Origin of the sequence: Bradyrhizobium sp. HKCCYLRH2060 (assembly GCF_051168135.1) — a bacterium.
GTDB lineage: Bacteria > Pseudomonadota > Alphaproteobacteria > Rhizobiales > Xanthobacteraceae > Bradyrhizobium.
On the sequence record NZ_JBNPUK010000006.1, the window covers coordinates 1 to 56,497 of the forward strand.

Genomic DNA, 56,497 nt, shown 5'->3' on the forward strand with positions numbered 1-56,497 from the left:
GAAGGCCAGTTTCATGGACGATCTGTTGCGTGAGTTCCTGACGGAGACCAGCGAGAGCCTGGATACCGTCGACAATCAATTGGTGCGGTTCGAGCAGGAGCCGAACAACGCCAAGATCCTCGATAACATCTTCCGGCTGGTGCACACGATCAAGGGGACCTGCGGTTTCCTCGGCCTGCCGCGGCTCGAGGCGCTGGCGCATGCCGCCGAGACCCTGATGGGCAAATTCCGCGACGGCATGCCGGTCACCGGCGAGGCCGTGACGCTGATCCTCACCACCATCGACCGCATCAAGGACATCCTGGGACAGCTCGAGGCCAACGAGGCCGAGCCCGAGGGCGAGGACCGCGACCTCATCAGCGAACTCGAAGCCATGGTCGAGCGCGGCATGGCGGCCATGGCCGCCGGCGAGGCCGCGCCACCGCTCGCGCCCGCGGCGCCCGAACCGCCGCCCAAGCCCGCGGTGACGCAGGGCTCCTTGATCGACCAGACGCTGGAGCGTCCGCTGCGTCCGGGCGAAGTGTCGCTCGACGAGCTGGAGCGCGCCTTCCGCGAGACCGCGATCGAGATGCCGCCCGCGCATGAGAAGGCGCCTGAGCCCAAACCCGCTGCCCCGGCGCCGGTCGCCAAGGCCGGGCCTGCCAAGGCGGAAGCAGAGGCCAAGGCCGAGCCGAAGAAGGCGGCGCGGCCGAAGGCCAATGCCGACGGCGAGGTGCACGAGAACGACAAGGTCGCCAACCAGTCGATCCGCGTCAACGTCGACACGCTCGAACATCTGATGACGATGGTCTCCGAGCTGGTGCTGACGCGCAACCAGCTGCTCGAGATCGCCCGCCGCAACGAGGATACCGAGTTCAAGGTGCCACTGCAGCGGCTGTCCAACGTCACCGCCGAGCTGCAGGAGGGCGTCATGAAGACGCGCATGCAGCCGATCGGCAATGCCTGGCAGAAGCTGCCGCGCATCGTCCGCGATCTCGCGACCGAACTCGGCAAGCAGATCGAGCTCGAGATGCACGGCGCCGACACCGAGCTCGACCGCCAGGTGCTCGACCTGATCAAGGATCCGCTCACCCACATGGTGCGCAACTCCGCCGATCACGGCCTGGAGACGATGGCCGAGCGCGCCGCGGCCGGCAAGGCCGAGCAGGGCACCATCCGGCTCTCCGCCTATCATGAAGGCGGCCATATCATCATCTGCATCGCCGACAACGGCCGCGGCCTCAACACCGAGCGCATCAAGGCCAAGGCCCTGGCGAACGGCCTCGTCACCGAGGCCGAGCTCGAGAAGATGACCGAAGCGCAGATCCACAAGTTCATCTTCGAGCCGGGCTTCTCGACCGCGGCCGCCGTCACCTCGGTCTCGGGCCGCGGCGTCGGCATGGACGTGGTGCGCACCAACATCGACCAGATCGGCGGCACCATCGACATCAAGTCGGTGGTCGGCGAGGGCACCTCGGTCACCATCAAGATCCCGCTGACGCTCGCGATCGTCTCGGCGCTGATCGTCGAAGCCGGCGGCGACCGCTTCGCGATCCCGCAATTGTCGGTCGTCGAGCTGGTGCGCGCGCGCGCCAACTCCGAGCACCGCATCGAGCGCATCAAGGACACCGCGGTCCTGCGCTTGCGCAACAAGCTCTTGCCGCTGATGCATCTGAAGAAGCTCCTGAAGATCGACGACGGCTCGTCGACCGATCCGGAGAACGGCTTCATCGTGGTGACGCAGGTCGGCAACCAGACCTTCGGCATCGTGGTGGACTGCGTGTTCCACACCGAGGAAATCGTGGTCAAGCCGATGTCGACCAAGCTGCGTCACATCGACATGTTCTCGGGCAACACCATCCTGGGCGACGGCGCCGTGATCATGATCATCGATCCGAACGGCATTGCGAAGGCGCTCGGCGCCGCCGGCTCGGCCTCGCAGGCGGTGTCGGACGAGCACGCCGCGCATCACGCCATCGGCGGCGAGCAGCTCACCTCGCTCCTGGTGTTCCGCGCCGGCACGGCGCAGCCCAAGGCGGTGCCGCTGGCGCTGGTCACGCGGCTCGAGGAGATCGCAGCCGACAAGATCGAGATCTCCAACGGCCGTTACATGGTGCAGTATCGCGACCAGCTGATGCCCCTGGTGCAGATGGAAGGCGTGTCGGTGCAGACGTCGGGCTCGCAGCCGATCCTGGTGTTCGCCGACGAGACCCGCGCGATGGGCCTCGTGGTCGACGAGATCATCGACATCGTCGAGGAGCGGCTCAACATCCAGGTCTCCGGCGCCAAGGACGGCATCCTCGGCTCAGCGGTGATCAAGGGCCAGGCGACCGAGGTGATCGACGTCGGCCACTTCCTGCCGATGGCGTTCGCCGACTGGTTCATCCGCAAGGAGATGGCCACCGAGTCGCAGACGCAGTCGGTGCTGCTGGTCGACGACTCCCCGTTCTTCCGCAACATGCTGGCGCCGGTGTTGAAGTCGGCCGGCTACAAGGTGCGCACCGCGGCCTCGGCGCTCGAGGGCCTGGCCACGCTGCGCTCCGGGCACAGCTTCGACATCGTCGTCACCGACATCGAGATGCCGGAGATGAACGGCTTCGAGTTCACCGAGGCGATCCGCGCCGACCAGAACCTGAACCAGATGCCGGTCATCGCGGTGTCGTCGCTGGTGTCGCCGGCGGCGATCGAGCGCGGCCGCCAGGCGGGTCTCTACGACTACATCGCCAAGTTCGACCGGCCCGGCCTGATCGCGGCGCTGAAGGAACAGATCGAGGAACGGGCCCGCGCCGAAGCCAACCGGCGGGCCGCGTGACAGCAAGCGGACAGGAGTAGCGTGCGATGAGCAGCAAGATCGAAACCACCGAGGGCGCCGCCGTCGAATACGTCACCGCGATGATCGGCGGCCAGCTGTTCGGCCTGCCGATCTCCCGGGTCCAGGACGTGTTCATGCCGGAGCGGGTGACGCGGGTGCCGCTGTCATCGGCGGAGATCGCAGGCGTCCTGAACCTGCGCGGCCGCATCGTGACCGTCGTCGACATGCGGGCGCGGCTCGGCCTTGCCCGCGCCGAGGACGGCAAGCCGCCGATGGCGGTCGGCGTCGATCTGCGCGGCGAGTCCTATGGTCTCCTGATCGACCAGATCGGCGAGGTGCTGCGGCTGCCCGAGGAGGGCCGGGAGGAGAACCCCGTCAACCTCGACCCGCGCATGGCGAAATTCGCCGGCGGCGTGCACCGCCTCGACGGCCAGCTGATGGTCATTCTCGACGTCGATCGCGTGCTCGAACTCCTGCCGAAGGCAGCAATCGCCGCCTAGCCCGTCAACCGTCCCATAGGGGAGACAACAATGAAGAGCTGTCTGGTCGTGGATGACTCCAGCGTCGTGCGCAAGATCGCACGCCGTATCCTGGAGGAGCTGGGCTTTTCCGTCGTCGAGGCGGAGGATGGCGAGCGGGCGCTCGAGATCTGCACCAAGAGCCTGCCGGACGCCATTCTGCTCGACTGGAACATGCCCGTCATGGACGGTTATGATTTCCTCGGGCGCCTGCGCCGGCTGCCGGGCGGCGAAGGCCCGAAGGTGGTGTTCTGCACCACCGAGAATGACATCGATCACATCTCGCGCGCGCTCAACGCCGGCGCCAACGAATACATCATGAAGCCGTTCGACAAGGAAATCGTCGCCGCCAAATTCCAGGAAGTCGGTCTCATCCAGGCGCTGTCAGCCGAATCCGCCTGATCCCTTCGTCTGCCCAGAAGAGGCCGCCCGTGAACCAGCCCGATTATGAGTTCCTGCGCAAACTGCTTCGAGACAAATCGGGTCTCGATCTGTCTGCCGACAAGCAATATCTGATCGAGAGCCGCCTGCTTCCGCTCGCGCGCAAGGCCGGCCTCGCCAGCATCAGCGATCTCGTCCAGAAGCTGAGGGACGGGTCGAGCGCGTTGATCAGCCAGGTCGTCGAAGCGATGACGACCAACGAGACGTTCTTCTTCCGCGACAAGGTCCCGTTCGATCATTTTCGCGACGTGATCATGCCGGAGCTCCTCAAGGCGCGCGCCAACCGCAAGTCGATCCGGATCTGGTGCGCCGCTTGCTCGACCGGCCAGGAGCCGTATTCGCTGGCGATGTCGCTCAAGGAGATGGGATCTGCGCTCAGTGGATGGCGCATCGAGATCATCGCCACCGATCTCTCCCAGGAGGTGCTCGAGAAGTCCAAGGCGGGTCTCTACAGCCAGTTCGAGGTGCAGCGCGGGCTGCCGATCCAGCTTCTGGTCAAATATTTCAAGCAGGCGGGCGAACTCTGGCAGATCAATTCCGACGTGCGCGGCATGGTCCAGCATCGCCAGCTCAATCTGCTGCACGACTTCTCCCAGCTCGGCACGTTCGACGTCGTGTTCTGCCGCAACGTGCTGATCTATTTCGACCAGGACACCAAGATCAACATTTTCGGCCGGCTCGCCAAGTTGATGGAGCCGGACGGCTTCCTCGTTCTCGGTGCCGCGGAGACCGTCGTCGGCCTCACCGACGTGTTCAAGCCCCTTACGGACCGGCGTGGCCTGTATCGCCCGAGCGGGATCGTTTCCGCGGCGAAGGCGCCGGCTCCGGGAATGCCCAGGATCGCGGCCGCGGGCAACTAGATGTTTCGGCAGCCCAATAGAGCAGGACGCGAAGATGTCTGACGACAACAAAGGTACGGAGCGCGTCACCTTCAGCCGCGGCTACGATGTCTGCATCATGGGCATCGACGGGACCTGGCGCAGGGACTGCCAGCTCAACGCCATCTCGGACAACGACGCGGTGCTGACGGTCGAAGGATCGATCCAGGGATTGAACCTGAAGGAGTTCTTTCTACTGCTGTCCTCGACGGGGCTCGCCTACCGCCGCTGCGAGCTGGTCCGGGTCAACGGCTCCGAGATGGACATCCAGTTCATCAAGGGAAAGAACAAGAAGAAGCGTGGCAACGCCTCCGCCGGCCAGGAAGCGACCGTCAACTAGTTCGCCTTCCGGCGGCACGGCGCATTGCTCGCCCGCGGCTTGGGAAGCTTCCGCGCGCGGAGCGACGAAGAGACGCGCCAGCCCGGGTCCTGCGCAAGTCCTAAGACGGGTGGCGGTTTTTCGGAGAGCCGCTTTACGTCGCCGCAGGCTCGGACGTGTAAGACAATGACGTCGGTCAAATTTCCAGGGACGGCCAATGCCGGTCATGAGTTCGGAACTTGCATCCAGCCGGTCGGAGCGCGCCGATGATGGCGAGCGGCGCGCGCTGCAGCTCTTGGTCGTCGACGACGACGCCGCGCAGCGGACGCTGATCGCGCTGGCGGCCAAGCAGGCCGGCCACGCCGTGACGGTCGCGGCCACGTGCAGCGATGCGATCCGCGAGGTGCGCAACAAGCGCTTTGACTGCGTCACGCTCGATCTCATGCTCGAGGACGGCGACGGGACCGAGGTCCTCAAGGTCATCGCAGATACCCGCTTCGCCGGTTCCGTGATCGTGATCAGCGGCATGGACGCGGCCAAGCGAATTGAGGCCCGGCTGTTCGCGCGCTCGCTCGGAATCGACCTGCAGAGCCTGCCGAAGCCAGTCGATCTGGCGGCGCTGCGCATCTGCCTGGCCAATCTCGGCAAGACTGCGCTCGGCCTGCCCGTGGTTCACACCTGGGGCGGCGTCGCAGCCGAAAGTGTTGCCGCGAAGCATCGGTCCTGAGAGAGCCGCATCGGCGCAAGCCGCCGTCCGGAGTGCACAATCCTGTGCAACGTCCAAATCCCGCCGATCTCTGATCAAAACGAGGGCAAGGCCGGCTGACGCCTGTACGTCTTGTGTCAAATGCCGTGCAGATTTTCGTGGACAGAGAGCCGTGCACGCGTCTGGCGCCGAGCATGTCTGTTCGGCGTGGTGCACGTCGGCAACGCTGATGCGATCAGAGTTTGATGTCGATCATGATGCTGTCGGCGTTGATGTGTTTTGCAAGGCAGCATGCTGCTCGAGACGACTGCCTTGAGATCGTGTCCAGATCGTGGTCTCGTGAAGGCGATCACCGATCTGCAGCTACTACTTGTGGGTTAGGATCATAAACCGTACAAATACGGGTGCCCAAAGCACCCGACGAGTATGGTATCATAAGACGCGCTTTCATTGTTTCTTCTCCTTTGCAAGAGCAATCGCCCATGGCCGAACAAACAACTTCCCGCGGTGAGATTTTTGTCGTCGATGACGACCCAGCCGTGCGCGACACCCTCTCGATGGTCTTGTCGGCAGGTGGGTATGAAGTGATCTGTTTTGCGGACGGCGCCGCGCTCCTGGCGGTGGCGCGGAGCAGGACACCGGCCTGCATCCTGCTCGATGTGCACATCCCCGGAAAGTCCGGTCTCGACATTCTCAGGGAATTGCACGGCGAGGACTATCCGGCTCCGATCTTCATGATCTCAGGCCAGGGCGACATCCCGATGGCCGTGAATGCGATCAAGAACGGGGCGCTCGACTTCATCGAGAAGCCGTTCCGCGGCAGTGAGATCGTGGCCCGTCTGAACGAGGCGATTGGCGCGTTCGCGCGGCGGCAGAAGGAGAATGCCTCGCCGAAGATCGGCTCGCTGCATTTCCCCGGCCGCGAGCCGCTGACGCGGCGCGAGCGCGAGGTCCTGGAACAGTTCACGGCGGGGGCCTCGAACAAGGAGGCGGGGCGCACGCTGGGCATCAGCCCGCGCACGATCGAGGATCACCGCGCCAACATCATGAAGAAGCTCGGCGCGCGCAACGCGGCCGATCTGATCCGCATCGTGATGACGGCGTCGCGCGCCAATTGAGCCGATGGCCGGGCCGCCCGCACGTGGCCGCGCTCTGGAGCAGCGGCAATCGCAGGCGCAGGCCGCGTCGGGCGGGCCGCATTGGTCAAGCCTCGTTTTTCAAGCCTCGGTCGCGGCGAGTGCCTTGCGGATCATCCTGGCCAGCTCGGATTTGCGGTACGGTTTCGGCAACAGAAGAATTCCTTCGTCGAGCCGGCCGTGATGCACCACGGCATTCTCGGTATAGCCGGAGGTGAACAGGACCCGCTGCGTGGGACGAAGCCGCTGGATCTCGGATGCGAGCTGGCGGCCGTTCATCGTCCCCGGCATGATGATGTCGGTGAAGAGCAGATCGAACGGCTCTCCGGCATTGGTGATAGCCAGCGCTTCGGCGGCATTGGCCGCCTCCAGCGTCGCGTAGCCCAGCGCATGGAGCTGGGCGAGAACGTAGCCGCGCACCAGCCGGTCGTCCTCCACCACCAGGATTGTCTCCTGGCCGCCCTGGATCGCCGGCGCGGCGCCCGATGGCTGCGTGATCGCTTCTTCGCTGCCCGGCGGCAGGTACATCCGGATCGTGGTGCCGTGGCCCTCTTCGCTGTAGATCCTGATGTGGCCGGCCGATTGCTTCACGAAGCCGTACACCATCGACAATCCGAGCCCCGTCCCCTTGCCCGGTCCCTTCGAGGTGAAGAACGGATTGAACACCTTGTCGATGATGGCGGCGGGAATGCCGCTGCCACTGTCGCTCACCGCGATCATCGCGTAGCGACCGGGCCGCACGTCGTCGTAGAGACTTGCGTAGTTCTCGTCGAGGTCGGCCCAGCCGGTCTCCAGGATGAGCTTGCCGCCATTCAGCATCGCGTCGCGGGCATTGAGCGCGAGGTTGATGACCGCCGTGGCGAGCTGGTTCGGATCGACATGCGCCACGCAGGTCTCGTCCTGGAAGACGGACTCGATCTCGATCTGCTCTCCGAGCGTCGGCCGCAGCAGCTTGGCCGTGTCGATCATCAGCGTGTTGACGTCGACCTCGCGCGGCTGCAGCGGCTGCCGGCGCGCAAAGGCGAGCAGATGCTGGGTGAGATCGGCCCCGCGGGCGGCGGCCTCGTCGATCATCCTGGTGATCGCGGCGAGCTGCGGCTCCTTGGCCACGGCCGCGGCGAGAATCTCGATCGTGCCGGTGATCACGGTGAGGATGTTGTTGAAGTCGTGTGCGATGCCGCCGGTGAGCTGGCCGATCGCCTCCATCTTCTCGGACTGGCGGATCCGCTCCTCGGTCGCGATCTTGTCGGTGAGGTCGCGGAAGAAGCCGTTCAGCACGACACCGTTGCGGGTCCTCAGCGCGGTCACGCTGAGCTCGGCCTTGAACTCGCGGCCGTCGCGCCGCTTCACCATGACCTCGCGCCGGCGGCCGCCCCCGAGTGCGCTCGCTTGTCCGGTCATCAGGATACGGCCGAGCGCGGCGCGCAGCTCCTCGCCGACATCCCCGACCGTGATCACGTCGAAGACGTCCTTGCCGATGATCTCGGCGCGCGACCAGCCGAAGATCTTCTCGGCCTGGGAGTTCCAGTTGAGAATGGCGCCGTTGTCGTCGACCTGGACGAAGGCATCGAGCGCGGTCTCGATGATGTTGCGGGCGAGCTGTTCGCTTTCCCGCAGCGTCTCCTGCGCCAGCCGGCTCTCGGTCATGTCGCGGCCGATGAAGAAGTGGCGCTGCACCGGCTCCGACCAGTTCGAGGTCCAGGACAGCGTCACCACGCGGCCGTCCTTGTGGACGTAGCGGCAGTCGGAGGTGCGAGCCCGAAGGCCGAGGCGCGAGGCGCGCAGCTCCTCGCGTGCTTTGAGCAGATCGTCCGAGTGGATGAAATCCGCACCGCTGCGGCCGATCATCTCGGCCGGCGCATAGCCGAGAATCGCCTCCACGCTCGGTGAGACCTGAACCAGGATGCCATTGCGATCGGTGATGAGGATCAGGTCCTGCGACGTCTCGAAGATGCGCCGCCGCTCCTCGGTCTGCTGGCGCAGCGCCAGCTCGGTCCGGCGGCTCTCGGTGACGTCGCGTGCGATCTTGGAGGCGCCGATGATCTGGCCCGTCGGTGACTTGATCGGCGAGACGCTGAGCGAGACCTGGACCAGCTCACCGTCCTTGCGGATCCGCACCGTCTCGAAATGCTGGATCCGCTCGCCGCGGGCCATGCGCACCAGAATGTCCTGGGCCTCGGCCATGCGCTCGGGCGGCACGAGGAAATCCGCAAGGCGGCCCACGGCCTCCTCGGCGGAGTAGCCCAGCATGGCCTCGGCTGCCGGATTCCAGGCGGTGATGGTGCCGTCCAGCGACAGCGTCACGATCGCGTCGTTCGACGATTCCACCGCGGCACTGTAGAGCCGTTCGCGGGCCGCGAAATGGTCGCGCGCCGCTTCGGTCAGGTAATGCTCCTGGACCTCGCGCTCGAGCTCGGCGGTCTTGGTGCGAACCTCGTCCAGCACGCGGGCGAAAGCGCGCGCCAGCACGCCGGTCTCGCCGACCGCCTCGAGCGGGATGTTCACCGCCTCGCCGCGCCCCACACCCTCGACGGCCTGGGTCAGCTGGTTGATCGGCCGCGTCAGCGAGCGCGCGACCACGAAGGCGAGCGCGGCCGCGCACAGCATCGCGATCAGGCCGACCTCGATCGCCGTCTTGCGGATGGCGAGGGCGGGCGCCATGAAGGCGGTGTTCGGGATCGTCTCGATCACCGCCACCCATTCTTGTCCCGCGAGCAGCGCCGGCGCGAAGGCGACGCCGCCGGGACGATCGGCCTCGTCGTGCAGGATCTGCGCGAAACCCTCGGCGCTGCCGGTTGCGCCTGCGAGCGTCGGAAAATCGTCCTGCCATCGCGTCGATCGGCCGCGTTTCGAGGCGAATTCCCGGTCTGATTCGGGATGGAAGAGATAGTCGCCGCGGGCGTTCACGACATAGAGCTGTGCGCCCGGGCGGGCCGCCGTGCGCAGATGCGCGAAGACCGGGCGCATGTCGAGATCGACCATCAGGATCGCGAACGGCTTGCCGTCCGCCCCGAACACCGGCGTGCCGACGCACAGCATCGGCACGCCTGTCTTGGGGTCCGTCGTGTTGCCGTCGAGAATGATCGGCGACAGCCGGATGCCGCCGGGCGGCAGGCTCAGCGTCTCCTTGATGTAGTTGCGCTCGCCGCGCGTGATCAGCTCGTTCTCCGGAACGATCCGCACCGTGTTGCCCGGCCCGAGCCGGTCGACCCGGATCAGCTCGCGATAATCGTTCTCGATCCCGACCAGGCGGATCATCGCGTAGGTCTGCTTGGCCTGCAGCTCGGCGAAGTAGCGCGTTGCGACCCGCTCGCGCCACGACTGCGCCGGCAGCCCTTCGCGGGGATCGGGAGCCCCCGTCTTCAGTGTGCGTATCAACGTTGCCAGATTCGGCGAGGCGCGATAGCCGTTGATGTCGTTGCGGGCGCTGCCGACATAGTTTTCGAGCTCGGTCGCCATCAGGCGCGAATGCGACTCGATTCGATCGAGCGCGCGCGGCAACAGCGCCCGCTCGAGGCTGCGATAGCCGAGCCAGCCGACGGCGAACACCGCGATCGCGACCAGCAGGATCATCGCGATCGCCAGCCGCGTCGTCAGCGTGAGGCGCCCGCCGAACCGCGAAGCCTCGCTCGCGCGCTGCGCGCTGCTGAGCAGCAGCCCTTCGGTTCGGCCGTCAGGATTTCGGAACAGCATCTTGGCCTGGCCGGGGTCGAGTAGCCCGATCGCCTGCCGATGCCAGGCATTCGGAAACCATCGTCAGGAGGGCTGCCGGTTTGAACGGCTTGGGCAACGCGGAAACCGCTCCGAGCTTGGTGGCCATGGTAAGATAGTCGGGCTCAGACATCGAGGCCGGGGTGTGGGAACGTCCCGAGGTCATGATGATCGGAACACCCGGCGTGTGCCTGAGGATCATGCGCATCGCCTCCAGCCCGTCCATGCCCGGCATGAAGATGTCCAGGATCACCAGGTCAAAGCTCTCGCTCTTGAAGCGGACGAGCGCCTTCTGGCCGTCGCCGGCGATGCCGACGACGTGACCGGCCCGTTCGAGCACGCGCTGAATTGTCAGCTGCATGAGCGGATCGTCGTCCACGACCAGAATCTTCGCCACGCTCCGCATCTCCCGATTGGCTGGCAGCAAGACCAACGGTCAGTTGTAAGGTTTTGCCCAATTCGCGGCGCGCCGCAAGCGTTTCGCCGGACAAGTCACATGCAGGATGGGACGCGGGCAGACACCGATGTTCCGGACGCGCCAATCGGGAAACAATCCGGGCGCCTTGCGTTGCGGGAGCGAGGCGTGTGCTCGAACGGCGTTCTTGCCTGCATTTGAGGCATTCGCGCCGTGGTTGTAAGGCTGGAACGCTTCACATTCGATTAATCTGGGTGATGGACGATTTGCCAGGGCTCCTGTTTTGCTCGTATCGGCGTGCCACTAGCCGCTGAGATAGTCCGGCCAGCGGCCCCGAATGGTCGCGAGGTCGCTCAGCGTGCCGGTCAGGTGCTCGCGCAGATGCGTCTGCGCGTCGTCCGGGCGGCCCGCGGCGATCGCGTCGACGATCTGCTTGTGGTGGCGCAGGATCGTCTGCGCCTTGCCGGGGGACGGCAGATGCAGCCGGCGCAGCCGGTCGATGTGACCGCTGCGGCTCCGCACCAGGGTCCACAGCTCGTGCTTGTCCGCGGCGGTGTAGAGCCGCTCGTGGAATGCGTTGTCGACCACCGTGAATGACGCGAAGTCGCCGTCCCTGGCGAAGCGCCGCTGCTGGGCGATCAGCGCGTTCAGCTCGTCGATCGGGGCCGTCGCAGGCCGCAGCGCGAGCAGGCGCACGATCTCGAGCTCCAGCGCCTGGCGCAGGAACTGCGCCTGCTGCGCCCGACCAACATCGATGCGGCTGACCAGGGTCGCGTGCTGCGGGAACACGTCGACGAGGCCTTCTTCGGCGAGGCGCATCAGCGCGTCGCGGATCGGCGTCGAGCTGAGGCCGAACTCGGCCTGCAGCGCCGGCCGCGACAATGGTGCTCCCGGTGGCAGCGCCAGGGCGATGATCTGGTCGCGCAACCGCTCGAAGACCTGCGGTGCCGCGCGCCGGCTCGGATCGAGCCGTTCGGGCGGTAGAACCGCAGCAGGCGTCGCAGGCAATGCCATGGGGTCGGACGTCCGGCTCGAATGTCGCAGGGGGAGAACAGCCCTTGTCAGAGATGCACTAATGCATTAGTGCATCTCCCCGCCGGCCGTCAAGAAGGAGCCGGCACGCGAGGAGGGATGTCCCATGTTCGAGAAGTTCGCGCGCTCGGCCGCACGAGCCGCCGGCCTGCTGGCCGCGCTGCTGGTCGCGCCGGCCTGGAATGACGCCGCGCAGGCCCAGCAGAAGACCGAAATCTCGCTGTCGCGCCAGCCCGGCATCTTCTACATGCCGAGCCACATCATCGAGAAGAACAAGCTGATCGAGAAGCATGCCGCCGCGCTCGGCGTGCCCGGCGTCACCACCAAATGGCTGACCTTCTCCGGCGGCGGCGCGCAGACCGATGCGCTGCTGTCCGGCAGCGTCGACATCCTCAACACCGGCACCGGCAATCTGCTGCTGCTGTGGGATCGCACCCGCGGTGGCGTGAAGGGCATCGTCGCGACCTCGGCGCAGCCGATGACCCTGATCAGCCGCGATCCCAACATCAAGTCGATCAAGGATTTTGGCCCCAGCGACAAGATCGCGGTGCCGACCGTGAAGGTCTCGACCCAAGCCATCGTGCTGCAGATCGCGGCCGCCGAGGCGTTCGGCGCCGATCAGTGGAACAAGCTCGACGCCAACACCGTGCAGCTCGGTCACCCCGACGCCTATACGGCGCTATCGAATCCGCAGCACGAGGTGCACAATCATTTCTCGATCCCGCCCTACACGTTTCTCGAATTGAAGAACGTGCCCGGCGCGCATGTCGTGCTGAATTCGCCCGACGTGATGGGCGGGCCACTCAGCCAGGCGCAGTTCTTCACCACGACGAAGTTCGCCGACGCCAATCCGAAGATCATCCAGGCGGTGCGCGAGGCCACCAAGGAAGCGCAGGACCTGATCCGCAGCGACACCCGGACCGCGGTCGAGATCTACAAGGAGATCACCGGCGACAAGACCTCGGTCGAGGACCTGCTCGCCTGGCTCAAGGAGCCCGGCATGATGGAGTGGAATCTGGAGCCGCAGGGCACGATGAAGTTCGCCGCCCATCTCGCCAAGATCGGCACCATCAAGACCCAGCCCAAGGCCTGGACCGACTATTATCTGCCGGTCGCGCATGATCTGAAGGGCAACTGATGTCCGCGCTGCTCGACGTCGATGGCGTCACCCTCCGCTACAAGACCTCCAGCGCGGTGATCACCGCGACGGAGCGGGTCGGCTTCTCCGTCGACCGCTCCGACCGCTTCGTGCTGCTGGGGCCGTCGGGATGCGGCAAGTCGACCTTGCTGAAGGCGGTCGGCGGCTACATCAAGCCGAGCGAAGGCCGGATGCGCATCAACGGCCGCGAGATCACCGGGCCCGGCGCCGACCGCATGATGATCTTCCAGGAGTTCGACCAGCTGCTGCCCTGGAAGACCGTGCTCGCCAACGTCATGTTTCCACTGCTGACGGCGCGACGCATGCCGCGCAAGGAGGCCGAGAGCCGCGCCCGCGCCTACATCGAAAAGGTCGGGCTGACGCGCGTCGTCGATGCCTATCCGCACACGCTGTCGGGCGGCATGAAGCAGCGCGTCGCAATTGCCAGGGGCATGGCGATGGAGCCGGACATCCTGCTGATGGACGAGCCGTTCGCGGCGCTCGATGCGCTGACGCGGCGGACCTGCCAGGACGAGCTGCTGCAGCTCTGGAATGAGACCAAGTTCACGGTGCTGTTCGTGACGCATTCGATCGCGGAGGCGATCAAGATCGGCAACCGCATCCTGCTGCTGTCGCCGCATCCCGGCCGGGTCAAGGCCGAGGTCATCGACGTCGACAAGGTGTCGGCCGAGGACGGCAGCGCGGCGCGCCTGGAGAAGCAGATCCATGATCTCTTGTTCTCCGAACCCGCAACGACGCATTGAGGACGGCGCCCATGGCTGAAGCCAAGATCATCCTGCGTGATACGTCGGCCGCGAGCGCCGCGCCTGCAGATGTCGCGCGCAAGCTCGGCGTGCTCGAGCTGCTGTGGAACGACGGCTTCGTGCGCAAGACCCTGATCATTGTCTTGCTCGCCGCGATCTGGCAGGCCTATGGCAGCTATCTCGACAATCCCCTGCTGTTCCCGACCTTCTCCGACACCATCGCGGCGCTGTGGGAGAAGGTCCGCGACGGCACCATTCCGATGCGCGTCTGGACCTCGCTGAAGGTGCTGTTCATGGGCTATGCCGCCGGCATCGTTCTCGCGGCGATCCTGACTGTGCTCGCGATCTCGACCCGCATCGGCACCGATTTCCTCGAGACGATCACGGCGATGTTCAATCCCTTGCCGGCGATCGCGCTGTTGCCGCTGGCCCTGATCTGGTTCGGGCTCGGCAGCGGCAGTCTCGTGTTCGTGCTGATCCATTCGGTGCTGTGGCCGGTCGCGCTCAACACCCATTCGGGCTTCAAGAGCGTGTCGAACACGCTGCGCATGGTCGGCCGCAACTATGGCCTCACCGGCTTCTCCTACGTGATCCGCATCCTGATCCCGGCGGCGTTCGGGGCCATCCTCACCGGCCTGAAGATCGGCTGGGCCTTTGCCTGGCGCACCCTGATTGCCGCGGAGCTGGTCTTCGGTGTCTCCTCTGGCCAGGGCGGTCTCGGCTGGTTCATCTTCGAGAACCGCAACCTGCTCGAGATCCCGGCGGTGTTCGCCGGCCTCCTGACCGTGATCCTGATCGGTCTCGTGGTCGAGAACCTGATCTTCCGGACCATCGAGCGCAAGACCGTGCTGACCTGGGGCACCCAATCATGACCGACCGCAAGCACCCCGATCAGCTGCGCAGCGCGCGCTGGTTCGCGCCCGACGATCTCCGCTCGTTCGGCCACCGCTCGCGCGTGATGCAGATGGGCTATGCCCAGGAGGAGTGGAAGGGCCGTCCGGTCATCGCCATCGTCAACACTTGGTCCGACGCGCAGCCCTGCCACATGCACTTCAAGAGCCGCGTCGACGACGTCAAGCGCGGCGTGCTGATGGCCGGCGGCTTCCCGATCGAGCTGCCGGCGCTGTCGCTGTCGGAGTCGCTGTTGAAGCCGACCACGATGCTCTACCGCAACATGCTGGCGATGGACGTCGAGGAGCTCCTGCGCGGCCACCCCGTCGACGGCGTGGTGCTGATGGGCGGCTGCGACAAGACCACGCCGGCGCTGCTGCTCGGCGCCACCAGCATGAACCTGCCGGCGATCTATCTTCCCGCGGGGCCGATGCTGCGCGGCAATTGGAAAGGCAAGACGCTCGGCTCCGGCTCCGACGCCTGGAAATACTGGGACGAGCGCCGCGCCGGCAAGCTGTCGGACGCCGACTGGAATGCGATGGAGGCGGGTATCGCCCGCAGCCACGGCACCTGCATGACCATGGGCACGGCGTCGACCATGACTGCGATCGCGGAAGCGATCGGCATGACCCTGCCTGGCGCCTCGTCGATCCCCGCCGCCGATGCCGAGCACATCCGGATGAGCTCGGAATGCGGCCGCCGCATCGTCGAGATGGTGTGGGAGGACCTGACGCCGTCGAAGATCCAGACCAAGGCCGCGTTCGAGAACGCGATCGCGGTGGCGATGGCAATGGGTTGCTCGACCAACGCCATCATCCATGTGATCGCGCAGGCGCGCCGCGCGGGTGCAGACATTGGCCTCGATGATTTCGAGGCCGCGAGCCGCAAGGTGCCGGTGCTCGCCAATGTGCGGCCGAGCGGCGACACCTATCTGATGGAGGACTTCTACTACGCCGGCGGCTTGCCGGGACTGATGAACCGGATGACGGAGCACCTCCATCTCGAATGCCTCACCGTCAACGGCCGTACGCTCGGTGACAACATCGCGGATGCCGGCGTCTACAATGACGACGTCATCCGTCCGCAGTCCAACCCGATCTACCGCGAGGGCGCACTCGCCGTGCTCAAGGGCAATCTTGCGCCGGACGGCTGCGTCATCAAGCCTTCGGCTTGCGAGCCACGCTTCCTCAAGCATTCCGGCCCGGCGCTGGTGTTCGACGACTATCCGTCGATGAAGAAGGCGATCGACGATCCCGATCTCGATGTTACCGCTGATCATGTGCTGATCCTGCGCAATGCCGGGCCGCAGGGCGGCCCGGGCATGCCGGAATGGGGCATGCTGCCGATCCCGACCAAGCTGGTGAAGCAGGGCGTCCGCGACATGGTGCGCCTGTCGGACGCTCGCATGAGCGGCACCAGCTACGGCGCCTGCATCCTGCACGTATCGCCAGAGTCCTATATCGGCGGTCCCCTGGCGCTGGTGCGCAACGGCGATCTCATCACGCTCGACGTCGCCGCCCGCACCATCGATCTTGACGTTCCCGAGGACGAGCTGGCCCGCCGCCGCGCCGAATGGCAGCCGCCCACGCCGCGCTTCGAGCGCGGCTATGGCTGGATGTTCGCCCGCCACATCAGGCAGGCCAATGATGGCTGCGACTTCGACTTCCTGGAAACCGGCTTCGGCGCGCCGGTGGGCGAGCCGGCTATTTATTAGTTAGTGATTGTCGTTCCTAGGCAGGCGAAGCCTGAGTCTGGAACTTCGAGATTGGGATTCGAGCTATCACCGCAACAAAGGTGCGCTCCCTCCCCCCTTGTGGGGGAGGGCTGGGGAGGGGGGTAGCCCCAAGCGACACCATTGATGTGGGCCCCACCCCCAACCCCTCCCCGCAAGGGGGAGGGAGCGCAGCGAGCAAGACCAAGACATGACCAGACTCAGCACCGCCACCCGCAACAAGCTCAAGACCGTCTCGACCGCGACCGTCGCCACCGCGCTGTTCAAGCGCGGCCTGCGAATCCAGTGCATCCAGAACGTCCATCCGCTCAGTCCGGAGCAGCCGACCATGGTCGGCGAGGCCTTCACGCTGCGCTACATCCCGGCGCGCGAGGATCTCAACACCATCGAGGTGTTTCGCGACCACGGCCATCCGCAGCGCAAGGCCGTCGAGGATTGTCCGCCCGGCGCCGTGCTGGTGATGGACAGCCGCAAGGACGCGCGCGCTGCTTCGGCCGGCGCGATCCTGGTCAGCCGGCTGCAGCAGCGCGGCGTCGCCGGCGTCGTCACCGACGGCGGCTTCCGTGACGCCGCCGACATCGCCAGGCTCGGCATCCCCGCCTTCCACCAGCGCCCGAGCGCGCCGACCAACCTCACCCTGCATCATGCCATCGAGATCAACGGCCCGATCGCCTGCGGCGACGCCCCGGTGTTTCCCGGCGACGTGATCCTCGGCGATTCCGACGGCGTCATCGTCATCCCAGCCCATCTCGCCGACGAGATCGCGGACGAGACGTTCGAGATGACCGCGTTCGAGGATTTCGTTGCCGAGGAAGTTGCCAAGGGCCGCTCGATCCTCGGCCTCTATCCCGCAACCGACCCGCAGACGCCCGCCGACTTCGCGGCATGGCGCGCGAAGAACAACAGGTAGCCGCTCCAAATTCCGGTGTCGTCCCTGCGAACGCAGGGACGACACCGTTGTTGTGGCGCGAGCGTACCACAAAGCGCCGAAAATGCCCGCCCATCCAGCGAGAGCTGCAAGCCTGACATGCGGCTGAATCGCCACGTGCGCTGTTGACCGGGCGCTCCGCGCTGGTCACGGTGGCCGGCCCTCATAGCCGCTCCGTGCCCCATGCTCTCCATCGCCTCCCTCTGGATTCCCTTCACCCTGGTCGCCGCCGCCGGCCAGGTCGCGCGCAACGCGATGCAGCGGTCGCTGACGGCGAAGCTCGGCACCTGGGGTGCGACCAATATCCGCTTCCTGTTCGGCTTTCCGTTCTCGCTGGTGTTCCTGACCGTGGTGCTGCTGGCCACCGGCGACCATCTGCCATGGCCGCCTGCTGTGTTCTGGCCGTGGCTGCTGCTCGGCGCGCTCAGCCAGATCATCGCCACCGGGCTGATGCTGCTGGCGATGACCGATCGCTCGTTCGTCGTCACCACCGCCTATCTGAAGACCGAGGCGATCCAGACGGCGATCTTCGGCTTCATCTTCCTCGGTGATCCGCTCTCGCTGCCGAAGCTGGTCGCCATCCTGATCGCCACCATCGGCGTCGTTATCACCGCGCTGCGTCCCGGTGGCGAGAAGGGCTTCGCAGAGTTGAAGCCGACGGTGACCGGACTGGTCGCAGCCGCCGCGTTCGCCTTGTCGGCCGTCGGCTTCCGCGGTGCCATCATCACCGTCGACGGCGTCTCCTTCGTCACGGCGGCGTCCTACACGCTGGTCTGGGGCCTGTTCGTGCAGACGGCGCTCCTCACCGTCTATCTGCTGGCGCGCGCCCCCGGCATCCTGCGCGGGATCCTGTCGCTGTGGCGGCCGTCGATGATGGCCGGCTTCGTCGGCGCCTTCGCGTCGCAATTCTGGTTCCTGGCGTTTGCGCTGACCGCGGCCGCCAATGTCCGCACGCTGGCGCTGATCGAGGTGCTGTTCGCGCAAGGCGTGTCGTACTACTCGTTCAAGCAGCCGGTTTCGCTGCGCGAGATCGGCGGCATCGCGCTGATCGTCGCCGGGGTGGCGCTGCTGATCGCGGTGTAGTCAACCCTTGAGCGCGATCAGCACGGCACCGGCCGCGATCAGCGCGATGCCGATCCAGCCCTGGGGACTCGGTCGCTCGCCGAGAAACACGGCCCCGAACAAGGCGACCAGCACGACGCTGAGCTTGTCGATCGGCGCGACCAGCGTCGCCGGCCCGAGCTTCAGGGCGCGGAAATAGCACAGCCACGAGGCGCCGGTGCCGAGCGCCGACAGCGTCAGGAAGAGCCAGCTCTTCATCGAGATCGGGCCGGGGCTCGTCAGCTGGCCGGTCGCGAACAGGATCAGCGCCAGCGTCACCAGCACGATCGCGGTGCGGATCAGCGTGGCGAGATCGGAGTTGAGACCCTCGACGCCAACCTTGGCGAAGATGGCGGTGAGGGCCGCGAACAGAGCCGAGAGGAGGGCCCAGAGCTGCCAGGAGGAGGAGAGGGGGAACATCTCATCTCTCGGAGGAAGGTCGCAGTTGAGGTCGAGACATTTCAACCGTCATTGCTTCGCGGCGCTCGCAATGCTGGAAAGATTGCCGAGATCGTGCGCGCATCACTGCCGGCTGCCGCCGAGTGACGAGCCCCGCTGGTCAATTCCGGTCGTCGGGCAGCACCGGGATCGGCGCGACCTCGATGCCTTCCTCGATCAGTTCGCGGGCCTCGTCGAGCGAAGCCTCGCCATAGATCGGCCGGTGCTCGGTCTCGCCGTAATGCATCTTGCGCGCCTCCGTCGGGAAACGCTCGCCGACATCGTCGGCGTTCTTGACGATGTGGTCGCGCAGCTCCTTGAGCTTGGCGCGCAGCTCGCGCTCCTGCGCCATCATCAGCGACGTCGATCCGGGCGGAATGACCTCCTGGGCGGGCGTCGGTACCGGAGCAGGCGCGGCAGGCACGGGCGCCGCGTCGCGGCCCTTCTTGCTGACGATGCGCGGCGCCATGATCGCCTTCTCGATCTTGGTCGAGCCGCAGGCCGGGCATTCCACCAGCTTGCGCTTCACCTGCGAATCGTAGGCCGAGGAGCTCTGGAACCAGCTTTCGAACGTGTGGTCACGCTCGCAGCGCAGCGCGTAGCGAATCATGCCGAGCCCCGCACCAGGTGCAGATAGTCCGGACCCGCGTTGGGGTCGGCGATGCCGAACCGGCGGCCGTGCTGCAGCGAAGGAATGGTCTGGCGCACGCTCTCGACCCGCGCGGGATCGATCCGCGCCATGATGACGCCGGGCTCGACGCCGCCCTCCGCGAGGATCTCACCCCAGGGATCGATGATCAGCGAATGCCCGAAGGTCTCGCGCTTGTTCTCGTGCACGCCGCATTGGGCGGCGGCGAACACGAAGCAGCCGGTCTCGATGGCCCGGGCGCGCAGCAGAGTGTGCCAGTGCGCCTCGCCGGTCTTGCGGGTGAACGCTGAGGGCACGCTGATGAACGAGGCGCCGCTCTCGGCCAGCGCGCGATACAGCGCCGGGAAGCGCACGTCGTAGCAGATCGTCAGCCCCAGACGGCCCCAGGGCAGATCCGAGATCACGGCCGTCTCGCCCGGCTGATAATTGGCGGACTCGCGATAGCTCTCGCCGCCCGGCAGGTCGATGTCGAACATGTGGATCTTGTCGTAGCTCGCCAGCACGTTGCCGTCGGGCCCGATCAGGAACGAGCGGTTCACGGCCTTGTCTGCCGAGAAGCGCAGCGCCAGCGATCCGATGTGCAGATGGATGCCCAGCTCCTTCGCGAGCGCCTGATAGGCCTTAAGAGAGGGATCGTCCGCCTCGCTCTTGAGCTGCTCGAACAGCGCCGTCCGGTTGAGCTGCATCATGTTGCTCACTTCCGGCGTCTGGACGTACTCCGCGCCCTGCGCCACCGCTTCCCGGATCAGCCTTGTGCCCTGCTCGAGGCTCGGCTCGGGCAGGAGCGAGGTGCGCATCTGCACCATGGCGGCGGTAAAGCTGCGGTCGTTGCTCATGATGTCGCCTTGTCTCCCGCCAGCATGGCGTCGAGCCTGCCCTCGCGATCGAGCGCATAGAGATCGTCGCAGCCGCCGACATGGGTCTGGCCGATGAAGATCTGCGGAAAGGTCGAGCCCGGGCCGACACGATCATACATCTTCTGCCGAATCGTCGGATCCCTGCCCGCGTCATGCTCGGTAAAGGGAACGTTCTTGCGGGTCAGGAGCGATTTGGCGGCCGTGCAGTAGCCGCACCCCGGACGGGTATAGATTTCGATCGCAGCGGTCATGTCGCGCTCAGCTGTTTCAGAACAATAGATTATATGGGAGCGCGGGGGGCATCGACAACCCGGGCGAAGACCAGCACGCTGACCTCGGCCGCCTTGGCGCGCAGCAGCGCGCGGGCGCAGGCATCCACCGTCGCGCCGGTGGTCAGCACGTCGTCGACGATCACGATGCGGCGCCCCTGCACGTCATGCAGGCGGTCTGAAGATACCTGGAATGCGCCCTGCACATTGCTGGCGCGCTGGGCGCGCGACAAGCCGACCTGCTGCTCGGTGGCGCGGACACGGCGCAGCGTATCGCCGCTCATTCGGACGCGGCTACAGCGGGCGACCACCCGGGCAAGGGCGCCGGACTGGTTATAGCGGCGGGAAAAGCCGCGCCGCCAATGCAGGGGCACGGGGACCACGAGGTCGGCTTCGGCCAGCAGCTCACGGCCGGCGCGGGCCATCCAGCGTCCCATGATCGGCGCCAGATCGGTGCGATCCTGATATTTCAGCTGATGCACCAGGGTGCGGGCGACCTCGTCATAGCGCACCGCCGCGCGGGCGCGGGCATAGGCCGGCGGCGCCGCGATCGCCTCCATCGACAACAGCTCCGGACCGGGATCGTAGACGAAGGGGATGCCGAGCTTGGGGCAATAAGGCCGCTCGATGAACGACAGCTTGCCCCAGCAGGCGGCACAGACGCCCTCGCCGTCGACCGGCTCGCGACAGGCGATGCACAGTGTGGGGAGCGCGACGTCGAGTGCGAGCTTCGCGACATGCGCGAGACCGCCGTGCAGCGCGCCTACGGCTGTACGAAGTCGTCCGACGCTGATTGGAGCAAACGTCACGCCCATGTGTTGAGGCTAGCGTCGCAACCCGCGCCGCTCAAGCGGCGCATTGCCCGGCCACCAGGATCGGCGTAACCAGCCCCGATGACCCAGCCCGCGACAGCTCCCATTCTGTTCGACCGTCCCCTGCTTGCGCAGCGGCAGCGGCGGGCTGCGGGCGCGCCCGAGACGTTCCTGCTGGAGCGCGTCGCCGAGGACATCGCGGACCGCCTCGCCGCGGTGAACCGGTCGTTCGATGCGGCCGCCGATATCTGGACGCCCGGCGCCGGTTTGGCGCCACATCTCACAGGCGGTGTTGCGCAACTGGCCCATCTGGCGGCGCCCGCCACGGCGGATGAGACGCTGCCGCTGGCGCCGCAATCGCTCGATCTGGCGCTGTCGGCGCTGGCGTTCCAATTCGTCAATGACCTGCCCGGCCTGCTGGTGCAGGTTCGCCGGGCCTTGCGCCCAGATGGTCTGCTGCTTGCGGCGATGATCGGCGGCGATACGCTGACCGAGCTCCGGCAATCCTTCGCGGCCGCCGAGGCCGAATGCGAGGGCGGTGTGTCGCCGCGTGTCGTCCCGTTCGCCGATCTGCGCGATGTCGGCGGGCTGTTGCAGCGTGCCGGCTTCGCGCTGCCGGTCACCGACGTCGACCGGGTCGTGGTGCGCTATGCCAGTGCGTTCGGCCTGATGCAGGATCTCCGCCGCATGGGCGCGACCAACAGTCTGGTCGAGCGCCGCCGCACGCCGCTGCGTCGTGCGACCTTGCTGCGAATGGCCGAAATCTATGCCGAGCGCTTCGCCGATCCCGACGGCCGCATCCGCGCCACTTTCGACATCATCTGGATCTCCGGCTGGGCGCCGCACGAAAGCCAGCAGAAGCCGCTGAAGCCGGGCTCGGCGACAGCGAGCCTGGAGGCCGCGGTGAAGCGGAGCCAGGGAGCCGGTGATCGCGAGTAAGCAGACTCGTCATCGCCGGGCTTGACCCGGCGATCCATCCTCTTCGAGAGTCTTCGGAAGAGGATGGATGCGCGGATCAAGTCCGCGCATGACGAGTGAGGTTGGGCGCCGTCCCAGCTACATCAATAAATCAATCAGATGCGGCAGCAGCGGAATGTCCGCGGGCGGCATCGGATAGTCGCGCAGCTTGTTCGGCCGCACCCAGGCCAGTTGCTGGCCCTCGCGCGCGGTGACCACGCCTTCCCAGCGCCGGCAGATGTAGAGCGGCATCAGCAGATGGAACGTCTCATAGGCGTGGCTGGCAAAGGTCAGCGGTGCGAGGCAGGCCTCGCGCACGGTGATGCCGAGCTCCTCGTCGAGTTCGCGGATCAGGCTCGCTTCGGGGCGCTCACCCGGCTCGAGCTTGCCGCCGGGAAACTCCCAGAGTCCCGCGAGCGTCTTGCCGGGCGGCCGCTGCGCCAGCAGCACACGATTGTCGGCGTCGACGAGCGCGCAGGCGACGACGAGCGTGAGTTTCAGGTCGGGCATGATCCGATCGGTTGCGAGAGGGATGCGCCGGTCCGAGAACCAGGCACGCTGTTGAGGGAATTTTAACCTAGGCCGTTTCGCGCCCCGTTTCCACGGTTGAAATAAGCCAACCTTAATGGCCGGCCGCGTATTTTCACGGGTGAACGCCGTGGCCTCCTCATGGTTTGTTAGGCATCATTCATGCGAATTCTATCCAGCCTGCTCGGCCGCCTGCGCCGCGACGTCAGCGGCAACGTCGCAGTGACGTTCGCGATCGTCTGCGTTCCGCTGATCACCGCGGTCGGCTGCGGCGTCGACTACAGCCGCGCCAACCAGATGCGCGCCAAGCTGCAGGCGGCTGTCGACGCTGCCTCGGTCGGCGCAGTGTCCCGCACCGCGCCGGCCTTCATCGCCGCGGGCACGATGACCTCGGACGGCGTGATTGCCGCCGGCAACGACGACGCGGCAAAGATCTTCAACGGCAACATGTCCGGCACGTCGGGCTATACGCTGACTAGCCTGACGCCGGAGGTGAAGAAGGCCGGCTCGGTGCTGACCGCCACCGTGTCGTTCTCGGCCACCGTGCCGATGATGTTCATGAACATCGTCGGGTTCAAGACCATGGCCCTGCAGGGCTCGTCGACGGCCAAGGCTTCGATGCCGCGATACATCGATTTTTATCTGCTGCTCGACAATTCGCCGTCGATGGGCGTGGCGGCGACGCCGGCGGACGTGACCAAGATGGTCAATGCGACCTCCGACAAATGCGCCTTCGCCTGCCACGACTACAACGACGCCAACAACTACTACAACCTCGCCAAGACGCTCAACGTCACCACCCGGATCGACGTGCTGCGCAACGCCACCCAGCAGCTGATGGACACGGCGCAGCAGACGCAGACCTATACGAACCAGTTCCGCATGGCGATCTATGATTTCGGCGCGGCGTCGAAGACGATCGGATTGCGGGCGCTGTTTTCGCTGTCGTCGAGCCTATCCAGCGCCAAGAGCGCGGCGGGCAACATCGACCTGATGGGCGTCTACGGCAACAATGACGCCTACACGGCCGACAAGGATACGCCGTTCACCTCGGTATTCCCCGCCATCAACAACGAAATCTCGACGCCCGGCGACGGCACCACCGGCTCGCCGTTGAAATACCTGTTCTTCGTCTCCGACGGGGTCGCGGACGAGAGCAACGCGTCCTGCCTGAAGCCCAAGGCCAGCGGCAATCGCTGCCAGTCGCCGATCAATCCGGCGCTCTGCACCACGCTCAAGAACCGCGGCATCAAGATCGCGGTGCTCTACACGACCTATCTGCAGCTGCCGACCAACAGCTGGTACATGAGCTGGATCGATCCCTTCAACAAGGGGCCGTTCGGTCCGTCGCCGAACAGCGAGATCGCGCAGAAGATGCAGGCCTGCGCCTCGGATGGATTCTACTTCGAGGTGTCGCCGACCCAGGGCATCGCCGAGGCGATGAAGGCCCTGTTCCAGAAGGCGGTCGCCGACGCACGGATCGCGAGTTGATCAATTTGGCAGGAAGCACGCCGGCATTTGCGCGCTTCCTTGCCGCGGTCGGTTGCGGAATCAGGACCGGTAGTCGCCGTTGATCGCGACATACTCCTTGGTCAGGTCGCAGGTCAGCATACGGTCGCGGCCCTTGCCGAGGCCGAGCGCGACCTTGATCTGCACCTTCTGCGCCTTCATCGCCTCGGAGACTTCCGCCTCGTCATAGGACGGATCGCGCGCGCCCTTCGATGCGACGCGGATACCGTTGAACGAGATCGAGAGCTTGTCGCGGTCGGCCGGCTCGCCGGCCTTGCCGACCGCCATCACCACGCGGCCCCAGTTGGCGTCCTCGCCGGCGATCGCGGTCTTCACCAGCGGCGAGTTGGCGATCGACATCGCGATCTTGCGCGCCGACGGCTTGCTCTTGGCGCCCTCGACGATGATCTCGACCAGCTTGCGGGCGCCCTCGCCGTCGCGCGCGACCTGCTCGGCGAGGTCGGCCAGCACGGCGTTGAACGCCTTGACGAATGCTTTGGCGCGCGGATCGCTGGCGCGGCTGATCTTCGGCGCGCCCTTCGCCGCGGCGGCGCCGGTGGCGAAGGCGAGCAGGGTGTCGGAGGTCGAGGTATCGCCGTCGATCGTCACCGCGTTGAAGGTGTCCTCGACGCCGGCCTTGAGCAGCGCCTGCAGTGCGGGGGCCGTGATCGGCGCATCAGTGAAGATGAACGACAGCATTGTCGCCATGTCTGGCGCGATCATGCCGGCGCCCTTGGCCATGCCGTTGATCGTCACCCTGGCCTTGCCGAGCTTCACGGTGGCGGTCGCCACCTTCGGGAAGGTGTCGGTGGTCATGATGGCGCGCGCCGCGCCCATCCAGTCCTCAGGCGCCGCGGTGCCGGCCAACCCTTCGAGCACGCCGTCGAATTTGGTCGCATCCAGCGGCTCGCCGATCACGCCGGTCGAGGCCAGGAAGATCTCGTCCTGCTTGCAGCCGACCGCCTTGGCGGCGATGGCCGCCGTCAGCGCCGTCGACTGCTTGCCGGTCTTGCCGGTGAAGGCGTTGGCGTTGCCGGAGTTCACCACCAGCGCGCGCGCCTTGCCGCCCTTCAGCTTGGCCCGGCACCATTCGACCGGCGCCGACGGGCATTTCGACAGCGTGAACACGCCGGCCACCGTGGTGCCGGGATCGAGCAGCGCCAGCAGCACGTCGGTGCGGTTCTTGTAGCGGATGCCGGCCGCCGCAGTCGCGAGCTTGACGCCGGCGAGCGCCGGCATGTCGGGGACATCGGTGGGGGCGAGCGGGGAGACGGCTGAGGACATCGGAGAGGCTTCCGGCAGGGATGAGCGGGAAGCGCTCTGTATCATCTCAGCCAATGATACGGGAGAGGCTTGCAACTCCCACGGTGTCATCCCCGCGAACGCGGGGATCCATAACCACAGGATTTAGTCGTGATCCGCGGTATCGGCCGCATGCCCGTTTCAGGCATCACGCGGTATGGGTCCCCGCGTTCGCGGGGACGACGCTGTTCATGACGTGAGTATGTCGCGTCTCAAGCCAAGTGGCGATGCCGCTTACTTCTTCGCCGGCTCGGCCGGCTTCGCATCGGCGGGCTTGGCATCCGCCGGCTTGGCCGCGTCGGTCGCGGCCGGCTTGTCCAGGCGCTCGATCTTGGCGGCCTCGCGCAGCTTGCCGACGTAGTCGGCCTGCGCCTTGCGGGTGACGTAGGTCTCGATCTGGCCCTTGACCTGGTCGAACTCCGGCGGCTTGCGGCTGCGCTTTTCCTCGACCTTGATGACGTGCCAGCCGAACTGGGTCTTCACCGGATCGGAGATCTTGCCCGGCTCCAGCGAGAAGGCGACGTTGGCGAATTCCGGCACCATCTGCTCCTTGGTGAAGAAGCCGAGGTCGCCGCCGTCCGAGGCGCCGGGATCCTTGGACTTCTTCTTGGCGAGCTCGGCGAAATCGGCACCCTTGGCGAGCTCGGCCTTGACGGCCTTGGCCTCGTCCTCGGTCTCCACCAGAATGTGGCGGGCGTGGACCTCCTGTTCGCCGCCGATCTGCTTGGCGGCTTCCTCATAGACCTTCTTCATCGCGTCCGGCGTGGTCGCGGCCTTGCCCTCGGTGGCGAGCAGGCTGTCCATCAGCAGCCGGTTGCGGGTGAAGGCGAGGCGCTTCTTGAACTCCTCGGTGTCGGCGACCTTCTTGTCCTCGGCCGCCTTGGCGACCAGCTTCATGTCGATCAGGAACGACAGCACGTTCTCGTCCTTGGTCGCCGGATCCATCTGCGCGAGGCTCTGTCCGAGCTCCTCCTCGGCGAGCGTCACGTCGCTCTTGCGGATCTCGGCGCCGTTCACCTTGGCCAGCACCGGGTTGGCATCGTCGGCGGCGCGTGCGGGCGCGGCAAGCAGGGACAACGCGAGACTTCCGGCGAGAGCGGTGGCAAGGCCGAGGCGCAGGCCGGTTTTCGTAACCGGGAACGACGTGGTCATGGAAAATCCTTGTTGAGAAGAGGGGGCTCGAGGGGGAGGCCTCAGGGCGGCCGGGACACTCGCCCAATCGCCGGGCCTTGGCAACGCGAAAAGTCTGTCAATTTCGTGAAATCGGCGACATGCTGGCGGCGACGGCCCGCCGTCGGGCGCCGTTGACAACGTTCCCCCCCAGCCATATCTCTCCCCGGTCGCTTCAAGGGCGATAGCGCTTATTTTGCTGCGTTTTTGGCCGTTGAACCCTGGTTTGCCTGTCTCCCACTCATCTGGCGGACGCCGCCCGGCGCCGAAGGTCGAGGCTGGCGCGGGTGCTGCGGTGCATCACGTCGGGAACAGCAAACCCAAACCACGAGTTACGGCTGCTACGCAGACCCCATAGAGGCAGGATTTCAGCAATGATCGGCGCGCTCGCCCGTAAGCTATTCGGCTCCGCCAACGACCGTCGCGTCAAGGGCTACCAGTCCCGTGTCAACGCCATCAACGCGCTGGAGCCGGAGCTCGCCAAGCTGACCGACGAGCAGCTCAAGGCGCGCACCGAGGAGTTCAAGACGCAGCTCGCCGACGGCAAGACCCTCGACGATATCCTGGTCCCGGCCTTCGCCACCGTCCGCGAGGCCTCCAAGCGCACCCTCGGCCAGCGCCATTTCGACGTCCAGCTGATCGGCGGCATGGTGCTGCACGAGGGCGACATCGCCGAGATGAAGACCGGCGAAGGCAAGACGCTGGTGGCGACCCTCGCGGTCTACCTCAATGCGCTGGCCGGCAAGGGCGTCCACGTCGTGACGGTGAACGACTACCTCGCCCGCCGCGACGCCGGCTGGATGAGCCAGATCTACGGCTTCCTCGGCCTGACCACCGGCGTGATCGTGCACGGCCTCGACGATGCCGAGCGCAAGGCGGCCTATGCCTGCGACATCACCTACGGCACCAACAACGAATACGGCTTCGACTATCTGCGCGACAACATGAAGTATCGCCTGGAGGACATGGTCCAGCGCGGGCACTATTTCGCGATCGTCGACGAGGTGGACTCGATCCTGATCGACGAGGCGCGCACGCCGCTGATCATTTCCGGCCCGCTCGACGATCGCTCGGAGTTCTACAACACCATCGACACCTTCGTGCCGAAGCTCGACAAGACCGACTACGAGGTCGACGAGAAGCAGCGCACGGTGACGCTCACCGAAGCCGGCATGGAGAAGATCGAGACCCTGCTGCGTGACGCCGGCCAGCTCAAGGGCGACTCGCTCTACGACGTCGAGAACGTCTCCGTCGTCCATCACATCAACCAGGCGCTGCGCGCCCACACGCTGTTCACCCGCGACAAGGACTACATCGTCCGCGACGGCGAGGTCGTGATCATCGACGAATTCACCGGCCGCATGATGCCGGGCCGGCGCTATTCCGAAGGCCTGCACCAGGCGCTGGAAGCCAAGGAGCATCAGCCGGTTCAGCCCGAGAACCAGACGCTGGCCTCGATCACCTTCCAGAACTACTTCCGCATGTACGCCAAGCTCGCCGGCATGACCGGCACGGCCGCCACCGAGGCCGACGAGCTGTTCGACATCTACAAGCTCGAGGTGCTGGAGATCCCGACCAACCTGCCGGTCGCGCGTCTCGACGAGGATGACGAGGTCTATCGCACCCAGCAGGAGAAATACGCCGCGATCCTCGCCGAGATCGAGCGCGCGAATTCGCGCCTGCAGCCGGTGCTGGTCGGCACCGCCTCGATCGAGAAGTCCGAGGTGCTGGCCGCCTATCTCAAGCAGCACGGCTACAAGCAGATCGATTTCGGCAGCGAGCGCGCGCTCGACAAGCTCTATGCTGCGGCCCGCGCCGGCAAGCCGGCCAAGCTGTTCGCGGTGCTGAACGCGCGCTTCCACGAGCAGGAAGCCTATATCGTGGCGGAAGCCGGCGTGCCCGGCGCGATCACGATCGCGACCAACATGGCCGGCCGCGGCACCGACATCAAGCTCGGTGGCTCCTTGGAGATGCGCATCCAGCAGGAGACCGGTGGCATTACTGATGAGGCCGAGAAGGCCGCCAAGATCGAGCAGATCAAGGCCGACATCGCCCGCTTCCGCGAGATCGTGTTGAAGGCCGAGGAGACGGTCGAGATCGAGCCGGCCAAGGGCTCGAAGCCTGCCAAGACCGTGACCAAGCCGGGCGGCCTCTACATCATCGGTTCCGAGCGGCACGAATCCCGCCGCATCGACAACCAGTTGCGCGGCCGCTCAGGCCGTCAGGGCGACCCCGGCCGCTCCAAGTTCTTCCTGTCGCTGGAAGACGATCTGATGCGGATCTTCGGGTCCGACCGGCTCGACAGCATGCTGACCCGCCTCGGCCTGAAGGAAGGCGAGGCCATCATCCATCCCTGGATCAACAAGGCGCTGGAGAAGGCGCAGCAGAAGGTCGAGGCGCGCAACTTCGACATCCGCAAGAACCTCCTGAAGTTCGACAACGTCCAGAACGACCAGCGCAAGGTGATCTTCGACCAGCGCGTCGAGCTGATGCAGGACGAGAGCGTCGTCGAAACGATCACCGACATGCGCCATGCCTTCATCGACGATCTCGTCAGCAAGCACGTGCCCGAGCATGCCTATGCCGAGCAGTGGGACGTCGCCGGCCTGAGGGAGGAGCTGAAGCGCGTGCTCGACCTCGACCTGTCGGTCGATGAATGGGCGAAGGAAGAGGGCATCGCCGACGAGGAGCTGCTCAAGCGCATCGAGACCCACGCCGATGAGCGCATGGCCGCCAAGGTTGCGCAATGGGGCCCCGACGTGATGCGCTACGTCGAGAAGACGATCCTCTTGCAGACGCTGGACCATCTCTGGCGCGAGCACCTGGTGATGCTCGATCATCTGCGCCAGGTCATCGGCTTGCGCGGCTACGGCCAGCGCGATCCGTTGCAGGAGTACAAGTCGGAAGCCTTCACGCTGTTCGAGGCCATGATCGCGCATCTGCGCGAGGCTGTCACCGCGCAGCTGATGCGGGTCGAGATCGTGCCGCCGGAGGAGCAGCAGCAGGTGCTGCCGCCGATGCAGGCGCACCACGCGGATCCCAACACCGGCGAGGACGAGATGGCCTTCGCCAACGTGTCGCTCGTGCCGTCGTCAGGTGCAGCTCCGGTCCCGGCCGAAGCGCGCAACCCGAACGACCCCGCCACCTGGGGCAAGATCGGCCGCAACGAGGACTGCCCCTGCGGCTCCGGCAAGAAGTACAAGCACTGCCACGGGAAGTACGCGTAGGCGCGGGTCTGCGCGCGGCGGTCTCTCCATTGTCGTTGCGAGCGAAGCGAAGCAATCCAGAGTCCCGCCCGCGACTCTGGATAGCCTCGCAGCGCTCGCAATGACGCTGTTGATCGAGCTGTGTGCCGAACCCACCGCCGTCATCCCGGCGAACGCCGGGATCCATAACTGCAGGCCGGCGTGCTTGCGCACACTGCTCGCTCCAGCATGCCGCCTCACACCTGCTGGCAGCATGGGGCTGAGATCAGCGCACGGCGACGCGCGCGTGATGCTGTGCTTACGAGCGGCCGTGCTGCGTCCAGCCCGACGTCCACTTTCGGATGCGCGCGGCGGAGCGTTGCAGGTTGCCGGCCTTGAGCTCGCCGGAGCAGACGGCGGCGGTCAGCGCGCGATTGATCTCGCGGCCGACGTCGGAGGTCTGATCCGCGTCGCTCAATTTGGTGAACATGATGATATCCGCGCCCGCCTTGACCGCGTCGATGGCGGCGGCGGCCGGCGGCTTGGCATCGAGGATGGCTTTCATGGCGAGATCGTCCGTCATCACCACGCCGTCGTAGCCGAGGTCGCGGCGCAGCAGGCGATCGATCGCATGTCCGTTGCTCTGGGTGGCAACGCCGCCCCATCGCCGGGAATTGGCCAGATGTCCGACCATGATCGCCCCGGCGAGCCCTCGCCTCATCAGCCGCCGGTACGGCTTCAACTCTGCCGGTGACCAAGTGGTTGTGACGTCGGCAATGCCGGCATGGCTGTCGGCGGTCGATGATCCATGCCCGGGAAAATGCTTGAGCACCGTCAGGATGCCCTTTTTTCGGTGCGCCTGGATGAACGCCGCCGCATAGCGCGCGACGGCGTCGGAGTCGGCGCCATAGCTGCGTTGCCGCTGCCCGATGACCGGGTTCGACGGGTTGGTGTTGAGGTCCACCACCGGCGCGAGATTTATGTTGATGTGCAGCGTCGCGAGCTTTTCGGCGAGCGCGGTGTAAGCGCTTCGCGCCGCCGTGATGGAGCCGCGAGCGACCTCTGCGGCCGGCGGTGTTTCCGCAAGGCCGACATTCGATCCGAGCCGCTCGACCGTACCGCCTTCATCGTCGATGGCGATGAACGGAGGAGACGCGCATTTGCATGATCGGATCCGGTTGATCATCGCGGTGAGATCATCTGATGTTCCGACGTTGCGGCCGAGGATGACGACGCCGCCGATCAGCCCCTCCTCGAGATCGGACAGGACTTGCTGAAATCCCGGATCCGATGTCTTGGTCCCGAAGAAACCGGCCATGATCATCGGGCCGACCAGTTGCGCGGTTGCCGGTCTCTTGCTGCAGTCGGCAGCAAGGCCGGTCTGACCCGACAGCGTCAGGAATGCGGCCGCCAGGGACCGTCGGCCAAATCGTCGGAGCATGGCGATCCCCGCTTGGCGGCTGTTTCGGCGACTCAGGTTTACCGGTTCAGATCACGTCGCTGACCGCAGGACTCAGATCGCCGCCAGACCGCCGACATTTGCCCCCTCCGCAATCGTCCGCGGCGCCGCGTTGAGCTGCTCGATCGCAAAGCCCGCCGCCTTCTTGTAGCCGGCCATGAACGCGTCGCGTTCGGCCGGCGGGATCACGTCATCAATGTTCGTGAACTTGCCCCCGCAACGCTCGTCCACCAGATTGAGCAGGCCGAACGGTCCGGCGCCGCGGTTGCGCAGGATGACCTGCGAAATCGGGCCGCACAGTTTCTCGTCATAGGCCGCGAGCGCGGCGGGCGTCACGCCATGCAGCAGCAGGCAGGCGCCGAGCACGCGCGCGTCCACGATCGCCTGGCTCGCGCCATTGGAGCCGGTCGGATACATCGCATGCGCGGCGTCGCCCATCAGCGCCACGGGGCCGTCGACCCAGGTCGAGACCGGATCGCGGTCGATCATCGGGTTCTCATAGGCGCCATCGGCGCCGGCGATCAGCGCGGGCACGTCGAGCCAGTCATAGGTCCAGCCGGCGAAATGATGCGCGAACTCAGCTACCGGCACCTGCCGGAACCAGCCGGTCTGCTTCCAGCCCTCGGTGTTGTCCATCGTCACTTCCGCGATCCAGTTGATCAGCGCCAGTCCGGTCTTCGGATCGGGATGCGAGATCGGATAGACCACGACGCGATGGCGGTGAGTACCCAGCCCGACGAAGGACGAGCCGGTGCGCATCGGCTTCGCCCAGGTGACGCCACGCCACATTACCGCGCCGCCCCAATGGATCGGTGGCTGCGTGGGGTGCATCTGCGCGCGCACCGCCGAATGAATGCCGTCGGCGCCGATCAGGAGCCGCCCGTGCTGCTCTGAGCGCGACCCATCGGCATACTCGATGCGTGCGGTCACGGAGCCGTCCGCATGCTTCTCATAGCCGCTGACGCGGCTGCCGAGCCGTACGCAATCAGCGCCAGCCCGCTGCACCAGCCGGCTGTACAGCAACATGTGCAGCTTGCCGCGATGCACCGCATATTGCGGCCAGTTGTACCCGGCGAGCAGCCCGCGCGGCTCGGAGTAGATGTCGTTGCCGTTCAGCCCGACCAGCGCCCATTCTTGCGCGGGCACGCCGACCTGATCGAGATCGTCAGCGCCGATGCCCAGATCATACAGCTCGCGCACCGCGTTGGGCTGCAAATTGATGCCGACGCCGAGCGGCCGCATCTCGCGCACGCTCTCATAGACGATGCAGGGCACGCCGATCTGCTGCAGGGTCAGCGCCGTCGCCAGGCCGCCGATGCCGCCGCCGGCGATGATGACAGGAAGATCGGTCATGGGCATGGTCCGTCGCGCGTGAACTCGGGAAACAAGGTTCGAAGAACGGCCAAGGGGACGCGGGCGCGGCACTGCAGCGCGCGCGGATCGCCTCCCCTCGATCCACGGCCGGCATTGTCTGCCGGTCTGAAGGGAAAAGGCCTAGTTCAGAAGGCCGGCGGAGACAAGGGGAATGGGCAATCCGCGCCGCCGTGGTAGGCTGGTGCCATGCGACACTCATTTTTTTTCTGCCTTTGGGCGGCTCTCCTGCTGGCCGGCGTCGCGAGCCCGGCGCTGGCCTTCGATATCGAGGCTCACCGCGGCGGGCGCGGCCTTTTTCCGGAGAACACGCTGCAGGCCTTTGCAGCATCACTGCTCTGGCGTGTCGATACGCTCGAGCTCGACGTCGGCGTCACCCGCGACGGCGTCCTCGTGGTGTCGCACGAGCGGCGGCTCCATCCCGACCTCGCGCGTGACGCGGCCGGCAACTACGTCGCGCCGCCCGGACCGCTCTTGATCGAGTTGCCGTTGGCCGATGTGCAGTCCTACGATGTCAGTCAGATCCGTCCCGGCAGCGACTACGCCAAGCAGTTTCCGGAGCAGCAGGCCCCGTCCGGCACGAATCCTTCGGTACGGCGAATTCCGACGTTGAAGGAGGTCATCGACCTCGTGCGGCGAGCAGGCAACGAGCATGTGCGTCTCAACATCGAGACCAAGCTCGATCCTGCTTTTCCTGCGGAGGCGCCGGACCCGCAGCGGTTCGTGACTTTGCTGCTCGATCTGATCGATGCAGAGCAGTTCTCGGGCCGGGTCATGATCCAGTCGTTCGACTGGCGCACCCTGCAGCTGGTGCAGCAGCGCGCGCCCGCCATTCCAACCGTGTATCTGACGATACAGCACGGCAAGGCGCCGAACGTGTCGCTGACCCAGGCGACGCGCTGGACCGCAGGCTTTGACCCCGCCGATCACGGCGGCTCGCTGCCGCGGACGATTCACGCGGCGGGTGGCAAGGTGTGGTCGCCCTACTTCGCCGACATCACGCCGGAGCTGATCGGCGAAGCGCATGCGCTTGGGCTGAGCGTCGTGGTGTGGACCGTTAACAAGCCCGAGGACATGGCGCGGCTCATCGATGGCGGTGTCGACGGCATCATTTCAGATCGTCCGGATCTGTTGCGTTCCGTCGCCATGCAAAAAGGTCTGGTGAAGCTGCGTGGTATGCTGCATCTGCACTCCTCCGAACCGAAGCCGCCAGCCAAGTGATCGTGGCCAACGACCTTGCAGGGGCATTCCGCGGCAAGTCCTCTTGGCAATCGCGGAGCGCTTTGCCGGGAGGACTCGAATCCGGAATCGTGAGCTGAGAACGCGAAGACCATCTCGTCATTCCGGATTCGGCGCGACTGCGGGCGGTCGGCGAGATTGAGCCGCTCAGCTCAACCCATCACCACCTCATGCCGGATCACGAACGGCGCCAGCAGCGTGTGCACCTCGTTCGCGATCGCCTCGCGCTGCTCCGTCGGCACGTTGCGCAAGGTCACCATCGCGATGCTGCCGTGGCTGCCATGCGGGCCGACCTTCACGCTGCAATCGACGCCGCGGTCGGTGAGCTGCGACAGCACCTTGGCGAACACGCGCGTCGCCGCGTCCCAGCGCAGCTGCGGCTTGAACACCTTGCCGACGCCGGTCACCGGCATCGGATCGATCGGAATGATCTGCACCGGCACCGCGGCGCGCTCGGGCGTGCGGGCGCGGACCCAGTCCTCCAGCTCGCCCGGCTGCACGGAGGCTCCCGGTTTGAGCTGGACATAGCCGATCGGCAGCTCGCCGGCGTAGGCGTCGGGCTGGCCGACGACAGCAGCGAAGCCGACCGAGGGATGCTGAAACAGGATTTCCTCGATCGGCGCCGGATCGATGTTGTGGCCGCCGCGGATCACGAGATCCTTGGCGCGGCCGGTGATCCACAGGAAGCCATCGGCATCGAGCCGGCCGAGATCGCCGGAGTTCACCCAATGGCCGTCGACGAAGGCGCCCTTGTTGTGGACGTCGTCGAGATAGCCGGAGAACACGCCGGGCCCGGCCATGATGACGACTCCGATCTCATCCGGTGCGCAATCGCGCTCGTAACGCCCATCGGCGTCGAGCTTGACGATCCGCACCTTGGCGTAGGGCAGGGGCAGGCCGACCGAGCCGAGCCGGATCGGCTGGTCCGGATAGGCCATGGTGTGCACGCTCGCGGTCTCGGTCATGCCGTAGACTTCGATCACCGGCAGCTTGAGCTTGTCCATGATCGCCTGTCCGACCGCGACCGGAATCGCCGAGCCGCCGCCTGCGGCGTAGCGCAGGCTGGAGATGTCGGCATCGCCCTGCGGCACCGCGAGCGTCGCCGCCAGCACGGTCGGCACGCTCGACAGCGTCTCCGGCTTGAAGCGCTCGACCAGGCCCCAGATGTTGCGCACCGCGTTCGGATTGCGCCAGCCGGCGCCGGAGAGCACGACGAGGCAGCCGCCCGCCGACAGCGTCTGCAGCGCCTGGGTCAGCGATCCCCCGACGTGAAACAGCGGCATGCCGAACAGCAGGGTACCGCCGGGCTTGGCCTTCAGGATCAGGTTGACGCCCCAGGCCTGATAGACCTGATTGCCATGGCTGTGCCGCACCAGCTTCGGCGTGCCGGTGGTGCCGCCGGTGTGGAAATAGGCGGCGGTGTCGCTCGCCTTGATCTGCCGGCCGCTGACCAGATGATCGCTCGGCTGCGGCCCGATCAAATCGTTGAAGGCATGAATGCCGTTGGCAGGATCACCGCCGCCGCCATGCACCTGCACGATCGCCTTGAGGTGCTTGAGGCCGCCGCGCACCTTCTCCACCTTCTGCCAGATGTCGGTGCCGGGCAGGGGACCGAGCGCCACCAGCACCTTGGTCTTGGCGGCATCGAGAATCTCGGCGATCTGGTGCGGCTCGAGCAGCGGATTGACCGGGTTGGCGATGCCGGCCGCCTCGGCGCCGAACAGCGTCACGAACGCGTCCGGCACCAAAGGCAGCATGAAGCTGACGACGTCGTCAGGGCCGACGCCGAGCGCATGAAACATGTTCGCGGCCTGCGTCACCCTCGCGACGAAGTCGCGATAGGAGATCACGACCGGCGTATCGGCCGGATCGGCATTCTGCAGAAACTGGATCGCCGGCGCGTCCGGATTGGCAGACGCGCCGCATTTCAGCGCCTCATAGGTGCTCCGCGCGGCGATGCGTTCATCATACGGCGTCTGCTCGAAGGCGCGGATGTCAGCGGTGCTGGCGAATGTCGGATAGTCGCTGCCGATGGCGCGATCGAGCAGATGAATGCCCATGGCCTGTCCTCCCGGTGTCGTGTCCTCGTCCGGCCGATGCGGCCGGTGATCGCGCGCGGGCTCTGCGGCCCGTTCGTCGCGATCGCGAGAGGACAGGATGAGCGAGGATTCGTCTTGCGTCTATCCCGGTATGATTGGGGACTCCGGGAGAATTGTCGCAGCAACGCTGCGCTGCAGCGTTAGTTGGGGAGAAGCGCGCTGTCGCTCACCCGGATCGAGCCCCGCCATGCGCTGTGCGATACAGCGCCCTCTCCCACAAGGAGGGCTTTGCGCAATCGGCGAGCGGAGGTGATCGAGCCCCCCGGGCTTTTTTAAGAGTTGCCGACCACTGCCATTTGGCGGAGGTCGGCGGCCATAGGCGGCGTTCTGCTTACTTATCCCCATTTTTTTCAAGTGCAGACACACTTCTCCCGTGAGGCGGACAGGACACCTGCGACGCGGCGCAGATTGTAGGCACAGCAGGCGAGCACGACCTGGACCTGGTTGCGTTCGTAGTTGAAGAAGCGCATGCGTCGCAGCCCGTATTGTTCTTTGAGAACGGCATAGGGTCGTTCGACAGCTGCGCGCACCTTTGCGATCAACTTGTTGCGCTGTTTTTGTCGAGGCGTGAGAGCGTGATGCTTGTTGGGGCGATGCATCAAGCGGTCCTTGATGCCGGCTTTCTTTAGACGAGCATGCCGGGGATGTGTGTAGTAGGCTTGATCGCCGTAGACCGCTTTCTCATCGCCGCAGAACAATTGATCCGCGGGCTCGGTGTCGGTGACCGAGGCATCCGTCATATGGATACGGCGAATGATGGTGTGACCAACATCCACGCCTGTGTGGATCTTATAGCCGAACACGCTCTTTCTGCCTTTTCTGCCCCACTTCGCCCCAGGATCAGCAGATGGCTTGGGGGGCGCTGTCTCCTCCGCTTCGGCAGATGCCTTCCGGGGGGGGCCTGGCTCGCGCAGGAATCAATGAAGCATCCACCAGGGTGCCTTGCTTGAGGATCAGCCGCTTGGCCTCGAACTGACGGTTGATCTCTTCGAAGATTCTCTCGATCAGTCCATCCTTGGCGAGTTCCTGCCTAAACCTCCACAGCGTGGTGTGATCGGGCGCCCGATCGTGCAGACTGAGGCCCACAAAGCGACGGAACGACAGCCGGTCCGCGATGGCAGCTTCCAGCGCCGGATCGGACAGATTGTGCCAGATACCGACGAGCAGACAACGCAACAAGACCTCCGCCGGATAGCTGCTGTTGCCGGCGCCATCGCTACCCCGCTTGCCGAGCAACGAGCGCAGCGGCGCCCAATCCACGACTGCTTCCACTTCATCGAGAATACTGCTTCGCGGTGTCCGAACCAGACCATCCGCCAAGCTCATCTGACCGACACTGCGCTCCACCATGATTATCGCCCCGATTCACGATAGAATCATCGAATCACAACGCCGCATTTGCGCAAAGCCCTCACAAGGGGAGAGGGCGCATTAACGCGCACCGCGAATCGATCGTTCAAGCAGCGCCTCCTCAGCTCGCCGCGTCGATCAAATTCTCGAGCAGCCGCTTCAGCTCGCCGGTGGCCTTGTCGCCATAGTTCTCCAGGATGTGCGCTTCCTGGCTGGCCGCCAGCGAGTTCAGCCGCTTGCACAGCGCCTTGCCATGGTCGCTGATGAACATCAGCACCTTGCGGCGGTCGTGGGCGTCCTGGCGACGGTAGACCAGCGAGTCGGACACCATGCGGTCGATCATCTTGGTCAGGGTCGGGTGGTTCAGCAGCACCGCGTCGGCGAGGTCGCCCATCGAGTGTCCCTCGCCGTCCGAGAGCACCTTGAGGATGCGCCACTGCTCGACGGGCACGCCTTCCGTGCTGAGGCGCGATTCCAGCTGCCGGTTGATCTCCCGGTTGGCCTGCGCGAGCAGATAGGCGAGATGTTCGGTGAGGGGGGTGTTGGGATGGGGCGGTTTGGCCACGATGAACTTCGCTTGCGGTCCCGGCTTGAATGAATGTCCGGCAGTTGCTGCCCGATCTATATGCATCCCAATTCTTGAACATTCAACATTTTCGAATAGGATATTTGCCGAACGCGTGCTGATTTTGACGGCGTATGACCGCCGGCCCACAATGGGCCAGACACGGTTGCGGCCAAGGAGTGGGTGTGCTCTCGACAGGATCTGTCACGGCCGGGCGTTTCGGTCTGCCGCCATCCCTGCTGTTCAGGAGCCCGCCCCGGCGGGTCGGCCTTCCTGCACTTGCCCCCTTCGATCCCGACCATCTCCAGCGGCGCGGCTCCCGGAGCAGGCTGCGCATCGGCAACTTCCTCACCTTCTCCGGCTCGCCCGGCATCTGGGGGCCGGCCGCGACCAACAGCGCGCTGCTGGCGGTGTCCGAGATCAATCGCCGCGGCGGCATCCTCGGCCGCGAGATCGAATTGTCGTTCTACGATTCCGGCGGCCCTGTGGCCGAGGTGGCCGAGCGCGCCAGGGATGCCCTCGAATTCGACGATATCGACGTCGTGACGGGCTCGCATATCAGCGCGGTCAGGCTGGCGCTGCGCCGGCTCACCCGCGGCCGCATCCCCTATGTGTATACGCCGGTCTATGAAGGCGGCGAGCGCACGCCCGGCGTGATGGCGATCGGCGAGACGCCGCACAGCCAGACGCGCCCTGCCATCCACTGGCTGGCGGAGAACAAGCGCGCCCGGCGCTGGTACCTGATCGGCAGCGACTATGTCTGGCCGTGGCAGTCGCATCTTCAGACCAAGACCTACATCACCGAGGCCGGCGGCCAGGTGGTCGGCGAGGAGTTCGTGCCGGTGGGCGAGGATGATCACCAGGCGCATCTGGCGCGCATCCGCGCCGCCCGGCCGGATGTCGTGCTGGTCTCGCTGATCGGCACCGACAGCATCACCTTCAACCGCGCCTTCGGCGAGTCGGGTCTCGCCGCGACCACGCTGCGTCTCGCCGGCGCGGTGGACGAAACGGTGCTGCTCGGCATCGGCGCCGACAACACCGAGAATCTGTATACCTCTTCCGGCTATTTCAGCTGCATCGGCTCCAAGGCCAATGACGCGTTCATGAGCCGCTACACCGCCATGTTTGGCGCCCAAGCGCCGCCGGTCGGATCGGTCGGCCAGTCGAATTACGAGGGCCTGCGCTTCCTGAAGGCCGCCGCCGAGCGCGCCGGCTCGCTGTCCCTGCGACCGCTCGCTGCCGCCGGCCGCAACATCGTCTATTCCGGCGCGCGCGGCGAGGTGACGATCCGGCAGGGCCGCGCCGGCATGGCGATGCATCTCGCCGCGGCCGACGGGCTCGATTTCAAGATCATCCGAACTTTCTGAGACGTCCGCCTGCTCAGGCAGCCGCAGCGCTCTTGGCAGGCGCGCGCGCCGGCGCTGTCGGCACGTCGCGGATCATCCGGCTGATCGCCTCCTGCGGCATCGGCTTGCCGAACAGGAAGCCCTGCACGCTGCTGCAGCCCTCCTCGCGCAGGAAGGCGAGGTGCTGCTCGGTCTCGACGCCCTCGGCCAGCACGGGGATGTTGAGGCTGCGCCCGAGCAGCAGGGTCGCCTTGACGATCGCCGCGGCGTGCACGCTGGTCTCGACCGACTGGATGAAGCTCTTGTCGACCTTGATCTTGTCGAACGGAAACACCTGCAGCGTCGACAGCGACGAGTAGCCGGTGCCGAAATCGTCCATCGCCACCGTGACGCCGATGGCCTTCAGCGCCTGCATTACCTGTAGCGCGTGCTGGCGGTCGGCGATGATGCCCGTTTCTGTCAGCTCGATCTCCAGCCGCTCCGGCGCCAATCCGGTCTCGCGCAGCACCTCGGCGACGCGCTTCGGCAGGTCGTGGTTGAGCTGCATCGGCGCGACGTTGACGGCGACCTTGAACGGCTGGCTCCAGCTCGCGGCGGTGGCGCAGGCGGTGCGCAGCACCCAGTCGCCGATGTCGACGATCAGCCCGGTCTGTTCGGCCATCGGAATGAAATCGTTCGGCGGCACGCGGCCCTTCACCGGGTGATTCCAGCGCAGCAGCGCCTCGAAGCCGATGATGCCGCCGCTCTGCGTGTCGTTCTGCACCTGGTAGTGCAGCTCGAACTCGTTGCGCACCAGCGCGCGCTTGAGGTCGATGGCGAGCTCGGCGCGGCGCCGGCTGGCCTCGTCCATCGACGGCTCATAGGCGCAGATCTTGCCCTGGCCGAGACTCTTGGCGCGGTACATCGCGAGGTCGGCGCGGGTGAGAAGCTCGTCGGCGGTGAGGCCGTGGTCGGGATGCAGCGCGATGCCGATGCTGCAGCCGACCGAGAGGCTGCGTTCCTCCCACTCGACAGGCGCCAGCACCAGCGTGCGCATCCGCTCGGCGAACTTCGCCGCCTCGGTGCGCGCGAAGATCTCGCTCTTGACGGCGACGAACTCGTCGCCGCCGATCCGCGCCAGGAACTCGCCGGGCTGCAGCGTCGATGCAATACGCTGCGCGATCATCGTCAGCACCGCATCGCCCGCGGCATGGCCGTGGGCGTCGTTGATGTCCTTGAAGCGGTCGAGGTCGATCGCGAGCACCACCAGGTGCGCCGTCTCGTCGCCGTCGGTCAGCAGCGGCGCCAGCCGATGGCCGAGGCCGTTGCGGTTGGGCAGGCCGGTCAGCGGATCCTGCAACGCGAGCTGCCGATAGCCTTCGACAGCCTCCTGCGCCGCCTGCAGATCGATCATATAGGCCGAGGCGGCCATCGCCATGATCAGGCCGATGCCGGTGACGATGCTGATCAGCATCACGCTGTCGGACAGCGATTGCACGGGCGCGTCGATGCCGGCCATCGGCGCCAAGGTCAGCGCAGCCATGCCGGTGAAATGCAGGCTCAGGATCGCGAGCACCATCGCCAGCGAGCTGCCATATTTGCAGAACCGCGTGACGGGACGGGCGATGCGGTTGGCGGCGACGGCGCCGAAGCCCGTCGCCAGCGCGACCGAGAGCCAGATCGCCGGCGCGTGCCAGGTTCGGATGCCGTCGAGATTGAGCGCGCCCATGCCGGTGTAATGCATCGCGGCGATGCCCAGCCCGAACACGGCGCCGCCGGCCTCGATCAGCGGGCCGCGCTGCGTTCGCGTGGTGATGAAGAAGCCCAGCCAGGAAAACACCACGGCGAGGCCGAGCGAAGCGAACGTGAGTCCCGCCTCGAACGAACGGTTGCCGGATGCGTCATAGCCGAGGATGGCGGCAAAATGCGTCGTCCAGACCGTGCCGCCGGCGACCAGCCCGGCCAGGAACAGCAGATGGAAGCGTCGCAGGCCGGTGTTGCGGCGGACGCGCGCCAGCAGCCGCATCGACAGCAGGGAGCCGAGCACGCAGACCAGCAGCGCGGCGGCGACGTAGCGCAGATCATGATCGGCGGGCAGGCAGGACAGAATCGTCAACATCGGCAATTTACCTCACGCAGCCAGCTACGCTCCGCGGCGGGACGGGTTTTGGCGCGCGCGGAATCGCGGTTAGCGAAGCGTCAACGCGGGCAGCACCTCTGCCCGCGCCGAGTCATGCACGAGGTCGGACAGCCGATGATTAAGCCGCCGGCCGCCGGCGCTGGGTTTCGCCATGGAACCTGGGACATCGTGACGAAACTGCCAACGCCATGCGCGACTCTTTGCGGAGCTGGAACACGCAGGACTATTTGCTGGCGACGTTGCCGGGCAGCGCGTAGGCCCGCACATAGTCGCCGAGCTTGGTCCCGAACGAGCCGTGCCCGCCATCGACGGTGACGACATACTGTTTGCCGTCGGCCTCGTAGGTCATCGGCGTCGACTGGCCGCCGGCCGGCAGCCGGTCCTGCCACAGCAGGCGGCCGTCCTTGACGTCGAAGGCGCGGATGTAGTCGTCCATGGTGCCGGTCAGGAAGGCGACGCCGCCCGCAGTGACCATCGGGCCGCCGAGCATCGGTACGCCCAGCTTGAACGGCAGCGGCAGCGGCGCCTGGTCGCGGATGGTACCGACGCGGTGCTGCCAGACGATCGCGTTGGTCTTGAGGTCGATGGCGGCGAGGCTGCCCCAGGGCGGCGCCATGCAGGGGATGCCGAGCGGCGACAGGAAGATGCCGAGCGAGACGCCGTAGGGCGTGCCGTACATCGGCTGCACGCCGAGCTCGGTGCCCGGCGGATGCGCGGCGTTGGGTTCGGCCGGATTGTCCTTGCCGCGCGGCACCAGCCGCGAGACGAACGGGATCGACTGCGGATTGGCGATCGCGATCTTCCGAACGGGATCGATGGCGATGCCGCCCCATTCGAACATGCCGAAATCGCCGGGATAGACCAGCGTGCCCTGCTCGGAGGGTGGCGTGAACGGCCCTTCGTAGCGCAGCCGCTTGAACATGATGCGGCACGCCAACTGATCGAACATCGTCGCGCCCCACATCTGCGCGCCCGAGAGCTCCTTTCGCGGCCGGAAGCTCAGTTCGGAGAAGGGTTGTGTCGGCGACAGCCGGTCGCCGGGCGCAGCACCCTGCGGCACCGGCTTCTCCGGCGCGGGGACCAGCAGATGCCCGTCGCGGCGATCGAGCACGAAGATGTTGCCGGTCTTGGCCGGCACGTAGATCGCCGGCACCACGCCGTCCTTGCCGGGCATGTCGACCAGGCTCGGCTGTGACGGCATGTCCATGTCCCACAGATCATGATGCACATTCTGGAACGACCAGCGCAATTTTCCCGTGGCGATGTCCAGCGCCACCAGCGCCGAATCATAGCGCTCGTTGTCGGCCGAGCGGTTGCCGCCCCAGATGTCCGGCGAGCTCGAGCCGAGCGGGATGTAGACCAGGCCGAGCGCCTCGTCGGCCGCGCCGACGCTCCAGCCGTTCGGCGAGCCCGGCGTGAAGTGATGCGTGGCCGACGGCATCTCGTTGGGATCGGGATTGCCGGGATCGAACGCCCACAGCAGCTTGCCCGTGTAGACGTCGAAGCCGCGGATCGCGCCCGACGGCACCTTGTTGGAGTAGTTGTCGATCACGGCGCCGGCCATGATCACGACCTTGTCGGTGACGACCGGCGGCGAGGTGCCTTCGTAGAAGCCGAGCGTGGTGATCTCGTTGCCGGCCTTGAGATCGATCTGGCCGTGCTCGCCAAAGCCCTCGCATGGCTTGCCGCTGTCGGCGTCGAGCGCAAACAGCCTTCCGTCATTGGTCGGCAGGAAGATGCGCCTGGCGCATTCCGTCGGGGCCGCCGCGCCTGACACGTCGACCGCGCCCGGCTTGGTCTCGTGATAGGCCACGCCGCGGCAGGTCATGTGCTGGAAATTCTTGTGATGTTCGATCTGTGGATCAAACTTCCAGCGCTGCTTGCCGGTGGCGGCATCGAGCGCGAACACGATCTGATGCGGCGAGCAGGTGCAGAGCAGATCGCCGATCTTCAGCGGCGTGACCTCGTTGGTGAACTCGTCGGGATCGTCGGGCCCTTTGCGGTCGCCGGTGCGGAATTCCCAGGCGAGCTTGAGAGTCTTCACATTGTCGGGTGTGATCTGCTTCAGGCTCGAGAAGCGCGTGCCGAAATTGGTCGCGCCATAGGCGGTCCAGTCCGCCTGCGCCTCGGCTGGCGCGGTATCGGTGCCGGCCGTCGCCGCCGCGGTCTGCGGCAGCGCGCCATCGGCGCCGAAACGATCGCCGCGCAGGGAGGCGCCGAGCACGACCACGGCCACCGCAAGCACGGCCACGAGCCCCCAGCGCGCCGCGCGCATGTCGCCCACCAGATGCGCCGTGATGAATGGCAGCAGCAGCCAGACGCCGAGCGGCACCAGCACGTCGCCGCGCGGCGCCAGCGACCAGAAATCCAGCCCGACCTCCCAGATCGCCCAGATCATCGTGCCCAGCAGCAGCGCCGCATAGATCCACAGCGCCGCCGCATGCCGCCGCCACAGCAGCACCGCGACGACCAGCAGCGCGAGGCCTGCGACCAGGTAATACGGTGAGCCGCCGATCGCGGCGAGCCACGCCCCGCCGGCGAGCAGCGCGAGGCCCATCAGGCCGACAACGATCGCGGTGAAGGTGAGCAGCGGCGCGCGCTGCAGATGGCGGGCTGCGGCCATTGCGCGGCTCCAGGCTGATGATGACAGGCCGCGGCGCGACGCCGCAGCCGCGTCATGAACGGCGAGGAAGGGCGGAAGTTCCTGGCCGTGCAGGGCACGGGATGGGGCCGCCGCGCGGTCGCCGACCTCCCTCCCGGCACACGGCCTTTTGCGCGCCTTCCGTGGCCGGAACGGGTTGCCGCTCCATGACGAAATTAATACGATCCCATGTCGTTCACATGAAAATTGGAGTGCCCGGATGCGTGCGCAGTCGCGAGCCCTGTCGAACCCGGTCGCCCTGTGGTGGGCGATGCTGACGCTCGTCAGCCTCGCCAACATCGTGTTCTGGTTCATCCTGTACCGCCAGCTCAACGGCGGCAGCAGTTCGGCGGGTCAGGCGTCCCAGACCGGTTCGATGCTGGCGCTGTCGGCGGCCTATGTGTTCGGCTGCGCCTTCCGCTCGGTGCTGCCGCGCGCCGACGTGCAGCGCATCTGCCTGGTCGACAGTTGGCTGTCGAGCGTGTTCGTCGGCCGCACCGTGGCGACCATCGCCGAGATCGCCTTCGCGGCACAGTGGGCCATCATCCTCGCGCAGCTCGGCGCCATCGCCGATGCCGAGACCGCGGTGAACATGGCCCGTATCATCGTGCCGCTGATCGTCATCGCCGAGATCTGTTCCTGGTACGCTGTCGTCACCCGGAATTTCCTCTACAACGCGATCGAGAACTCGCTGTGGGCGGTGGCCTTCCTGCTCGTCGGCATCGGGCTCGGCCGGCTGCTGCCGGAGTTCGATGGCGTGGTGCGCGGCCTGCTGATCGCGGGCCTCGTCGGCATCGCCTGCTATCTCGCCTTCCTCGTCGTGATCGATGTCCCGATGTATGTGAAGCGCTGGCGCATCGAGCGCGCCGCCGGCACGCCGCTGCTGCATCCGCTCGCCGGCCTGCGCGACTCCGCCACGCGCTGGACCGTCACCCACGAGTTCGAGCACTGGAAGGAAGAGATCGCCTGGATGTCGCTGTATTTCAGCGCCGCGGTCTGGGGCTCGCTGGCGCTGTGCGCACTCTCGGCAATGAACGATCACCTGCCGCGTGATCGCGCGCAGGCGACCGGCGCGCCGCCGGCCATCGTCCAGCAGAGCGCCGATCGGTCCTGACGCGACATCCCGCCGTGACGGTCACGGCGGGATGTCCCGCTTGCCTCAGCCATGCATCGCGAAGTGATGCGAATCGTCCATCTGGACGATGTGGCTGTAGTCGGCGTGCGGCGCATCGTGCACGGCCACCGGCGCGTGATCGAAATTCGGCGGCACGATGCCGGTGTTGCCGGGGTGCCCATGGTCGCCGAAATTGTCGACGATGATCGGGTTGTGCGACGAGCCTTCGCCGTGCAGCGGACCGGAGCCGAACCCCGAGCCCAAGCCCGAGCCCAAGCCCGAGCCCTGGCCACCCTGGGCGTTGTCGCCCGACTGCTGGATCGCCGAGGCGATCGAGTCCCAGAACCCGCCATGGCTGCCGCCCTCGGACCCGCCATGGGCCACCGCGATGCCGTCGCCGCGCAAGCCGTCCTGCGCCAGCTTGAAGATATCGCCGATGGCAGCGCCGAGATCGCCATGGCTGAGGTCGTTGACCAGCGAGCCGAGGTCGTGGCCAATCGCGTCGAGCTGCTGACCCAGCGAGTGGCTCAAATCGCCCGCGGTCTGTGCCAGCCCGTTGAGGCCTTCGCCGACGAAGTGGCCGACGCCATCGACGATTCCGGTGCCGACCGCATCGGCGCCGTGCGCGATGCCGGAGATCGCCTCGCCGATCGGTCCGCCGATCAGGTGGCCGGCCGCCGACGCCGTGTCGGTGACCACGCCGATGGCCCCGTCAGCCACCGCCACGCCGGCGTCGAAGCCGCCCTTCACCACCGCGCCTGCGGCGTCGAGCGCGTCCATGCCGACCTCGCCGGCCGTTCCGACGATGGTGCCGGCCATGTCGAGCGCGCCGTGGCCGACTGCGCCCGCTGCCTCCAGCCCGGCCTCGCCGAGGCCGACCGCGGTGTGCGCGAGGTCGCCGGCGACGTCGAGGGCGCCATGCGCCACGTCGCCACCGACCTTGAGCCCGCCGTCGACGATGTCGCCGCCGATATGCTTGACGTCGTTGATGACGCCGTCGAGGTCGCCATGCACCAGGTGGCCGACGCCGGACGCCACGTCGCCGGCGACGTTGATCCCGGTGTGGAGGACGTCGCCGCCGACATGGACCACGGTCGACGCGACGTCGCCGACGGTGTGAAGCAGGCCGCCGCCGATCGCCTCGGCGCCATGCCCGATCGCGCCGAGCACGCCGCCGACGGTATGGATGGCCTCGCCGCCGAGCGCGCCGATCCCGTGCACCACGCTGCCCACGGCATGCGCGGCATCGCCGGCGACGTGCTCGACCGTGTTGACCACGGCACCCGCCGCGCCGCCGACTGCACCCGCCACATCCTTCGCAACGTCCTTCACGTCATCGACTGCGGAACTGACGGCATCTCCGATATCATCCCAAAAGCTCATGACCTGCTCCTCTCGGTTGCGTCACCTCGCCTCGGGTGACGCGCCGTTTGTCGCAGATCGCGTCCCCGCGCTCCGTGCGCGACGTCACGCAAGCTGAGAGGTGGCAGGGCTCGGGCGCGAAGCCTGTCCGCAAGGCCAGGCCATCCACCTCTTCAGTGGCCGCAGGGAGGGAATACGTGGATGCCCGCTTAGGCCGGGCAACTCATTAGCAGGCCCTGATCGCGATCGTTCAGGGGGGCATCGGTGTGATGCTCAGCCGCGGTTCAGGCGTGGCCGATCCAGCCATGCCAGGTCAGCGCGGCAAAGAAGCGACGGGCATCGCGAAAGCCGCCGTCGCACAAGATCGCTTCATCCTCCTCGGGGCTCAGCATGTTGACGCTGGCATCGACGGTCGCGCGCATCGTCCTTGCCTGCTCGGGGTCCGTGCCCGACGCAACGGCATAGGCCGCGTAGCGATCCAGCCACAGAGCCCGCTCAGTCGGCTCCTTCGGCAGGCAGCTATGGGCGACCACGAACGGCGCGCCAGGGCGGAGCCGGTCGTGCACGGCGCGGACTGTCTGCAAACGCTCCGGCGTTGCCAGAAAATGCAGCGTCAGCAGGCATGTCGCCGCGTCAAACGGGCCGGCCGGCGCAGCGTCGATGGTGCCCTCGATCAGTTCGACCCGGCTGATCCGCGCGCCGAGCGTGCGTTCGGCGAGTCGCAGCATCTGCGGCGCCGGATCGACCCCGACGAAGGTCCACGATGGGTGCGCTTCGGCCAACGCATCGAGCTCGAGCCCGCCGCCCGCGCCCAGCACGAGCACCCGCGCATGGTCGGGCGCCCGCTCGGCCAGCAGAACCGCCGTCATGCGGTGCAGCCCGTCGAGACCGGGCACGAAGCGCCGTGGACCATCGGTGTAGCGCGCGACGAATTCGGGATCGGAAAACGCGCGGATGAACTGCTGAGCGCCGTCGGCAATGTCAGCCGGCATGACAAATGTCTCCCTTGCGAGGTCGCTTGCGTCGTTCGAGGCGGTCGTGGAAATCAGCGCTCAGCGCCGCCAGCGTGATGGCGCCGAGACGGGACAGCAGCAACGTCTCGGCGGCCCGGATGGAGGTGTCGAGCGCGGCATTGACCGCCTGCTCGACGAGACAGTTGGGATTGTCGCTCCGATGGCCGATCGCGAACAGCGACGGACGTCCGAGCGAATCGTAGACGTCGCGCAGGGTGACGGCCGCCAGATCGCAGGCGAGCGTCCAGCCGCCGCCATGGCCTTTCTCGGAGCGCACATAGCCGCTGTCCCGGAGCCCCGCCATGATTCTGCGGATCACGACCGGGTTGGTCTGCATCATCGCTGCGAGCGCCTCGGAGGTGACCGGACCGTCGTGCTCCGCCATGTGGAGCAGGACATGGAGGATGCCGGACAACTGGCTGTTGGGTCTCATGTAACTTTTAATATGACATGATGCCCGGAACGTCAACCGGCCTGCCTTCGTGCGGCCTTGGGCGATGCTGTCGTGTCTGCCCGTCGGGCGACTCGGTCCTGCTGCTCGTCGCGAATGCGGGCGCGTTCATTCCCCCGATCCGCCGCAAAGTCTCTGGCGCGGAAAACCGGATTTCGCCTGCGCGTTCAGGCTGATTTGGGCTGTCCAGTCCCGTGAGCAAAAATATTCCGCTTCGCAATTTCGGAAATTCGTGATCTATTCATTCCATCCCGCCTCATCGACGAGGGGCGCTGCGCGGTCGTCACGAAGCGTGGAGTGCGGGATGTGATGGGCGGGCCGGTTTGCAGCGTGACTTGATCGCGCCGACGAACAACACCGGTCCGTACGGTCAAGTCGCGTGGTCCTGGCCTCCCGACGCTGAGGTCAAGCCGGCTGATGATGCCTCGTGCATCCCGCCGGTGATGGGGGCAAGACAGCCCGGTCCCCAGGGAGATCGCGAAGCAGCCGTTCAAACCGTCGCGCAGGGAGGGCCGGATCGTCCGGCTGGACCTGTGGTTCCTGCCGCCTGCATTTTTTTCGCAGGCGGGCCACGGGCCTCAGTCGAGGTCCGGCCTTCCCTGCACCCTCGGTCTTGAAGAGGGTGAGATCGATGCATCGCTCGGACGCCGAATGCGCCGCGAGAACAGAGACGCGCATCCCCAGATGCAGTTTGAGATCGTTGACCACGACGGCACCACGAACGCGGTGCTTCCCCTCCAGGGGAGGGTGGCGTCATGCGTTCGGATCGGCTCTTCCGAGCCGGCGGCGCCGACGTCCTACCTACTTGAATCCCGAAAACCGGCTGTCGAACGAGTTCGACTGCAGCACCGGGACGGCGCCGGAGACCAGCGCGGTCTGGGTCTGGGCGGGAGCCGAGGCGGTGGTGGCCGGCGCCTCGCTGGTCGCGGGCTTGAACGGCGGCCGCGCGGCAGCCTGCCGGGTCTCGGCGGGCTTGGCCGCGACCGGCTTCGGCGCTGGCTTGGTCTCGGCGGGCTTCGCCTCTGCGGTCTTGCTCGGCGCGGGCTTGGCTGTCGCCGTGCTCTCAGCCGCCGCATTGCCGCCGATCCCGACCTTGCGGGCGAGGCTCGACATGAAGCTCGGCTTCTCGGGCGCGCTGACGGCCGCCACGCGGGTCGACGGCGCGCTCACCGGCGCCTCCGCGGCACTGGCCGGCATCGCGACCTCGTCGGCGCCGGGCGCGCGCGGCGGGTTGACGTGACCGGGGATCGTGCCTGGCGCGGCCTGGAAGTTGGCGAGCGACAGGCCCGGCGCCTCGCCGGCGTCGGACAGGCCGGTGGAGGCTCCGGGCACGCGGCTGGCGAAGATCGGATTCATGCCGCCGTCGATGCCGGTGTTGAGCTTGGCGACCGGCGTGCCCTTGGCGACGAGCTTGGCATATTCCGCCTCGTCGGCCTGCTGCTTGTCGCGCACGGCGGCGGTGATCTCGTCGGGCACGACATAGGCCGGGCACTTGGCAGAGGCGTCGAACACCGGATCATGCGTCGCGCCCGGCGGCTTCTGGGCGTTAAAGACGTATTTCTTCTCGCAGAAGTCGACCTTCGGCTCCTGCCGCGTGACCTCGAAGGCGTCGTAGCCTTCCTTGATCATGCGCCAGAACGGCATGTTCGGATTGTTGCGGTGCCTCGCCATGTTCACCGGCGTCATCCGGAACGGATAGGCCTGGAACTGGAAGGCGCGCTGGCCGCCGAAGAACGACTCGCGCCCGAGCGCATAGATCTCGGCGATCTGCTCGTCGGTCATCGCGAAGCAGCCGCGCGACGAGCAGTCGCCATGCACCATCAGCTGCGAGCCGGTGCGGCCGAGCGCCTTGTCGAACGCGTTCGGATAGCCGGTGTTGAACGACAGATAGTAGGCCGATTGCGGGTTCATCTGGCTCGGATTGATCGAGTAGAAGCCCTCCGGCGCCTGGCGGTCGCCCTCGCGCACTTTGGGTCCAAGATCGCCCGACCAGCGGCAGATCGGATAGGTCTTGAGCAGCGCGAACTTGCCCGAGCGGTCCTGCTTCCAGACCTCGAGCTCGGCCTCCTGCTTGAAGACGCGGACCAGGATCGGCGACTGCAGATCCATATCCTTCTCGCCCATCGTCGCGACGAGCTTCGGCGGTACCGGCTGGTTGGCCTTGGCGTTGGTGGCGAGTCCGACCTGATCGCTGTTGCAACCGGTCAGCAGCGCACCGGCGGCCAACGCCGCCGAGGTCAGGAGAACCCGGACGAAAGCGCGGTTGATCAAAGCAAAGCTCCCCGCAAACCCCGCATGCCGCAACACCCCAGTCTCATCTCACCCGATCGGCCCGAAAGCTGGATAAATCACGGGTCGACCCTGCGTCATGCCGTCAAACCATTGATTAAAATTGTAGCCTTTGACCCCAGGCCTCGCAACCCGCGCTCCGGCGATGCCACCTGGCCCCGGCCGCCTTGGTCAACAACTTCTAAACAGCAGACCCCGTCGGCGGGGCCGAAATGCGGCCAAACGGCTGGAAAGACTCACAAAACCGCGAGCGCCGAGGCCCGAGCGCAAGCCCGGTCAGCCGAGCTTGCGGCCGATCTCGATGAACTTCTGCCGGCGCTGCTTGCGGATGGCGTCGGCGTCGAGGCCCTTCAGCTCGTCGAGCGCCTGGGCGATCGCCTCGCCGGTCGCCGCGATCATTGCCGCGGGATCGCGGTGGGCGCCGCCGACCGGCTCCTTGAGAATGGTGTCGACCACGCCGAAGCGGAGCATGTCCTGGGCGGTGATCTTCATGCTGTTGGCGGCTTCCTGCGCCTTGGTGCCGTCGCGCCAGAGGATCGAGGAGGCGGCTTCCGGCGAGATCACGCTGTAGATCGCGTGCTCCAGCATCAGCACCCGGTTGGCGGTGGTCAGCGCGATCGCGCCGCCCGACATGCCTTCGCCGGTGATGATCGCGATGTTCGGGACGCCGAGCGCCAGGCAGGCGTCGGTCGAGCGCGCGATCGCTTCGGCCTGGCCGCGCTCCTCGGCGCCGATGCCGGGATAGGCGCCGGCGGAATCGACCAGCGACAGAACGGGGATGCCGAAGCGCTCGGCCATCTCCATCAGCCGGACCGCCTTGCGGTAGCCTTCGGGACGGGCCATGCCGAAATTGTGTTTGAGCCGGGACTCGGTGGTGGCGCCCTTTTCCTGGCCCATCACGCAGATCGGCTCGCCGCGGAAGCGGCCGAAGCCGCCGAGCAGAGCGGCGTCCTCGCCGAACTTGCGGTCGCCGGCGAGCGGGGTGAACTCGGTGATCAGCCCGCCCACGAAGTCGGTGAAGTGCGGCCGCTGCGGATGGCGGGCCACCATGGTCTTCTGCCACGGCGTGAGCGTGGCGTAGAGCTCGGCCAGCGCCTGGCCGGCCTTCTCCTCGATCCGGCTGACCTCCTCGCCGATATCGGTGCCGGAGGCGGCCATCGCCCGGAGTTCGTCGACCTTGGAATCGAGCTCGGCAACAGGCTTTTCGAAATCGAGGTAGCTGCGCATGGGATCCGGCATGGAAGAGCTGAAGGAAGAGCGCTGGGAGACGAAATCGGTTCGGCCTTCGGACCTGAAGCCGAACGACTTCAGGAGCTTAGGGTACGATCGGTGCCCAGCCTCCAGGCATCGCGCCGGGATCGCGGGCAGGATGGCGCTCTTTCGGGGCAGACGGGCGCGAAGTCAAGCCGGCCGGGCGTCACGCCGGCGGATTTGGTTTCGGGAAGGTGTGAAGCGAGGTCAGGTCTCGGCCAGCGGGTGCAGGTCGCGGACCAGGCTCTTGAGGCGCTCCTCGACCACGTGGGTGTAGATCTGGGTGGTCGAGATGTCGGTGTGGCCGAGCAGGGTCTGGACGATGCGCAGGTCGGCGCCGTTGTGCAGCAGATGGCTGGCGAAGGCGTGGCGCAGCACGTGCGGCGACACCAGCCGGGCGGGCAGGCCGCTGGCCACCGCGAGTTCCTTGAGGTCGCGGGCGAAGTGCTGGCGGGTGAGGTGGCCGCTCTCGCCGAACGAGGGAAACAGCCATTTGCCGAATGTCGCACTGGCCTTCTTCTCAGGCTTCAGCGCATCCAGGGCGGCGAGATAGTCGGCCATCGCCTGGCGCGAGGCCTGGTTCAGCGGCACCAGCCGCTCCTTGTTGCCCTTGCCGCGCACCACGATCATGCGGGCGTCGTTGCGGGCCGCGGTGCGCGGCAGCGCCACCAGCTCGGAGACGCGCAGGCCGGTCGCGTAGAGCACCTCGAGCAGGCAATACAGCCGCAGCGCGCGCAGCCGCTGCGCCGGCGAGGCCTCGCCGACCTCGGAGAGCTCCTTGGCCCTGGTCAGCATCCGATCGACATCGCCGATCGACAGCACCTTGGGCAAGGAACGGCCGCGTTTCGGGCCGGACAGGATGGCAGCAGGATCGTCGCTGCGGATGCGCTCGCTCAGCAGGAAGCGGAACAGGTGCCGCATCGCCGACAGCCGCCGCGCCACGCTGGAGGACTTGAAGCCCCTGGTATCGAGGTCGGCGAGATAGTCGCGCAACGCCTGGGTGTCGGCCGTGGCGAAGCTGTTGGCCTTGCCGCCGAGAAATTCGGAGAGATCGGTGAGGTCGCGGCGATAGGCGTCCAGCGTGTTCTGACCGGCGCCCTGCTCGGCGGCCATCATGTCGAGGAACAGGCTCATCAGCCTGGCGTCGGAGGCCTTGACCTTCATGTCGTGAAATCCGCTGCGTCCGAGGCGATCGAATCACTACGAGGTATTCGCCGGGGCACATCGAGCGGTGACTGCAAATCTGGCCGATATCGCGGCGCCCGGCCACCTCAGAGAAGCGCAAAATGCTTAATCAATGCCGTGTGGCTTTTGAGTTCGCGCTCGCGTGCCGGATCATTTCTTCTGGAACTTGTCCGGCGGGATCGTCACCGTCATCTCCCGCGATTTGGGACTGACGAAATTCGCCAGCGCGTAGATCGCGCCATAGACCACGCCGACGATGACGGCGATCACGGTCAGGAAGCGGAACAGGCTGGGCATCGGGGTCGCGCGGGCCACCAGGGAAGGAATAGTTTCATCCAACATGTTCGCACCCGGCTGGCAAGTCCGGCGCTCTCCACCGTTCGTCCGGAGGTCGGTTCTGCTTGCTCCCTCATTCCGGGGCGGCGCGCGCAGCGCGGCGAGCCCGGAATCCATCACCGCGGGACGACGTCGTCGGCGAGATGCCAACAGCCAGCCTGCCTCACACAGCATCCTGTGGGTATGGGTTCCGGGCTCGCGCTACGCGCGCCCCGGAACGACGTCCGCGGGGAGAACCGGTTGCGTGTCGCGGAACAGGATGCCTTTGAAAGCAGCAGGGGCTGGGTTAGAAGCCTTCATATGACCGACACGTCCCAACCCGCTGCAAGCCCAGCCGCTCCGGAGACCGCTATTCTCGCAGGCCTCGGCAAGCGGCTGATCGTGCTGGTCGGCATGATGGGTGTCGGCAAGTCGACCGTGGGCCGGCGGCTCGCGGCGCGGTTGCGGCTGCCCTTCGTCGATGCGGACACCGAGATCGAGACCGCGGCCGGCATGACCATACCGGAAATCTTCGAATCGCGCGGCGAGGACTATTTCCGCAACGGCGAGGCCCGGGTGATCGCCCGGCTGCTCGAAAACGGGCCCGGTGTGCTGGCAACCGGTGGCGGCGCCTTCATGCGCGAGGAGACGCGGCGGCGCATCCATGAGAAGGCGGTCTCTGTTTGGCTGAAGGCCGATGCCGACGTGATCATGCGCCGCGTCCGGCGGCGGGCCGACCGGCCGCTGCTGCAGACCGCCGATCCCGAAGGCACGGTCGCTCGCCTGCTCGTCGAGCGCGAGCCGGTCTACCAGCTTGCCGATCTCACGATCTGCTCGCGCGATGTGCCGCATGATCGCGTTGTCGAGGACTGCATTGAGGCGCTGCAGGCGTTCTTCTCGCCACCGGAGACCGAGGCGGGGCCGGCCGGACCGCAACCCGATCCAGTTCAACCCGATCCTCCGCACGCGATGGGCGCGCTCCGATGACAGCACCTCTGAAGCATTCCGATCCGATCATCGTCGACGTCGCGCTCGGCGAGCGCGCCTATGACATCGTCATCGGCCGCGGCGTGCTGGCTTCGCTCGGCCAGCGCATCGCGGCGCTGCGGCCGGGCGTGCGCACGGCCATCGTCACCGACCGTACCGTGGCCGCGCATTGGCTGAAGCCGACCGAGGCGATCCTGGCGGAGGCGGGCATCCCGGCGTCCACGATCGTGGTCGATGAGGGCGAGGGCTCCAAGACCTATGCCGGCCTGGAGAAGGTCAGCGAGGCGCTGATCGCTGCCAGGATCGAACGCAACGATCTGGTCGTCGCGCTCGGTGGCGGCGTGGTCGGCGATCTCGCCGGCTTCGCGGCCGCCATCCTGCGCCGCGGCGTCGATTTCGTGCAGGTGCCGACCTCGCTGCTGGCGCAGGTCGACAGCTCCGTCGGCGGCAAGACCGGCATCAATTCGCCGCAAGGCAAGAACCTGCTCGGCGCCTTCCATCAGCCGGTGCTGGTGATCGCCGACACCGCCGTGCTCGATACCCTGTCGCCGCGCCAGTTCCGCGCCGGCTATGCCGAGGTCGCCAAATACGGCCTGCTCGGCGATGCCAGCTTCTTCGCCTGGCTCGAGGCCAATCACGCCGACATCGTCAGAGGCGGCGCCGCGCGCGAGCACGCGGTCGCGACCTCGTGCCGCGCCAAGGCGGCGATCGTGGCCCGCGACGAGCGCGAGACTGGCGACCGCGCGCTGCTCAATCTCGGCCACACCTTCGGCCATGCGCTGGAGGCCGTCACCGGCTTCTCCGACCGCCTGTTCCACGGCGAGGGCGTTTCCGTCGGCATGGTGCTGGCGGCGCAGTTCTCGGCCGAGCTCGGCATGCTGCCGCCGGACGACGTCGTGCGCATCGAGCGTCACCTTGCTGCGGTCGGCCTGCCGACCCATCTGCAGGACATCGCCGGCTTTGCCCAGGAGGGGATCGGCGACGCCGACCGGCTCTTGGCCTTGATGGCGCAGGACAAGAAGGTCAAGCGCGGCAAGTTGACCTTCATCCTGATGGAAGCCATCGGCCGCGCCGTCATCGCGAACGACGTCGATCCGGCGCGGGTCCGCGACTTTCTCCAGGCCAAATTGCGCAGCAGAAGCTGATCCCGGGCTTTACGCCGTATTGAGCAGTGCCAACGGATCATCGGCTGCCTCCCTCCAGAGCGACATCGGCGTCATGGACTGGTTCACACTCTCCGTCGTCATTCTCCTCCTCGCCGCCTCCGCCTTCTTTGCGCTGAGCGAGACCGCGCTGACCGGCGCCTCTCGCGCCTCGATGCTGCGGCTGTCGAAGCAGGGCAATCGCGATGCCGACGTGGTGTCGAGCCTGTTCGACACGCGCGAACGGCTGATCGGCGCGCTGCTGCTCGGCAACAACATCGCCAATATCGGCGCCTCCGCGCTGGCGACCGGTATTTTCACCGCCTGGTTCGGTGAGGTCGGCGTGCTCTACGCGACCGGCGTGATGACCGCGCTGGTCGTGATCTTTGCCGAGGTGCTGCCGAAGACGATCGCGATCAACGCGCCGGATCGCGTCTCGCTCGCGGTCGCCAGGCCGATGCGGGCGGCGGTGATCGTGCTCGGTCCGGTGCTTGCCGTGATCGAAGCGATCGTGCGCGGGCTGATGCGGCTTATCGGCTTCAAGGTCGGGGCCAATCAGCCGATCCTGTCGCCGACCGAACGCCTGCGCGGCGCCGTCGATCTGTTGCATCATGAAGGCAAGGTCGAGAAGCAGGATCGCGACATGCTCGGCGGCCTGCTCGATCTGCGCGAATTGCAGGTGTCCGACGTCATGGTCCACCGCACCGAGATGGTGATGGTGAATGCGGACCTGCCGCAGGAAGAACTGGTGCGCGAGGTGCTCGCCACCGAATACACACGCATCCCGCTGTGGCGCGGCACGCCGGAGAACATCATCGGCGTGCTGCATGCGAAGGACCTGCTGCGTGCGATCCGCGCCGCCGAGGGCGACGTGTCGCACATCGACGTTGCTTCACTGGCGCTGCCGCCGTGGTTCGTACCCGAGATGCGGTCCGTGTCGGAACAGCTGAAGGCGTTCCGCCGGCGCAAGACGCATTTCGCGCTCGTGGTCGACGAGTATGGCGAGGTCGAAGGCATCGTCA

Annotated in this window: 48 protein-coding genes (1 of these 48 cut by a window edge); 22 read left to right on the plus strand and 26 right to left on the minus strand. The window is 66.4% G+C overall.

Going from position 1 to position 56,497, the window contains the following annotated elements:
• Nucleotides 1–13 precede the first annotated feature (13 nt).
• The 7 genes from ACQR10_RS14235 (at nucleotide 14) to ACQR10_RS14265 (ending at nucleotide 6,771) form a co-directional block, all read left to right on the plus strand.
• The gene (locus ACQR10_RS14235; protein WP_316216653.1) at nucleotides 14–2,791 is read left to right on the plus strand and encodes a hybrid sensor histidine kinase/response regulator; all 2,778 of its coding nucleotides are present in this window, start codon (nucleotides 14–16) and stop codon (nucleotides 2,789–2,791) included.
• 26 nt (nucleotides 2,792–2,817) lie between these two features.
• A complete protein-coding gene (locus tag ACQR10_RS14240) occupies nucleotides 2,818–3,291 on the plus strand; it encodes a chemotaxis protein CheW (RefSeq protein ID WP_315800634.1) in 474 nt (157 codons plus the stop codon).
• A 30-nt stretch (nucleotides 3,292–3,321) separates the two neighbouring features.
• Nucleotides 3,322–3,711: a response regulator gene (locus tag ACQR10_RS14245; RefSeq protein ID WP_315716971.1), complete on the plus strand. Its 390-nt coding sequence runs from the start codon at nucleotides 3,322–3,324 to the stop codon at nucleotides 3,709–3,711.
• A gap of 29 nt (nucleotides 3,712–3,740) precedes the next feature.
• On the plus strand, nucleotides 3,741–4,610 hold the full coding sequence (locus tag ACQR10_RS14250) for a CheR family methyltransferase (protein ID WP_316216856.1): 870 nt from the start codon (nucleotides 3,741–3,743) through the stop codon (nucleotides 4,608–4,610).
• A gap of 34 nt (nucleotides 4,611–4,644) precedes the next feature.
• Nucleotides 4,645–4,968, plus strand: coding sequence for a PilZ domain-containing protein (locus ACQR10_RS14255; protein ID WP_315800632.1), 324 nt, complete (start codon nucleotides 4,645–4,647; stop codon nucleotides 4,966–4,968).
• A gap of 196 nt (nucleotides 4,969–5,164) precedes the next feature.
• Nucleotides 5,165–5,674: a response regulator gene (locus ACQR10_RS14260; protein WP_315800631.1), complete on the plus strand. Its 510-nt coding sequence runs from the start codon at nucleotides 5,165–5,167 to the stop codon at nucleotides 5,672–5,674.
• 461 nt (nucleotides 5,675–6,135) lie between these two features.
• Nucleotides 6,136–6,771, plus strand: coding sequence for a response regulator transcription factor (locus ACQR10_RS14265; RefSeq protein WP_315717165.1), 636 nt, complete (start codon nucleotides 6,136–6,138; stop codon nucleotides 6,769–6,771).
• Nucleotides 6,772–6,870: 99 nt separating this feature from the next.
• On the opposite strand, the gene ACQR10_RS14270 is transcribed toward ACQR10_RS14265, so the two are convergent.
• The 3 genes from ACQR10_RS14270 to ACQR10_RS14280 all read right to left on the minus strand — a co-directional run bounded on the left by ACQR10_RS14270 (nucleotide 6,871) and on the right by ACQR10_RS14280 (nucleotide 11,929).
• Nucleotides 6,871–10,482 carry a PAS domain S-box protein gene (locus ACQR10_RS14270; RefSeq protein ID WP_316216855.1) on the minus strand — a complete coding sequence of 1,204 codons (3,612 nt, stop codon included), beginning with the start codon at nucleotides 10,480–10,482 and terminating at the stop codon, nucleotides 6,871–6,873.
• A complete protein-coding gene (locus ACQR10_RS14275; RefSeq protein ID WP_315800629.1) occupies nucleotides 10,463–10,897 on the minus strand; it encodes a response regulator in 435 nt (144 codons plus the stop codon). The genes ACQR10_RS14270 and ACQR10_RS14275 overlap by 20 nt, the downstream gene beginning before the upstream one ends.
• Nucleotides 10,898–11,218: 321 nt before the next feature.
• Nucleotides 11,219–11,929, minus strand: a complete 711-nt coding sequence (locus ACQR10_RS14280) for a GntR family transcriptional regulator (RefSeq protein ID WP_315800628.1) — start codon at nucleotides 11,927–11,929, stop codon at nucleotides 11,219–11,221.
• Between the two features lie 124 nt (nucleotides 11,930–12,053).
• Here ACQR10_RS14280 and ACQR10_RS14285 point away from each other — a divergent pair, with 124 nt between their 5' ends.
• The 6 genes from ACQR10_RS14285 to ACQR10_RS14310 all read left to right on the plus strand — a co-directional run bounded on the left by ACQR10_RS14285 (nucleotide 12,054) and on the right by ACQR10_RS14310 (nucleotide 18,483).
• On the plus strand, nucleotides 12,054–13,085 hold the full coding sequence (locus tag ACQR10_RS14285) for an ABC transporter substrate-binding protein (RefSeq protein WP_434846555.1): 1,032 nt from the start codon (nucleotides 12,054–12,056) through the stop codon (nucleotides 13,083–13,085).
• Complete coding sequence (locus ACQR10_RS14290; protein WP_315800626.1) at nucleotides 13,085–13,849, plus strand: ABC transporter ATP-binding protein; 765 nt, start codon at nucleotides 13,085–13,087, stop codon at nucleotides 13,847–13,849. The genes ACQR10_RS14285 and ACQR10_RS14290 overlap by 1 nt, the downstream gene beginning before the upstream one ends.
• Nucleotides 13,850–13,860: 11 nt before the next feature.
• Nucleotides 13,861–14,721, plus strand: a complete 861-nt coding sequence (locus ACQR10_RS14295) for an ABC transporter permease (RefSeq protein WP_315800625.1) — start codon at nucleotides 13,861–13,863, stop codon at nucleotides 14,719–14,721.
• Nucleotides 14,718–16,454, plus strand: coding sequence for an L-arabinonate dehydratase (gene araD, locus ACQR10_RS14300; protein ID WP_316216853.1), 1,737 nt, complete (start codon nucleotides 14,718–14,720; stop codon nucleotides 16,452–16,454). Before ACQR10_RS14295 ends, araD begins: the two co-directional genes overlap by 4 nt.
• Before the next feature lie 208 nt (nucleotides 16,455–16,662).
• The gene (locus tag ACQR10_RS14305) at nucleotides 16,663–17,382 is read left to right on the plus strand and encodes a ribonuclease activity regulator RraA (RefSeq protein ID WP_316216852.1); all 720 of its coding nucleotides are present in this window, start codon (nucleotides 16,663–16,665) and stop codon (nucleotides 17,380–17,382) included.
• 201 nt (nucleotides 17,383–17,583) lie between these two features.
• The gene (locus ACQR10_RS14310; protein WP_315800622.1) at nucleotides 17,584–18,483 is read left to right on the plus strand and encodes an EamA family transporter; all 900 of its coding nucleotides are present in this window, start codon (nucleotides 17,584–17,586) and stop codon (nucleotides 18,481–18,483) included.
• Here the strand turns inward: ACQR10_RS14310 and ACQR10_RS14315 are convergent, their stop codons facing one another.
• The 5 genes from ACQR10_RS14315 to ACQR10_RS14335 form a co-directional block, all read right to left on the minus strand.
• The gene (locus ACQR10_RS14315; RefSeq protein ID WP_316216851.1) at nucleotides 18,484–18,921 is read right to left on the minus strand and encodes an EamA family transporter; all 438 of its coding nucleotides are present in this window, start codon (nucleotides 18,919–18,921) and stop codon (nucleotides 18,484–18,486) included.
• A 139-nt stretch (nucleotides 18,922–19,060) separates the two neighbouring features.
• Nucleotides 19,061–19,549 (minus strand): DUF1178 family protein, encoded by a 489-nt coding sequence (locus ACQR10_RS14320; RefSeq protein WP_316182887.1) that lies wholly within the window; start codon nucleotides 19,547–19,549, stop codon nucleotides 19,061–19,063.
• Nucleotides 19,546–20,424: a carbon-nitrogen hydrolase family protein gene (locus tag ACQR10_RS14325; protein WP_316182888.1), complete on the minus strand. Its 879-nt coding sequence runs from the start codon at nucleotides 20,422–20,424 to the stop codon at nucleotides 19,546–19,548. The genes ACQR10_RS14320 and ACQR10_RS14325 overlap by 4 nt, the downstream gene beginning before the upstream one ends.
• Entirely contained in the window at nucleotides 20,421–20,696 is a 276-nt protein-coding gene (grxC, locus tag ACQR10_RS14330; RefSeq protein WP_316216850.1) for a glutaredoxin 3, read from the minus strand. The genes ACQR10_RS14325 and grxC overlap by 4 nt, the downstream gene beginning before the upstream one ends.
• 29 nt (nucleotides 20,697–20,725) lie before the next feature.
• Nucleotides 20,726–21,529, minus strand: coding sequence for a ComF family protein (locus ACQR10_RS14335; RefSeq protein WP_316216849.1), 804 nt, complete (start codon nucleotides 21,527–21,529; stop codon nucleotides 20,726–20,728).
• A gap of 78 nt (nucleotides 21,530–21,607) precedes the next feature.
• Here ACQR10_RS14335 and ACQR10_RS14340 point away from each other — a divergent pair, with 78 nt between their 5' ends.
• On the plus strand, nucleotides 21,608–22,465 hold the full coding sequence (locus tag ACQR10_RS14340; protein ID WP_316182891.1) for a methyltransferase domain-containing protein: 858 nt from the start codon (nucleotides 21,608–21,610) through the stop codon (nucleotides 22,463–22,465).
• Nucleotides 22,466–22,582: 117 nt separating this feature from the next.
• Here ACQR10_RS14340 and ACQR10_RS14345 read toward each other — a convergent pair whose 3' ends face one another.
• A complete protein-coding gene (locus tag ACQR10_RS14345) occupies nucleotides 22,583–22,993 on the minus strand; it encodes a (deoxy)nucleoside triphosphate pyrophosphohydrolase (protein ID WP_172184528.1) in 411 nt (136 codons plus the stop codon).
• A gap of 180 nt (nucleotides 22,994–23,173) precedes the next feature.
• Here ACQR10_RS14345 and ACQR10_RS14350 point away from each other — a divergent pair, with 180 nt between their 5' ends.
• Nucleotides 23,174–24,502 carry a TadE/TadG family type IV pilus assembly protein gene (locus ACQR10_RS14350; RefSeq protein ID WP_434848539.1) on the plus strand — a complete coding sequence of 443 codons (1,329 nt, stop codon included), beginning with the start codon at nucleotides 23,174–23,176 and terminating at the stop codon, nucleotides 24,500–24,502.
• Between the two features lie 60 nt (nucleotides 24,503–24,562).
• Here the strand turns inward: ACQR10_RS14350 and argJ are convergent, their stop codons facing one another.
• Both argJ and ACQR10_RS14360 read right to left on the minus strand, forming a co-directional pair.
• Entirely contained in the window at nucleotides 24,563–25,804 is a 1,242-nt protein-coding gene (argJ, locus tag ACQR10_RS14355) for a bifunctional glutamate N-acetyltransferase/amino-acid acetyltransferase ArgJ (RefSeq protein ID WP_316216847.1), read from the minus strand.
• 252 nt (nucleotides 25,805–26,056) lie between these two features.
• Nucleotides 26,057–26,974 carry a peptidylprolyl isomerase gene (locus ACQR10_RS14360; protein ID WP_316216846.1) on the minus strand — a complete coding sequence of 306 codons (918 nt, stop codon included), beginning with the start codon at nucleotides 26,972–26,974 and terminating at the stop codon, nucleotides 26,057–26,059.
• Nucleotides 26,975–27,366: 392 nt separating this feature from the next.
• Between ACQR10_RS14360 and secA the strand changes: the two genes are divergently transcribed.
• Entirely contained in the window at nucleotides 27,367–30,219 is a 2,853-nt protein-coding gene (gene secA, locus ACQR10_RS14365; RefSeq protein WP_316216845.1) for a preprotein translocase subunit SecA, read from the plus strand.
• A 277-nt stretch (nucleotides 30,220–30,496) separates the two neighbouring features.
• Here secA and ACQR10_RS14370 read toward each other — a convergent pair whose 3' ends face one another.
• Both ACQR10_RS14370 and ACQR10_RS14375 read right to left on the minus strand, forming a co-directional pair.
• A complete protein-coding gene (locus tag ACQR10_RS14370) occupies nucleotides 30,497–31,618 on the minus strand; it encodes a glycoside hydrolase family 3 N-terminal domain-containing protein (RefSeq protein ID WP_434848540.1) in 1,122 nt (373 codons plus the stop codon).
• 72 nt (nucleotides 31,619–31,690) lie between these two features.
• Entirely contained in the window at nucleotides 31,691–32,989 is a 1,299-nt protein-coding gene (locus ACQR10_RS14375) for a flavin-dependent oxidoreductase (protein WP_316216842.1), read from the minus strand.
• A 207-nt stretch (nucleotides 32,990–33,196) separates the two neighbouring features.
• Here ACQR10_RS14375 and ACQR10_RS14380 point away from each other — a divergent pair, with 207 nt between their 5' ends.
• Nucleotides 33,197–34,228 carry a glycerophosphodiester phosphodiesterase gene (locus ACQR10_RS14380; RefSeq protein WP_316182899.1) on the plus strand — a complete coding sequence of 344 codons (1,032 nt, stop codon included), beginning with the start codon at nucleotides 33,197–33,199 and terminating at the stop codon, nucleotides 34,226–34,228.
• A 170-nt stretch (nucleotides 34,229–34,398) separates the two neighbouring features.
• On the opposite strand, the gene ACQR10_RS14385 is transcribed toward ACQR10_RS14380, so the two are convergent.
• The 4 genes from ACQR10_RS14385 to ACQR10_RS14400 all read right to left on the minus strand — a co-directional run bounded on the left by ACQR10_RS14385 (nucleotide 34,399) and on the right by ACQR10_RS14400 (nucleotide 38,260).
• Nucleotides 34,399–36,306 carry an acyl-CoA synthetase gene (locus ACQR10_RS14385; RefSeq protein WP_316216841.1) on the minus strand — a complete coding sequence of 636 codons (1,908 nt, stop codon included), beginning with the start codon at nucleotides 36,304–36,306 and terminating at the stop codon, nucleotides 34,399–34,401.
• 389 nt (nucleotides 36,307–36,695) lie between these two features.
• Nucleotides 36,696–37,259: a transposase gene (locus tag ACQR10_RS14390; protein ID WP_316216883.1), complete on the minus strand. Its 564-nt coding sequence runs from the start codon at nucleotides 37,257–37,259 to the stop codon at nucleotides 36,696–36,698.
• A complete protein-coding gene (locus tag ACQR10_RS14395; RefSeq protein ID WP_316216840.1) occupies nucleotides 37,186–37,695 on the minus strand; it encodes a transposase in 510 nt (169 codons plus the stop codon). The genes ACQR10_RS14390 and ACQR10_RS14395 overlap by 74 nt, the downstream gene beginning before the upstream one ends.
• 121 nt (nucleotides 37,696–37,816) lie before the next feature.
• Nucleotides 37,817–38,260, minus strand: a complete 444-nt coding sequence (locus ACQR10_RS14400; RefSeq protein WP_315735215.1) for a MarR family winged helix-turn-helix transcriptional regulator — start codon at nucleotides 38,258–38,260, stop codon at nucleotides 37,817–37,819.
• Nucleotides 38,261–38,445: 185 nt separating this feature from the next.
• On the opposite strand from ACQR10_RS14400, the gene ACQR10_RS14405 reads away from it, so the two are divergent.
• On the plus strand, nucleotides 38,446–39,627 hold the full coding sequence (locus ACQR10_RS14405) for a substrate-binding domain-containing protein (RefSeq protein ID WP_316216839.1): 1,182 nt from the start codon (nucleotides 38,446–38,448) through the stop codon (nucleotides 39,625–39,627).
• A gap of 13 nt (nucleotides 39,628–39,640) precedes the next feature.
• On the opposite strand, the gene ACQR10_RS14410 is transcribed toward ACQR10_RS14405, so the two are convergent.
• Entirely contained in the window at nucleotides 39,641–41,704 is a 2,064-nt protein-coding gene (locus ACQR10_RS14410) for a putative bifunctional diguanylate cyclase/phosphodiesterase (protein ID WP_316216838.1), read from the minus strand.
• 244 nt (nucleotides 41,705–41,948) lie between these two features.
• Nucleotides 41,949–44,348: a membrane-bound PQQ-dependent dehydrogenase, glucose/quinate/shikimate family gene (locus tag ACQR10_RS14415; RefSeq protein ID WP_434911984.1), complete on the minus strand. Its 2,400-nt coding sequence runs from the start codon at nucleotides 44,346–44,348 to the stop codon at nucleotides 41,949–41,951.
• Between the two features lie 238 nt (nucleotides 44,349–44,586).
• Between ACQR10_RS14415 and ACQR10_RS14420 the strand changes: the two genes are divergently transcribed.
• Nucleotides 44,587–45,480 (plus strand): hypothetical protein, encoded by an 894-nt coding sequence (locus ACQR10_RS14420; RefSeq protein WP_315800602.1) that lies wholly within the window; start codon nucleotides 44,587–44,589, stop codon nucleotides 45,478–45,480.
• 45 nt (nucleotides 45,481–45,525) lie between these two features.
• On the opposite strand, the gene ACQR10_RS14425 is transcribed toward ACQR10_RS14420, so the two are convergent.
• From ACQR10_RS14425 to ACQR10_RS14455, 7 genes are all read right to left on the minus strand, one after another.
• The gene (locus tag ACQR10_RS14425) at nucleotides 45,526–46,863 is read right to left on the minus strand and encodes a hypothetical protein (protein ID WP_316216836.1); all 1,338 of its coding nucleotides are present in this window, start codon (nucleotides 46,861–46,863) and stop codon (nucleotides 45,526–45,528) included.
• Nucleotides 46,864–47,126: 263 nt separating this feature from the next.
• Nucleotides 47,127–47,834 (minus strand): class I SAM-dependent methyltransferase, encoded by a 708-nt coding sequence (locus ACQR10_RS14430; RefSeq protein ID WP_316182905.1) that lies wholly within the window; start codon nucleotides 47,832–47,834, stop codon nucleotides 47,127–47,129.
• A complete protein-coding gene (locus tag ACQR10_RS14435; RefSeq protein ID WP_316182906.1) occupies nucleotides 47,824–48,288 on the minus strand; it encodes an Rrf2 family transcriptional regulator in 465 nt (154 codons plus the stop codon). Before ACQR10_RS14435 ends, ACQR10_RS14430 begins: the two co-directional genes overlap by 11 nt.
• 819 nt (nucleotides 48,289–49,107) lie before the next feature.
• On the minus strand, nucleotides 49,108–50,577 hold the full coding sequence (locus ACQR10_RS14440; RefSeq protein ID WP_316182907.1) for a L,D-transpeptidase family protein: 1,470 nt from the start codon (nucleotides 50,575–50,577) through the stop codon (nucleotides 49,108–49,110).
• A 294-nt stretch (nucleotides 50,578–50,871) separates the two neighbouring features.
• On the minus strand, nucleotides 50,872–51,834 hold the full coding sequence (locus tag ACQR10_RS14445; RefSeq protein ID WP_315800597.1) for an acetyl-CoA carboxylase carboxyltransferase subunit alpha: 963 nt from the start codon (nucleotides 51,832–51,834) through the stop codon (nucleotides 50,872–50,874).
• A 219-nt stretch (nucleotides 51,835–52,053) separates the two neighbouring features.
• Complete coding sequence (xerD, locus tag ACQR10_RS14450; RefSeq protein ID WP_315800596.1) at nucleotides 52,054–53,010, minus strand: site-specific tyrosine recombinase XerD; 957 nt, start codon at nucleotides 53,008–53,010, stop codon at nucleotides 52,054–52,056.
• A gap of 171 nt (nucleotides 53,011–53,181) precedes the next feature.
• The gene (locus ACQR10_RS14455) at nucleotides 53,182–53,328 is read right to left on the minus strand and encodes a histidine kinase (RefSeq protein WP_315800919.1); all 147 of its coding nucleotides are present in this window, start codon (nucleotides 53,326–53,328) and stop codon (nucleotides 53,182–53,184) included.
• A 339-nt stretch (nucleotides 53,329–53,667) separates the two neighbouring features.
• Between ACQR10_RS14455 and ACQR10_RS14460 the strand changes: the two genes are divergently transcribed.
• The 3 genes from ACQR10_RS14460 to ACQR10_RS14470 form a co-directional block, all read left to right on the plus strand.
• Nucleotides 53,668–54,333, plus strand: coding sequence for a shikimate kinase (locus ACQR10_RS14460; protein WP_315800595.1), 666 nt, complete (start codon nucleotides 53,668–53,670; stop codon nucleotides 54,331–54,333).
• Nucleotides 54,330–55,478: a 3-dehydroquinate synthase gene (gene aroB / locus ACQR10_RS14465; protein ID WP_316216835.1), complete on the plus strand. Its 1,149-nt coding sequence runs from the start codon at nucleotides 54,330–54,332 to the stop codon at nucleotides 55,476–55,478. The genes ACQR10_RS14460 and aroB overlap by 4 nt, the downstream gene beginning before the upstream one ends.
• A 73-nt stretch (nucleotides 55,479–55,551) precedes the next feature.
• A protein-coding gene (locus ACQR10_RS14470) for an HlyC/CorC family transporter (protein WP_315800593.1) crosses the window boundary here: on the plus strand, nucleotides 55,552–56,497 show its 5' portion. Its footprint extends 359 nt past the window's final position; only the first 946 of its 1,305 coding nucleotides appear in the window; it begins with the start codon at nucleotides 55,552–55,554; the stop codon falls past the right edge of the window.

What these genes read in the sequence shown, in the direction of transcription:
- ACQR10_RS14235 (WP_316216653.1), top strand. Translation starts at nt 14, where the DNA reads ATGGACGATCTGTTGCGTGAGTTCCTGACGGAGACCAGCGAGAGCCTG.
- ACQR10_RS14240 (WP_315800634.1), top strand. Translation starts at nt 2,818, where the DNA reads ATGAGCAGCAAGATCGAAACCACCGAGGGCGCCGCCGTCGAATACGTC.
- ACQR10_RS14245 (WP_315716971.1), top strand. Translation starts at nt 3,322, where the DNA reads ATGAAGAGCTGTCTGGTCGTGGATGACTCCAGCGTCGTGCGCAAGATC.
- ACQR10_RS14255 (WP_315800632.1), top strand. Translation starts at nt 4,645, where the DNA reads ATGTCTGACGACAACAAAGGTACGGAGCGCGTCACCTTCAGCCGCGGC.
- ACQR10_RS14260 (WP_315800631.1), top strand. Translation starts at nt 5,165, where the DNA reads ATGCCGGTCATGAGTTCGGAACTTGCATCCAGCCGGTCGGAGCGCGCC.
- ACQR10_RS14265 (WP_315717165.1), top strand. Translation starts at nt 6,136, where the DNA reads ATGGCCGAACAAACAACTTCCCGCGGTGAGATTTTTGTCGTCGATGAC.
- ACQR10_RS14270 (WP_316216855.1), bottom strand. Translation starts at nt 10,482, where the DNA reads ATGCTGTTCCGAAATCCTGACGGCCGAACCGAAGGGCTGCTGCTCAGC.
- ACQR10_RS14280 (WP_315800628.1), bottom strand. Translation starts at nt 11,929, where the DNA reads ATGGCATTGCCTGCGACGCCTGCTGCGGTTCTACCGCCCGAACGGCTC.
- ACQR10_RS14285 (WP_434846555.1), top strand. Translation starts at nt 12,054, where the DNA reads ATGTTCGAGAAGTTCGCGCGCTCGGCCGCACGAGCCGCCGGCCTGCTG.
- ACQR10_RS14290 (WP_315800626.1), top strand. Translation starts at nt 13,085, where the DNA reads ATGTCCGCGCTGCTCGACGTCGATGGCGTCACCCTCCGCTACAAGACC.
- ACQR10_RS14295 (WP_315800625.1), top strand. Translation starts at nt 13,861, where the DNA reads ATGGCTGAAGCCAAGATCATCCTGCGTGATACGTCGGCCGCGAGCGCC.
- araD (WP_316216853.1), top strand. Translation starts at nt 14,718, where the DNA reads ATGACCGACCGCAAGCACCCCGATCAGCTGCGCAGCGCGCGCTGGTTC.
- ACQR10_RS14305 (WP_316216852.1), top strand. Translation starts at nt 16,663, where the DNA reads ATGACCAGACTCAGCACCGCCACCCGCAACAAGCTCAAGACCGTCTCG.
- ACQR10_RS14310 (WP_315800622.1), top strand. Translation starts at nt 17,584, where the DNA reads ATGCTCTCCATCGCCTCCCTCTGGATTCCCTTCACCCTGGTCGCCGCC.
- ACQR10_RS14315 (WP_316216851.1), bottom strand. Translation starts at nt 18,921, where the DNA reads ATGTTCCCCCTCTCCTCCTCCTGGCAGCTCTGGGCCCTCCTCTCGGCT.
- ACQR10_RS14320 (WP_316182887.1), bottom strand. Translation starts at nt 19,549, where the DNA reads ATGATTCGCTACGCGCTGCGCTGCGAGCGTGACCACACGTTCGAAAGC.
- ACQR10_RS14325 (WP_316182888.1), bottom strand. Translation starts at nt 20,424, where the DNA reads ATGAGCAACGACCGCAGCTTTACCGCCGCCATGGTGCAGATGCGCACC.
- grxC (WP_316216850.1), bottom strand. Translation starts at nt 20,696, where the DNA reads ATGACCGCTGCGATCGAAATCTATACCCGTCCGGGGTGCGGCTACTGC.
- ACQR10_RS14335 (WP_316216849.1), bottom strand. Translation starts at nt 21,529, where the DNA reads ATGGGCGTGACGTTTGCTCCAATCAGCGTCGGACGACTTCGTACAGCC.
- ACQR10_RS14340 (WP_316182891.1), top strand. Translation starts at nt 21,608, where the DNA reads ATGACCCAGCCCGCGACAGCTCCCATTCTGTTCGACCGTCCCCTGCTT.
- ACQR10_RS14345 (WP_172184528.1), bottom strand. Translation starts at nt 22,993, where the DNA reads ATGCCCGACCTGAAACTCACGCTCGTCGTCGCCTGCGCGCTCGTCGAC.
- ACQR10_RS14350 (WP_434848539.1), top strand. Translation starts at nt 23,174, where the DNA reads ATGCGAATTCTATCCAGCCTGCTCGGCCGCCTGCGCCGCGACGTCAGC.
- argJ (WP_316216847.1), bottom strand. Translation starts at nt 25,804, where the DNA reads ATGTCCTCAGCCGTCTCCCCGCTCGCCCCCACCGATGTCCCCGACATG.
- ACQR10_RS14360 (WP_316216846.1), bottom strand. Translation starts at nt 26,974, where the DNA reads ATGACCACGTCGTTCCCGGTTACGAAAACCGGCCTGCGCCTCGGCCTT.
- secA (WP_316216845.1), top strand. Translation starts at nt 27,367, where the DNA reads ATGATCGGCGCGCTCGCCCGTAAGCTATTCGGCTCCGCCAACGACCGT.
- ACQR10_RS14370 (WP_434848540.1), bottom strand. Translation starts at nt 31,618, where the DNA reads ATGCTCCGACGATTTGGCCGACGGTCCCTGGCGGCCGCATTCCTGACG.
- ACQR10_RS14375 (WP_316216842.1), bottom strand. Translation starts at nt 32,989, where the DNA reads ATGACCGATCTTCCTGTCATCATCGCCGGCGGCGGCATCGGCGGCCTG.
- ACQR10_RS14380 (WP_316182899.1), top strand. Translation starts at nt 33,197, where the DNA reads ATGCGACACTCATTTTTTTTCTGCCTTTGGGCGGCTCTCCTGCTGGCC.
- ACQR10_RS14385 (WP_316216841.1), bottom strand. Translation starts at nt 36,306, where the DNA reads ATGGGCATTCATCTGCTCGATCGCGCCATCGGCAGCGACTATCCGACA.
- ACQR10_RS14395 (WP_316216840.1), bottom strand. Translation starts at nt 37,695, where the DNA reads ATGGTGGAGCGCAGTGTCGGTCAGATGAGCTTGGCGGATGGTCTGGTT.
- ACQR10_RS14410 (WP_316216838.1), bottom strand. Translation starts at nt 41,704, where the DNA reads ATGTTGACGATTCTGTCCTGCCTGCCCGCCGATCATGATCTGCGCTAC.
- ACQR10_RS14415 (WP_434911984.1), bottom strand. Translation starts at nt 44,348, where the DNA reads ATGGCCGCAGCCCGCCATCTGCAGCGCGCGCCGCTGCTCACCTTCACC.
- ACQR10_RS14420 (WP_315800602.1), top strand. Translation starts at nt 44,587, where the DNA reads ATGCGTGCGCAGTCGCGAGCCCTGTCGAACCCGGTCGCCCTGTGGTGG.
- ACQR10_RS14425 (WP_316216836.1), bottom strand. Translation starts at nt 46,863, where the DNA reads ATGAGCTTTTGGGATGATATCGGAGATGCCGTCAGTTCCGCAGTCGAT.
- ACQR10_RS14430 (WP_316182905.1), bottom strand. Translation starts at nt 47,834, where the DNA reads ATGCCGGCTGACATTGCCGACGGCGCTCAGCAGTTCATCCGCGCGTTT.
- ACQR10_RS14435 (WP_316182906.1), bottom strand. Translation starts at nt 48,288, where the DNA reads ATGAGACCCAACAGCCAGTTGTCCGGCATCCTCCATGTCCTGCTCCAC.
- ACQR10_RS14445 (WP_315800597.1), bottom strand. Translation starts at nt 51,834, where the DNA reads ATGCCGGATCCCATGCGCAGCTACCTCGATTTCGAAAAGCCTGTTGCC.
- xerD (WP_315800596.1), bottom strand. Translation starts at nt 53,010, where the DNA reads ATGAAGGTCAAGGCCTCCGACGCCAGGCTGATGAGCCTGTTCCTCGAC.
- ACQR10_RS14455 (WP_315800919.1), bottom strand. Translation starts at nt 53,328, where the DNA reads ATGCCCAGCCTGTTCCGCTTCCTGACCGTGATCGCCGTCATCGTCGGC.
- ACQR10_RS14460 (WP_315800595.1), top strand. Translation starts at nt 53,668, where the DNA reads ATGACCGACACGTCCCAACCCGCTGCAAGCCCAGCCGCTCCGGAGACC.
- aroB (WP_316216835.1), top strand. Translation starts at nt 54,330, where the DNA reads ATGACAGCACCTCTGAAGCATTCCGATCCGATCATCGTCGACGTCGCG.